This window comes from Streptococcus caprae, assembly GCF_042649745.1.
Lineage (GTDB): Bacteria > Bacillota > Bacilli > Lactobacillales > Streptococcaceae > Streptococcus > Streptococcus caprae.
The window spans coordinates 123,345-180,835 of the sequence record NZ_JBHRZV010000052.1; the positions used below are offsets into that span (position 1 = coordinate 123,345).

Below are 57,491 nucleotides of genomic sequence, written 5' to 3' on the forward strand. Positions count from 1 at the left end.
TAAATACTCCTCTTACATGGGTGAAGTTGGTAAGAAAGCTGATAACCTGATTCAACGTCAATTTAAGGGCTCTAAACCGTACGAGAAGTGTTATACGGATGTGACGGAATTTACTTTACCGAACGCTGAGGGGAAACTCTATTTGTCACCTGTTCTTGACGGCTACAATAGTGAAATCATTGCCTTTACCTTGTCACGTTCGCCGAACTTGAAGCAGGTTCAGACTATGCTTGAAAAAGCATTTCCAGATGAGTCTTATAAAGCCACTATCCTTCACAGTGATCAAGGCTGGCAATATCAACATGATAGTTATCATTGTTTCCTTGATTCTAAGGGAATTCAGCCCTCTATGTCTAGAAAAGGGAATAGCCCAGACAATGGTATGATGGAATCATTTTTTGGCATTCTTAAATCTGAGATGTTCTACGGATTTGAAAGGTTATATCAATCACTAGATGAACTTGAACAAGCTATTACAGATTACATTTTTTACTACAACAACAAACGAATCAAAACAAATTTAAAAGGACTTAGCCCTGTGCAATACAGAACTAAATCCTTGCAATAATTATTTGTCCAACTTTTTGGGATCAGTACATAATTGCTTAGAAGGGGTGTTTGATGAGGAGAATTTTTAGAGGATGTCCTCTTCCATGATACTGGAAGAAGCTTGCCGATTTGCTTCAATATAAGAGGCTGCTTCGATTTTGAAGGCGAGATTTTCATCATACTGCAGAGCAAAAATCCCTGAGTATAGAACATCTAACAAATAAAGAATGGATTCATCAGTGGTAAAGGTTCCTATTTTGGAATAAAGTTTTTCTTTGGTAGAAATAAATAGACGATAGTCCGCTAATTCAGAAATAGAGTTTTCACCAATGCTTGTCAACAAAATGATTGGAATGTCTTGCAGATGTAAAATCTTGGCAACTCTTAATAACGAGGATGTTTCACCTGAATAGGAAATAAGAAGCGCACAAGAATTCGGCAATGCTTGATAGGCATCAAAATATTGTTCGCCTTCTAAGGAATGAACTCGGACATCACGGCGAATTCGGCTCATCTTTTGTTGGAAAGTTAGGGGAAGAAGATTATTATTGCTGGTTGCAAAAACATGGATTGTTTGTGATTCAGATAGTGTTTTAATCGCTTTATTCAATGTTTTATAAGAAAGGAGTGACTGAGTGTCTTCAATCACTTCTTTTTTTAAGGTAGCAAGTTGATTGGCGATTTGCTGGATATTATCCGTCTTTTGAAAAGGAAGATTGGCATCAATCTGAGAAACATGGCTATTGAGATAAGTCAGTTCTTTGATGAAAGCCATTTTAAATTCTTGCCAACCAGAAAATCCTAATTTCTGTGCTGTTCGAACAAGAGTAGACTTTGATGAGAAAGTAGTAGCAGCAATTTCTGTCGTTGTTTGGTGCTCAATGTCCATTTTTTGTTCCAAAATGTAATCAATAATCACTTGCTCGCTGTGAGAGAATGATAGATTTTCCATTTTTTCAATTAGTAACATGATTTTCTCCTAGTCTTGTTTCATTTTTGAAATCGCGTTCTTAATTTGGTGCTCCTTTTGAAGCCAATTTGAGAACACTGTTTCAAATTGGCTAAAGTCCCTTTAAAACCATTATAACAAATGGTAAGCTAGAATTGTCAATAAAAGGAGGTTGATGTGAAAAAAGTGCAGAACATTCTAGCCTATTTCTTGGCTGGATTTCTGGTGCCAACTATCTGGCACTATGTAGCAGCGCCCTTTGGTTATTTTGCAGGTTGTGTTGCCGCTATAGTGGTGATTGCTCCTGTCTGGTACTATAAGGGAATGGTTAATCAAGATAGTAGAGCAGCAACTTTAGATATGGGAGCGGCTGTTGGGCTTGCTATACTGATGAGGGATCTGCTAAATAAGGGTTTTTCATCAGTCTTTGGGAGCTTGCCAACCTTATTTTGGATGAGTCTAGGGGCGATTTTGGCGGGTTGTATTGCCCATCTTCTGACTAAAAGGAGGCAAAAATCATGACCGCACAAGAGGCACTCCTGACCATGTTAGGTGGATTTATCCTTCCTTTTTGCGCCCTACTTTTCTGGGGACGATTAGTCGATAAATGGCGAGCTTGGGGTGGTTTTTTAGCGGCCGCACTTATCGTTGGTCCCATCTGGCTCCTCAATCACGGTTTGCCTAGTCCTTTGATCAAGCAGAGTGGTCTAGTCTTTATAGACATGGGATTAGCGACAGCGATTGGTATCTTAGTTTTTGGGTTACTACAGGGACGGAGCTTCAAAAAGACTCTACCGATTATACTATCTTGTTCTATCGGTGCTAGTTTAGCAGGATTGCTCTTATCAATGCTATTTTAAAAAATTAATAAAAATAATATATAATAAAGGAGAAAACAATGACATTTCCAAAAAATTTCCTCTGGGGCGGTGCCCTAGCTGCCCACCAATTTGAAGGTGGTGTTCTTGAAACCTCTAAGGGTCTTAGCGTGGCTGATGTGATGACGGCTGGTGCCCACGGTGTTCCCCGTATCATCACAGATGGTCTAGTGGAGGGGAATTACTACCCTAACCATGTAGGGATTGATTTCTACCACCGCTACAAGGAAGATATTGCCATGTTTGCGGATTTAGGTTTTAAGTGTTTCCGGACTTCGATTGCCTGGTCGCGGATTTTCCCGACGGGCTTTGAAACGGAGCCAAATGAAGAGGGGCTTCAATTCTACGATGATGTCTTTGATGAACTCTTGAAGTACGGTATTGAGCCCGTTATCACTCTTTCTCACTTTGAGATGCCGTACGAATTAGCCAAGAAAAATGGTGGATTCATGAGTCGTGATACGGTGGACCAATTTGTCAAGTTTGCGGAAGTTGTCTTCAAGCGCTACAAGGCTAAGGTCAAGTACTGGATGACCTTTAATGAAATTAACAACCAGATGAACTACCACAACGATATCTTTGGTTGGACAAACTCGGGTGCTCATTTCGGAGATTATGACAATCCAGAAGAAGCTATGTACATCTGTGCCCACCATACCTTGCTTGCCTCAGCCAAGGCTGTTAAGATTGGTAAGGCAATCAATCCAGACTTTAAGATTGGGAATATGATTGCCATGGTGCCTATCTACCCTTATTCTTGTCGTCCAGAGGATATCCTCTTGGCCAATCAAGCCATGCACGACCGCTGGTTCTTCTGTGATGTGCAGGTCCGTGGGCACTACCCAGCCTATAGCCTCAAGATGTTTGAACGCAAGGGCTTCAAAATCCCTATCACTGAGGAGGATAAGGTGGTTTTGGCAGAAGGCACTGTCGACTATATTGGCTTTAGCTACTATATGAGCAATGTCGTTGATTCGCAAAAAGAACAGAGCGATGTATCAGATGCTATTGAAGCCTCTAATCCATACAGTGTCGTCAACCCCTTCATCAAGGCTTCGGACTGGGGCTGGGCGATTGATCCTGTGGGACTTCGCTATTCCCTTAACGCCTTTTATGAGCGCTATGAAAAGCCACTCTTTATCGTAGAAAACGGCTTTGGGGCTATCGATGTCAAAGAAGCAGATGGCTCTGTCCATGATCAGTACCGCATCGACTACCTGCGCAGCCATATTCAGGAAATGGAAAAAGCCATCAATGAAGATGGTATAGAGCTGTGGGGCTACACGCCTTGGGGCTGTATCGACTGCGTGTCCTTTACGACTGGTGAGATGAAAAAGCGCTACGGTTTCATCTATGTTGACCGTGACAATGAAGGCAATGGCACACTTGAGCGCTCTAAGAAAGATTCTTACGACTGGTACAAGCAAGTGACGACTAGTAATGGCGCAATCTTGTAAGATAGTTGCAAATCGAAGGGTTTTTTTGATTGGTACTAACATGTCATGTTAAATGACAATTTCAATTATTTTATGGAGGATATACTAAATGGTTCAAAACTTATCATTTCCAGACGTTTTTTTGTGGGATGGTGCGACAGCTGCAACCAACTTGAAGGTGCTTATAATGTGGATGAGCGTGGCTTAGCTAATGTCGATGTCTCACCTGTTGGGCCAGATCGTATGAAAATTATTACTGGTCAAGTGAAACACTTTAACTTTGACGATGAGCATTTTTATCCAGCTAAGGAAGCCATTGATTTTTATCATCGTTACAAGGAAGATATTGCACTCTTTGTAGAGATGGGCTTTAAGACTTTACGTCTTTCTATCGCCTGGTCTCGTATCTTCCCAAAAGCTGATGAAGCGACACCAAATGAAGCTGGATTGCAATTCTATGAAAATGTCTTTAAAGAGTGTCGAAAATATGGTATTGAACCTTTGGTGACCATTACCGACTTTGATATTCCAATGCATCTAGTCACAGAGTATGGTGGTTGGCGCCATCGTAAGATGTTGACCTTCTATGAAAATCTTGTCACAGTGTTGTTCAATCGCTACAAGGGATTGGTCAAGTATTGGTTGACCTTCAATGAGATTAATGTCTTACTCCACGCACCGTTTATGGGAGCAGGTGTAGTCTTTGAAGAGGGTGAAAATAGAAATCAAGTCCTTTATACAGCAGCTCACCATGAGTTGGTTGCCTCAGCTCTTGCGACAAAAATTGCACATGAAGTTGATCCTGAAAATAAAGTGGGTTGTATGATTGCTGCAGGGAAATTCTACCCATTGACACCAAAATCAGAAGATGTCAAAGCAGCTATTGATAAGGACCGGGAAAATTACTTCTTCATCGATGTTCAGGCGCACGGAGAGTATCCTGGTTATGCCTTGAAATTCTTCGAACGTGAAGGATTAACTATTCCTATCGAAGAGGGTGACTTGGAGCTTCTAAAAGAGAATACAGTAGACTTTGTTTCCTTCTCTTATTATGCAAGTCGTGCAGCAGAAGCAGTTCCTGCTGACCAGACAGAAGCAAATCTCTTGGGGACAGCTCATAACCCTTACCTGAAAACGACAGATTGGGGTTGGGCTATCGATCCACTAGGTTTTCGAAATACGATCAATGACTTGACAGATCGCTATCGCAAGCCGCTCTTTGTCGTTGAAAATGGATTAGGTGCTGTTGATACACCAGATGAAAATGGCCATGTAGAAGATGACTACCGTATTGCCTACCTAGAAGAGCATATTAAAGCCATGCGAGATGCTATCAATGAAGATGGAGCTGAAATCTTAGGCTATACAATGTGGGGACCAATTGATCTTGTTTCAGCAGGAACAGGCGAAATGAAGAAACGCTATGGGTTCATCTATGTGGACCGTGATAACTATGGCAATGGAACCCTTAAATGTTCTAAGAAAAAATCCTTTAACTGGTACAAGGAAGTCATTGCAACCAATGGTGCAAGCCTGAAATAAGATGGAAACATCGGGTCGCTATAGTCAGCTCGATGTTTCTTTTTTAATAGCTAGGCAAGGAAGACGAAGCATGTCTCAAACGGACACTATTTACATATTTTTTGTGCAAAAACTTTTTCAGAAATTCAAAAAAATAAAGCATTTTTTGGTTTACAAATACTAAAAAAAGAGTATAATATATGCCATAAGGAGGGATTGTATGCGATTCCAATCTATTTGTAGCCAGTCTGGCTACCCCTGCCATAGCGACCCACCAGTCTTCTTATAATGACGATATTTCATTTTTGGAGGGAAATGATGGATAACTTTATTTATTACTTAATGATGTCCTTTATAATATTTGTGATGCCTGCCTATTTAGTTTATTTATTGAGAAAGACTTGGAAAAATGTAATAAGTCTTGGACTTATTACATTCACTTCAAAAAGGGAGTCACGTCGCCTGATTTGACAACACCTGTCTTTCAGGACTACTTTACGGTGGAACACGTCACCGAAGATGGCACAGTTGTCATCACCAGTAAGGTCAATGATACTCGATTACGTAAAATTATTTCGACAGAAAGTCAGCTATCACTAGATGCTTTCCATGTGACAGATCATATTATTCGGATGCCATAATGGCTAGAGAGGAGAATGAAATGACAAAGAACGGTACTTGGAGATATGTCATTCATTTTAAAGAAACATTACCAGATTTAAGCCTACCTGTTTTTCAGGAGTATATTACAGTTGAACGCCAGCTTGATGATCAAGTCGTTGTTGTCCATAGCACCATCAATGATGTGATGCTGCAAGACCTGATTGTCAAAGAGTGCGGCTTAAAGAAAAGCGCATTTGCCATTTCAGGCGGTCTGATGCGGATACCAATTTAATAAGATTCGAGGCTGGGACCAAGTCCTAGTCTCTTTATTTTATTGTCGCGTACCTAAGCAAGAGGCAGGTCTTCTTGACTTATTTTGTAAATCTAGAAATACCCTGACAGATTGGGGATTCTGGAAGTAGGACAGAACTTAATAAGTGAAAAAAGAGTTTGCTCGCCTGTCTATGGCTAAGGTTCGGGCTAAAAATGGAGTAAAAAAGTCAAATCGCAAGATTGTGACGGTATGTCGGTTTTCTTACTCTCTGTTTTGTGATTTGCGGAAAATATACACTAGCAAACAAAAAATTTCCGCATCAGGGGATTTTTTCCCTTTCCACTGCGGAAAAAGTTCCTATGTACAATGGAGGTAAAATGCTCTATAATGAGTTTGTAAGCAGTTACAAAAAATAAAAAAGGAGTTTTGTATCATGACAAAATCAGCTTTAATTATCTGTGCCGGAGGAATGTCCTCTTCTCTTATTGCTAAAAAGACAATGAATTTGCTTCAAGAGCAAGGAGTAGATATCTTTATGGATGCACGTGGTGTTCCAGAAGGAAAACGGGAAATTCAAGCGGACAAATTTGACCTATATCTTGTTAGTCCACAAACAAAAATGAACTTTAAAGAGTTGGCAGATGCAGCCGCTAAATTGAACAAACCGATTGTTCAAATCCCACCACAAGCCTACATTCCAATTCCAATGGGGATTGAAAAAATGGCAGCTTTGGTGAAAGAAAACATTTAATTTCAAAATCGTATATAATAGTGTCTAGCAAACAAATCGGAGGCAGGCATGTTCAATAAGAAAGAAAAGCAACTCATTCTTTATTTGATACAAGAAAAAGAACGGTTCGTCACCAGTCATGAGATTGTCGAGCAACTGTCTTGTTCTGATCGAACTGTCCGAACCTATGCTAGACATATTCATGATGAATTAGACACATATCCAGGTGTGGAAATTGTCTCTAAGCCTGGTCAAGGTTACCAACTGCAAATCAATGACTATCAGCAGTTTCAGACTTTTTTAGAGGATTTTCAGCTGGAAGATCATCGCCTGGCGCATTATGGCAAGGCAGACATGGAAGACAGAGTTTCTTATATCTTGAACAAACTACTCTTTGAGCAAGAAGAAGTGTACTTTGATGATTTGGCAGAGGAATTCTTTGTCAGTCGCTCGACCTTGTCTGCTGATTTCAAAAAAATTCGTCAACAATTCGAGCGTTACGATTTGAAGATTGAAAGCAAGGCGAACAAAGGAGTTTTTGTCTCTGGAACAGAGCGAAATAAGCGACGTTTTATTATGGATTACTTCTTTGATAATCGCTTTGTTAATACGCTTCATCAGTATATTGACAGTGCATTTTTTCAGCAAAAAATTACTTTTGAAGAACTGATGATCATTGTCTTAGATGAGTGTCGTGAAGGCGCACTCAAACTATCAGACTTCGTCATTCAGAACTTGATTATTCATATCGCCTTGGCGCTCAGACGTGTATCTGAAGGCTTTCAAATCAATCAATTAGACAATATTGAGGATATCAAAGATTGCAAAAGTCGAAAAATCGCCAAGCGAATCATTAACCGAGTTGAAATTGTAACAGGAATTTCTATTCCGGCAGAAGAAATTGACTATATCACCTTGCACTTGATTGCCAAAGGAAATGAGGGGAAAGGTGATCGGTTGGTTTCAAGCCGATTAGAAGAACGACTGCGAGCAGAACTGATACAGGCTGTAGATGTAGTGGGACAACCTTTCTCTCATACTTTTCAGCAGGATTTCCAGTTGATCGAGGGACTAGTAACACATTTGGAAACCTTATTCGTCCGCTTAAACAATAAGATTATCTTGGAAAATCCTCTACTAAGAGATATTCAAACGAACTACAAAGAGAGTTTGGAGATGACTCGCCAAATAATGGAGGCTGTTCCAACGTTTCGGGAGTATCATTTATCTGAGGATGAATTGGCCTATATCGCTCTTCATTTCTTGGCATCTATTGAACGATTCAAGGAAAAGAGTAAACAAAACATCTTAGTCATCTGTGCGACAGGTTATGGTAGTGCCCAGATGCTCAAAAGTCGTATCGAAAATGAACTTGGCAATCTTGTTTCCATTGTCGATGTGATTGGCTATTACGAAATCAATGACCAGAAATTAGAAAATATTGACTTTATTATTTCATCTATTGATTTATCGAACTTAATTTTCAATATTCCAGTTTATACTGTTTCTGTCTTCCTCAAAGAAGAGGAGGTTCGGATGATTAAGGAAGAAATAAAAACGACAACAAGTAAAAGCCAAGCAAATGAAGTGGACATGTCAACACCAAAATATGACCTTCAGGAAATATTTGATGAATATTGTTCAGAAGATACCTTTTTTATCTATCCATCAATAGATAGAGATGGACTTTTAGCAGCAATGGTACAGGCGCTAGCTCCTCAAGAAGATAATCAGTTTGGTGCACGTATGTTGCAACTGATGGACCAAAGAGAGAGTTTAAGTTCTGTCATTTTTAGTCCACAGATAGCAGTTCCACATCCGATTCAGCCCGTGGGACGTCACCATAGGATGGCGATTGCACTGGTAAAAGATGGGCTATATTGGAATGCAGAATACCCAACTATTCAGTTCGTATTTTTGCCTTCATTATCGGTTTATGATAATGAAGGACTGCCCCATCTAACAGCCAGAATCGTTGACTTAGTTGATAATCCAGAGAGGCAAGAAGCTCTTTTAAACTGCAATAGTTTTGAAGAATTTAGGAAATTATTTTTAACAGAAAACGGGAGGTAGATTATGAATTCAGAAGAATTGCAAGTCGCTGCATTTGAAATCATCCTAAACAGTGGGAATGCAAGAACCATTGTTCACGAAGGTTTTGCTGCCATGCGTGAGGGCAATTATGAAGAAGCGGCAGAAAAATTGGCTGCTGCCAATGAAGAGTTACTATTGGCTCACCAAGCACAGACGAAACTCTTACACGAGTATGCCAATGGTACAGAGATTAAAATCGAAATTATCATGGTGCATGCTCAAGACCATTTGATGACATCCATGACCTTGAGGGAAGTGGCCCTTGAGATGCTAGAATTGTATAAAAAAGTAGATGCCTAAGCATTGAAACAGGAGGACGGTATGCAAGAAGCGGAGAAAAAGGACTTAGAAGCAAGACGTAGAGAATCGGCTATCACAAATATGTACTACAATCGTTATTTAGTGGTTCGCTATGCGACAGCTCTTCTCTTATTTATCAACCTATACTGGTTTCTGATGCTTTTTACAGAAGGTGCTCCCCTATACCTCTTCATACTTCCCTTGTCTCTCTTAATAGGAGCAGCTTTGACGATGTGGGAGATGGCACTGATGAACACCCGTGATCAGCGAGAAGCAAAAATGGCAACTATTTTTTACAAGATGATTATCGTCGTAAATGTGTTGCTTGTGCTTCTGAGCGTTCTTGGTCACTACACAACCTTTTTCCCACTGCTGAAGCAATCGCTCTCCAGTCTACTAGCAGTTTTGATTTTGCAACTGTGTGGCATATTACTTTCCATTGGAATCTTGTCTCGTCTTCGGCAGATTCGGTGTAAGAGCGACAAGCAGTACAAACGGATCCAGACCTATCTGGCATCCATTACCTAACCTTACCAACATTTTTTATTGAAAAATACAATAAGGAGGAAATGATAAATGTTTGGATTTTTAGAAAAATATGTCATGGGCCCTATGGCGAAAGTCTCTACTTTCCGTCCAGTCCGTGCCATCGTAGCAGCCGGTATGGCTTCTATTCCCTTGACTATCGTAGGGTCAGCATTCTTGGTATTGGGAGTACTTCCTCAAGCCTTCCCAATTTTAGAAGGGATTTGGGCAGCTTCATTTGACAAATTTGCGGCCTTAACTCTCTTAGCTTATAAGTGTTCAATGGGGATTCTTTCTCTGTACTTTGCACTTGTTATCGGATATGAATATACTAAAATTTACGTAGAAGAAGAAGAATTGAACTTGAACCCACTGAATGGTGGTATCCTTGCTGTGTTTGCCTTCTTCATGACCATTCCAGAATTGGTATGGAAAGATGGCATGATGACAGCAGTGACAGGTGAAACCACAATTGGTGGTTGGACAGTTGGTGGCGATAGCTTGGCACGTCTGTCTACTTCTGGTCTCTTTACTGCTATCTTGATGTCTATCTTGGCAGTGCAACTCTACCGTCTCTGTGTGAAAAAGAACTGGGTTGTTAAAATGCCTGAAGCAGTTCCAGAAGGAGTCTCTCGTTCATTTACAGCTTTGATTCCAGCATTTGTAGTAGCGATTACTGTTATCGTAATCCAAGGTATCTTTATTTTCTTCGGTACAGATATTTATAAAGTGGTTGCGATTCCGTTCGGATTCGTTACAAACCTAGTAGACACACTTCCAGGTCTCTTGGTGATTTACTTCCTTGTACATGCTTTGTGGTTGGTAGGTATCCACGGTGCCAACATCGTTATGGGGCTTGTTAACCCTATCCTTTTGGCTAACATGGCTGAAAACGTAAATGGCGCTTCCTATGCAGCAGCAGGTGAGTTCACAAATGCTTATATCACAATTGGTGGTTCTGGTGCAACACTCGTACTCTGCTTGCTCATGGCATTTACAGCTAAGTCTGAACAATTGAAAATGCTTGGTCGTGCTTCACTTGGTCCAGCACTCTTCAACATTAATGAACCTCTCATCTTTGGTTTGCCAATCGTTTACAATCCAACATTGGCCATTCCATTCTTGACAGCACCGCTTGTTACAGTTATCATTTCTTATCTTGGAGTATCTTCTGGTTTTGCAAACAAAGCTATTGTTCAAACTCCATGGCCAACTCCAGCAGGTTTGGGTGCCTTCATCGGTTCTGGTGGTGACATTAAGGCAGGTATTCTAGCTATTGTCTGTGTCTTGGCAGCTGGTGCTGTATGGTTCCCATTCTTCAAGTCTTACGACAACAAATTGCTCAAAGAAGAGCAGGAAAATGCACAGAGTTCTGCAATTTCTTAATCAATGAGATAAATAGATAAGCGTCCTACACCCATAGGATGCTTCTATTTTAACAACAACGACAATATGATATATTAAAAGGGGAACATTATGACACGTACAACATTTCCCAAAGGATTTTTATGGGGTGGGGCTATTGCCGCCAATCAGGCAGAAGGAGCTTATAATGTAGATGGCCGCGGTTTGGTACAGACAGATGTGACAACCGGTGGTTCTGTAGACACTCCGCGTTATACCACCTTTATTGATAAAGATGGCAAACCAGGGAAAGTGGCTTCCATGGGACATATGGGGCATATTCCTGAAGGAGCTAAATTTGCGGTTTTAGAGGATTATTATTATCCAAATCATGATGGTGTTGATTTTTATCACCGTTACAAAGAAGACATTAAACTCTTTGCCGAAATGGGCTACAGTGTCTTTCGCTTGTCCATCTCTTGGGCTCGTATTTTCCCAAATGGTGATGATGCTGAGCCAAATCAGGCAGGTCTGGATTTCTACCGTTCTGTCTTTGAGGAATGTCGCAAATACGGAATTGAGCCACTCGTTTCTATCTGGCATTTTGACACGCCATTATCGCTTGAAGAGCGCTATGGTGGCTGGACCAATCGTAAATTGATTGATTTTTATGTACGATATGCGGAGACTATTTTCAAAGAGTATAAAGGTCTTGTGAAATACTGGCTCACCTTTAACGAAATCAACGGGACGATTATGTTTATGGAGTTTGGTGGGGACAATGTTCCAGATAAGGCCTATCAAGATGCCTATCAGCACCTTCACTATCAATTTGTAGCCAGTGCCCGTGCAGTAAAATTAGCCCATGAAATCGATCCTGACTATAAAGTGGGAAATATGATTTGTGGTATTACGTATTATCCAGCTACCTGTGACCCAGCGGATATCTTGCTCAACGAACACAAGTGGCAGCAAAATATCTACTATTGTGGGGATGTTCAAGCTAAAGGAAAATACCCAACCTTTGCGAAACGTCTTTGGAAAGAACGCAATGTTGAGCTAGATATTACAGAGCAGGATCTAATTGACCTTCGTGAAGGTAAGGTAGACATGTACACCTTCTCTTACTATATGACCAATAACGTCACAACCCATACAGGGGAAGATTTAGTAGGCGGGAACTTCTCACATGGAACAAAAAATCCTTACTTGACTTATTCTGATTGGGGCTGGGCACACGATCCATCTGGTTTGCAATATTACCTTGAAAAGATGTACGACCGCTATGAAATTCCAATGATGGTTGTTGAAAATGGCTTAGGTGCATTTGACACGGTCGAAGAAGATGGTTCTATTCACGATGATTATCGGATTGACTACCATAGAGCGCATATCAAAGCCATGGGTGCTGCCATTGAAAATGGTGTGGATTTGATTGCTTATACGACATGGGGCTGTATCGACCTCGTTTCAGCAGGAACAGGTGAAATGCGCAAGCGCTATGGCTTTATCTATGTAGATAAGGACGATGCTGGCAATGGAACGTTTGACCGCACTCCAAAAGATTCCTTCTATTGGTATAAGGATGTCATTGCAAGTAATGGACAAAAAGCTTTAGAAGAATAACCTTTTGTGCATTTTACATCCATAGTGGATAAGCATTTTAAGGTAAACATCTTGTTCGTTGAAAACAATAGATAGGAAAGGATAAAATGATTGGATTTATTGCTGCCTTTTTAACCACTTTTGGCTTTGTGCCTCAGGTGATACGGGTCATTCAAACCAAGGATACAACCTCTATTTCCTTGGGCATGTATCTCATGTCTGTGACAGGTATGCTCTTGTGGTTGACACACGGGCTCATGATAAAAGATAATGCCTTGGTCATTGCAAATGCCATTTCGGCAACTCTTTCAGGGATTATCTTAGTGTATAAACTCAGATACAAATAATCATTTAGGAAGAGGTGGCAGGTGTCACCTTCTTCTTTTTTAACTTGGTGAGTTGACATGGATAAAGCCCGTATTAGAAAGAACTAGATTGGAAAATGTAGCAGAAGAATTTCCAGATGGTATGAGTTTTGGAGGTTTTAGAACGTAAAAACGATTGGGAGAAAGAGGTAGGTAAATGACAAAAACTTTTTATGTCATGCGACATGGAGAAACTCTGTTTAATACACAAAAACGTGTTCAAGGAGCATGTGATTCTCCTTTAACCGAAAAAGGAATTGAGCAGGCTCAAGAGGTCGCGGAATATTTTAAGCAGAAAAATTTTCATTTTGAGGCAGTGTATAGCTCCACTCAAGAGAGAGCAACAGATACTGCCAAAATTGTTGCGCAGACAGATTGCATCACCCAACTAAAAGGGTTAAAGGAAATGAACTTTGGAATCTTTGAAGCACAGGCGGAGATGTTACTGCCAAAACATCGCCCTGGTTCTAACTCTTTTGAAGATTTACTCGTGCCTTATGGTGGAGAAGACATCGTCAAAGTGGGGGAGCGTGTTCACAAAACCTTGGTAGATACAATGGCACAGCACGAGGGTGAGTGTCTATTTGTCAGTCATGGGGCGGCTATGTGGGGTTTGGTGCAGTTATTGAACATCCAGTTTCCACCGGGTGTTCGCTTTAGTAATTGTGCGATTATGAAATGGGAACTAGGTGGTGATGCGTTATCGCTGATTGAATTGATTCTTCCCTCAGAAGATTTTAAGGTATATCCATTTAAAAAGGAGGATAACAGGTGACAAAAGTTGTATTTTTAGATGTTGATGGAACCTTGGTGGACTATCACAATCGTATTCCAGATAGTGCTGTGACTGCTATTAGAAAGGCAAGAGAAAACGGACATTTGGTTTATGCTTGTACGGGGCGTAGTCGAGCAGAGATGCAAGAAGCGATTTGGGATATTGGTATTGATGGTATGATTGGGGTGGCAATGGTTCTTATGTCGAACATCATGGGCAAGTTGTCATGCACCAACTGATTTCCAAAGAAGATGCAATAGCAGTGGTCGATTGGCTTCATGAAAGGGGATTAGAGTTCTATTTAGAAAGCAATAATGGACTTTTTGCGAGCGAGCATTTCCGCGAAAAGGGAAAGACCGTGTTGCAAACTTATATGCTTGGTAAGGGCATGACAAAAGAGCAGGTAGAGAATTTAGAAGCCGATGATGTCATTCACGGGATGGTTTTTGGAGAAGAACTCTATCGTGATGATTTGAATAAAATTAGCTTTATATTATCTTCCTATCAGGCTTATTTGGACTCCAAATAAGCCTTTCCTCAACTAGTTGCCAATACTTGGGGTGGTCGCGGAGAAACAGCTCTCTTTGGTGATTTAGGAATAAAAGGCATTGACAAAGCACACGCTATTGATGTTTTACTCGCGCATATAGGACATTCCAAAGAAGATACCATTGCTTTTGGTGATGCTAAAATTGATATTCCCATGTTGGAATACTGCGCCATTGGCGTCTCAATGGGCAATGGAGGCCCTGAAATTCAAGCGATGGCAGATATGATAACCGATGATGTGGAACACGATGGACTGTACAATTCTTTTGAAACATTAGGCTTGATTTAAAAAAGTCTAGAATATAGTAACAGGCATAGAATTACGTTGTTAAAAACGATGATACTATGCCTTTTAGAGTATTTTTTCAAAAGAAAGACTGAGAGTTGAGTTTTTGTCTAGCTCCTTTCCCAATTAAATTGATTAAAATTTACATTCCTGCCAATAGTCTTATCCTGGTGTGGTATAATATAATGTAAAATATGAAAGTATGAGAAAGGGGAAAATATGGCTAACATTCAATGGTTTCCAGGTCACATGTCCAAGGCTCGTCGACAAGTACAGGAGAATATAAAATTTGTCGATTTTGTGACTATTTTAGTAGATGCTCGTCTGCCCTTGTCCAGTCAAAACCCAATGCTAACGAAGATTGTCGGTGACAAGCCTAAACTTCTTATTCTCAATAAGGCAGACTTGGCTGATCCTCTTTTGACTAAGGAATGGCAGAGCTATTACGAGAAACAAGGCATTAAAACCTTGTGCATCAACTCAAAGGAACAGTCTACTGTCAAAAAAGTAACTGATGCAGCCAAAGAGTTAATGAGCGACAAAATCTTGCGTCTCCGTGAACGTGGCATAAGAAAAGAAACTCTACGGACCATGATTATTGGAATTCCTAACGCTGGGAAATCAACTCTCATGAACCGTTTGGCGGGTAAGAAAATTGCAGTTGTCGGTAATAAACCCGGGGTAACCAAGGGACAACAATGGCTTAAGACTAATAAGGATCTTGAAATTTTGGATACGCCAGGGATTCTCTGGCCGAAATTTGAAGATCAGTTGGTCGGCCTTAAACTGGCTCTGACTGGGGCTATTAAGGATCAACTCCTGCCTATGGATGAGGTAACAATTTTTGGTCTTGATTATTTTAAAGAACAGTATCCCAAGCGTTTAGAAGAGCGATTTAAGGGGATTGATTTGGAGATGGAAACTCCTGAATTAATCATGGAATGGACAAAGAAACTCGGCTTTAGAGATGATTATGACCGTTTTTATAACCTTTTTGTCAAGGAAGTCCGGGACGGTAAGCTTGGGCTCTATACCTTGGACCGAGTGAGTGATTTAGATGGCAACGATTAAAGAGATAAAGGCTAAATTAGCTGAATTGACTAGTCTAGATGATTCTCATTGGGCTGAGTTTGAAGTAGATAGCAGAGCAGGTGTGCAGACAGCCATCAAGCAACGTCGCAAGGCAATCAAGGCTGAACAAGATGAAGAGCAGCGACTTGAGACTATGCTCCGCTATGAACAAAACTACTATGCTCAAGGCTATGATTACATCGCCGGTATCGATGAGGTTGGCCGTGGGCCACTTGCTGGTCCAGTCGTCGCAGCAGCCGTGATTCTCCCTAAAAATTGTAAGATAAAAGGTCTCAACGATAGCAAGAAGATTCCTAAGAGCAAGCACGAGGCCATGTATACAGCTGTTATGGAACAAGCTCTAGCCGTTGGGATTGGAATTATGGATAATGATGTCATTGACCAGGTTAATATCTATGAAGCAACTAAATTGGCCATGTTAGCAGCAGTGAAGGAACTACATCCTCAACCTCAGGCCCTCCTAATTGATGCGATGAAATTGGAGTTAAGTCTCCCTCAAGAATCCATCATTAAGGGAGATGCCAATAGTCTGTCTATTGCTGCAGCGTCTATTGTTGCTAAGGTGACGCGGGACCACATAATGAGTGACTATGATGCTCAATTTCCTGGATATGATTTCTCAAACAATGCGGGATACGGTACTGCCAAGCACCTTGAGGGGCTGGATAAACTTGGGGTAACTTCTATTCATCGAAAGACTTTTGAACCGATTAAATCGATTATCTGTAAATAAAGTAGAAATTAAAATTTAAATAGTTTACTATGATTGGAAAAGTAATAAATTTTCGTTCTAGTAGACTTTTTTGTTATAATAGACCAGTAATTTAACTAGAAAGATTAAGCTAGGCTTTCCTAGCAATGAGGTATTCGTGATTGTCTCAACCAACTTATATTAATGTGATTGGAGCTGGTTTGGCTGGCTCTGAAGCTGCCTACCAGATTGCCAAGCGTGGCATTCCAGTGAAGCTCTATGAAATGCGGGGTGTTAAGCCGACTCCCCAGCACAAGACAGACAACTTTGCGGAGTTGGTCTGCTCAAATTCCTTCCGTGGCGATAGCTTAACTAACGCTGTTGGTCTCCTTAAGGAAGAAATGCGCCGTATGGACTCCCTGATTATGAAGACAGGAGAAGCCCACCGCGTTCCAGCTGGTGGCGCCCTTGCAGTTGACCGCGAAGGGTTTTCAGAAGCGGTAACGCAGGCTATTTATGACCATCCGCTGATTGAAGTCGTTCGTGAGGAAATCACAGAGATTCCAGAAGATGCCATTACCGTCATTGCGACAGGTCCATTGACCAGCGATGCCCTGGCTAGCAAGATTCACGAGCTCAATGGTGGAGACGGCTTTTATTTCTACGATGCGGCTGCGCCAATCGTCGATGTCAATACCATTAACATGGACATGGTCTACCTCAAGTCCCGTTATGATAAGGGCGAAGCGGCCTATCTCAACTGCCCAATGAATAAGGAGCAGTTTACTGCCTTCTACGAAGCACTCATTACGGCAGAAGAAGCACCTCTCAATTCCTTTGAGAAGGAAAAATACTTCGAAGGCTGTATGCCGATTGAAGTCATGGCTAAGCGTGGCATCAAGACCATGCTCTACGGCCCCATGAAGCCAGTTGGTCTGGAATATCCAGAAGACTACAAGGGCCCACGTGATGGGGAGTACAAGACGCCTTACGCTGTTGTGCAGCTCCGACAGGATAATGCGGCTGGTAGCCTCTACAATATCGTTGGTTTCCAAACCCACCTCAAATGGGGCGAGCAGAAGCGGGTCTTCCAGCTCATTCCGGGCCTTGAAAACGCAGAGTTTGTCCGCTATGGCGTTATGCACCGCAATTCCTACATGGATTCTCCAAACCTACTCACACAGACCTTTGCGACCCGCAAGAATCCAAATCTCTTCTTTGCTGGTCAGATGACTGGCGTGGAAGGTTATGTGGAGTCTGCTGCCTCTGGCCTTGTAGCTGGTATCAATGCTGTCCGTCGTTTCCGTGGTGAAGAAGAAGTGGTCTTCCCAGAGACTACTGCCCTTGGCGCCCTGCCACACTACATCACTCATACCGAAAGCAAACACTTCCAGCCCATGAATGTCAACTTTGGTATCATCAAGGAATTGGAAGGGCCGCGTATCCGTGACAAGAAGCTCCGCTATGAAGCCATTGCTGAGCGTGCATTGACGGATTTAGAGAGCTATTTAAATTTATAAGCAATGCTTGACAGGTAGTTCATTAGTCTATAAAAGTCCACTATAATGGCAAAAATTAAATAATGCTGTTATAATGGACTTTTTTGTTTTGGTCTGTTATAATAGACTTTGGAAGAGGTGTTGATATGACTTATTTTGCAATTATTGGAGATATCGTTGATTCCAAAGAACTTTCAGAACGTAGAAGGCATCAAAAAGAGTTACAAGATTGCTTAGATGTTATAAATCAGACCTATAGTTCTGTTATCGCATCTAAGTTTTCTATTACCCTGGGGGATGAATTTCAGGGTTTACTCAGCCTAGATGCACCTATTTTTCATATCATTGATATTATTCGCTTTAGTTTGCCATCCATTAATCTGAGATTCGGAGTGGGTCAGGGAGAGATTTTGACTGAAATCAACCCAGACTTGAGTATAGGAGCAGATGGACCAGCCTATTGGTTAGCTAGAGAGGCGATTACCTACGTTCATCAAAAAAATGATTACGGCAACACGCAAGTCTGTGTACGCTTAGCTGATAAAGAGGCTCAAGAAATCATTAATAGTCTGATTTCTGCAAGTGAAGCCATCAAATCAAACTGGCGAGAGAGCCAGGCAAGTCTTCTTCATGCCTTGCTTGATATAGGGACCTACGAGGAACACTTTGACCAACAAGAGCTGGGGAATAGAGTTTCCCTAACCTCAAGCGCACTTTCTAAGCGTTTGAAAAGTAGCAATCTAAAGGTTTATTTGAGATCCCGTAATTCAGCACTTCATCTTATGAGTTCTTGCGTAAGGGAGGTAATCTAAATGACTGGTTTATCACATTATTTAATGGCAAATCCAGTCTTAACTTTGCTGTTCATTTGTCACTTCCTATCAGATTTTCACTTACAGAGTCAAACGGTTGCAGATAAGAAGGAACAAGATTCTTATTTCTTGAAAATTCATCTTTTTTGGGTCGCCTTGCCTCTGTTCCTTATTTTTTGTATAGGAAAAGGGCTCTGGTTGACGCTTTTATTAGTTCTGATAAGTCATGCCTGTATCGACTTTCTCAAACCATATGTTCGAAAACTGTTCAATCTGAGTCAAGCTACTAGCTTTGCCATTGACCAAATCTTGCATTTAGGGATTATATTTGGGCTGTCTACCTACCATAGCAATAGTAACTTGCCAGAATGGTGCTCCAGTCCTATACTCCTGTTTATTCTCTTTTTGCTATTGATTAGTAAGCCCACTAACGTTGCCTTTCGCATTTTTTTCAGGCGTTTTCAGCCTGAAGATGTAGAAAAAATGGATACCATTCCTGGAGCAGGTGCTACAATTGGCTTTTTGGAGCGACTAGCCATCGGAATTTGCATTTTCTTTGGGCAATTTGCTTCCATTGGCTTGATTTTTACAGCAAAATCGATTGCTAGGTATAATAAAATTTCCGAAAGCCCAGCCTTTGCAGAGTATTACCTTATCGGATCACTCTTCAGCATTATCAGCGCACTGTTGGCAGCTGGAATTTGTTTACTATAAATATAAAAGTCCGTACTAGATTTTTGACGGAAGAAGCAGTTTAATCTAGTTTTAAATGTATCATTTCGTCAAAAACTCAACATCAAAAAAACAATGAGGTTATTTAATTTACTCTCATTGTTTTTTTGATTCTAATCCATATCGATGGAATGATTGAAGGTCAATGATGATTTCGTACTCTTCCAAAATCATTCATCGTTAGGGGTTTCATAGTCAAGTCCCATATATCTCAGTTAAGCTGTATCATCTTATGAAATTTAGTGTGAGTATGCTTTCTTAATTCTCCCAATTTAAGAGAAGTTTTTTAGAGATAGAAACTCAAGATTGACACTTAAGGATTTACTCCTTATCCGGTATAACCTTGAAAATTTGATAAGTAATAAAGATAGTCATGAAAAAGAGAAAAATTTTAATAGGGAGAAGAGGGGCAAACCAAATTGAGATCCCCATAAGAATGTAAATCTGAACTATAATTTTCTTTTTACGTTCTCTGCTAATACTCTTGGTCTCCGCATAGTCGGCTACATAAAACTGATAAACCTTAGTTCCTTTGAGCCATTTTTCAAAACGCGGAGAACTTTTAGCAAAACAGTATCCAGCCAACAATAAAAGGGGCGTAGTAGGAACGAGTGGTAAAACTATACCTGCAATACCGACAGCCAAGCTGATCGTTCCGCTAATAACAAGAAGTATACGAATCATAATTTTCCTCACAATGTTAATCAGTCACTTTTAAAAAGATAAGATTTATTCTACCTGTATCTGCTTAAATAATCAAGTTATTCACAAACTTTTTACTAAAAATCCTCTTAATTTTCAGTCATTTCACAAAATATTGTGAAATAAAACTCAAGCATTATAGTTGACTGTTTTGAAAACTTATGATTTTCAATTGACATTTTCATGAGAAAACGGTATCATAATAGTGTGCAAATTAAAATCATTTTAAATAAGGGGAGAGCCTATGAAACTCATTGGAATTGTGGGGACAAACTCAGCTAAGTCCACCAACCGTCAACTCTTACAATACATGCAAGACCATTTTGCTGACAAGGCTGAAATCGAGCTTATCGAAATTAAAGAATTGCCAACCTTTAACAAGCCGGCCAACCGAGAATTACCAGAAATTGTCCAAGAATTAGTTGAAAAAATCGAAGCAGCAGATGGCGTGATCATCGGTACACCTGAATATGACCATTCTATTCCTGCAGTCTTAATGAATGCCTTGGCTTGGGTGTCTTATGGTGTCTACCCAATGCTTAATAAACCTGTTATGATTACAGGTGCTTCCTACGGAACACTCGGGTCTTCACGCGCCCAATTGCAACTGCGTCAAATTCTCAATGCTCCTGAACTCAAGGCGACCGTTTTGCCAGATGAGTTCTTGCTGTCTCATTCTCTTCAAGCCTTTGGCTCTGACGGCAACCTCAATGACATTGAAACCAGCCAAAAACTGGATGCTATTTTCGATGATTTCCGCCTCTTTGTCAAAATGACGCAGAAATTGTCTAATGCCAAGGCCTTGCTTAAAAAAGAAGCAGAGAATTTTGACTGGGAAACCCTAGATTAAGGAGAGAATCATGAAATTAGTTGCAATCGTAGGCTCAAACGCTGAGCAATCTTATAACCGCATGCTCCTGCAATTTATGCAGCGGCAATTTAAAGTAAAATGTGAAATCGAACTCCTTGAAATCAAGGATGTCCCAATGTTTAACCAGGACGAAGACCGGTCTGACTGCTTTGCCCTTCGTTACCTCTACAATAAAATTACCCGTGCTCAAGGGGTTATCATTGCGACTCCAGAGCACAACCACACCATCACACCGGCTCTGAAGAGCACCTTAGAATGGCTGTCTTACAAGCTTCATCCATTGGAAAACAAGCCAGTCATGATTGTCGGTGCTTCATACTATGACCAAGGGACCTCTCGTGCCCAAGTGCATTTGCGTAAGATTTTGGAAGCACCAGGTGTTAATGCCTATACCCTTCCAGGAAATGAGTTCCTTCTTGGCCGTGCCAAAGAAGCTTTTGACGAAAAGGGTGACATCATCAACCCAGGTACGGTTCAATTTTTGGAAACCTGCTTGGATAACTTCATGAAGTATGTAGAGGTCGTGTCAAAATTGCAAAAACCAAAACCAATTGAACCTGAAGATTTGGATTGCGGAAAACCAATCGCAACAACTATCCGCGGCATCGATCCTGACGATCCAGACTGGCTGGACAAGGCTGCAAAACAGGTTAACGCTGTAGAAGGCAATACCTATGTTAAACTCAGCAACGGTCTGTTGACGGTTGACCAGTTGGATATGTTCCTCAACGCCATGCCATTTGAGTTGACCTATGCAGATGACAATAACCAATTCCTATACTACAACAACAAGCATCAAGAAGCAGCGACAATGCTTGGTAAACGGGTCAAAGAGCAAGTTGGAAATCGGATGAGAACCGTTCACGGCACCCTGCCACCTGCTCGGATGAAGAATGTCGAATGGGTAATCGGTACCCTTCGCAATGGAAATCAAGAATATGTGCGGACGATTGTTCCTGGAACACCACCAGAAATCATCAACACCCACAACTATCAGGCTATGTATTACCCAGATGGTTCTTATGCTGGCATCAATGAAATTATCTTCAACTTCAAACCGTGGTTGGATTGGTACTTAGAAGCGACTGGTCAGCGCTTGGTCGGTGGAAATGCAGCTCCAAGCATTCCTGGTGGAAAACCTGCAGCTCATGGGGCAGATGCGACATCTGGTGCATCTGAAGCAGCCAATGATTCAGCCGTTACCGATGCGATATCTGGTGCTTCTGAAAGTTAAGATATCATTGTTAGGGGTGGGCAACGCCTGCCCTTTCTATTATGATTTATGATTTAGGAGAGTTTATGTCATTTTTTGAAGAAAAAGTAGGAGCGGCTTGTGCCAAAAAAGAAGCTCTCTTTGATGAAAGCTTGAGCCGCTATGCCCTTCGGTCCATGTTTGCCGGGGCCTATCTGACCATGTCAACGGCTGTTGGGATTATTGGGGCAGATATTATTGCAAGTCAATTTCCAGCCTTGGCTCGCTTTGTCTTTACCTTTATCTTTGCAATTGGACTGGTCTTTGTCTTGATTTTCAACGGTGAACTAGCAACATCGAACATGATGTACCTGACAACGGGAGCCTATTACAAGCAGATTTCCTGGGGCAAGGCCATTAAAATCTTGTGCTATTGTACCTTCTTTAACCTAGTTGGGGCCATCATTTTAGCCTTTCTCTTTAACCAATCCTTCTCATACGCCAATCTAGGCGACAAGAGCTTTGTAGTAACAGCAGTAACGACAAAACTGGCCAAGACAGACTGGATGAACTTTATCGAAGGCATTACAGCCAATATGTTTGTCAACATGGCTATTATGGGGTATATTGTATTAAAAGAGGAATCTGCTAAGTTTTTCATCATCATTTCAGCCGTCTTCATGTTTGTATTCTTGATTAACGAACACTTGATTGCAAACTTTGCATCATTCATGCTGTTGGCCTTTAACCACGTGCGTGGCCAAGTTGAGACCTTTACCCTGGTTAATGTCTTGCGCCAATGGATTGTTGTCTTCTTTGGGAACTGGCTGGGTGGAGGCCTTTGTATCGGTATCGCCTACGCTTGGCTCAACAAAACCAAGACCAACCATAAGGAAGGATAGGCTAAAACAAGCTCTGGGAATTAATCCAGAGCTTGTTTTCTTAATCTTTAGAAGTTAGAGTGCCTTCTGTTGTTTTCTTTTTTAGTACAAAATCACGCGCATGCGCTAATGTATCAGTCATGGCCTTGACATTGTTCTGGGCTTTTTGTTTGGCTTGCTCTGCCAATTCTTGACTGGCTTCAAGAGTAGCTTGATCGACATAGTAGACCTTTATCAGAGAACCTGGCTTATATTTTCCAGACTTAGGTACTTGATCGACAATTTCTTGCGCATTGAGGGAAGCGTACTTCTTATCTGGTTTAACAAGGACCGGCGCTACGACAAATCCCTGTCTTTCCAAGTGTTCTTGCCCTGTCGTCAAGGAAAGATGGATCATGCTTTGTACTAAAATTTGCTCACCGATACCATCATAGTGGCGGTCAATAGCCTTGTCTATGAGAGGGGCAGCCTTATCAGTAACATTTTCTACCATTTTGACCGCATCAAACAAGCCGATTACGTTACCAACAGTGCCTAGAGCCTTGCCTGCCTTATTCAAAATTCCCGATTTCGTGACCATTGCCATTCTCTTTTCTCTTTCTTCTTAGCTTGATTATAGCAAAACTTCGACTTTTTAGCCGAAAAATACTTTTCTTTCATTTTTGTAAGGTTCATAGCAAAGCTTGTAAGACTAGAAGGTCTTAAAAAGCGTAAACTAGACTTAGAAAAACATAGGAGGAGAAGCAGATGCTGACCTTGCGATTCTACATAAAAATAGCCAGTTTTGGCCTTGTTGCCTGCTACCACGCTCTGCTATTCAAACACAAAACACGACAAGGAGACTTCAGATGAAAAAGACGATCATTGAAACAAGAGGATTGACTAAAGAATTTAAGACAGAGCGTTCGGTTGATAACCTGTCCATCTCTGTTCAAGAAGGGGAGATTTACGGTTTTCTTGGGCCCAATGGTGCTGGAAAAAGCACTACCTTAAAAATGTTATTAGGGCTCTTACAACCTACAGTTGGGAGCATCAAACTTTTCGGACAAACCTTGGACGGCAATCATCAATCTCTATTAAAAAACGTTGGCTCTCTTATTGAAGAACCGTCTTATTATGCAAATTTAACAGGTTATGAAAACTTGAAATTAGTCCAAAGATTGTTGGGTTTACCTGAGGAAAATATTGATAAGGTACTTGATATCGTGAACCTTACGCCTCATAAGAAAAAATTGGTCAAGCAATATTCCTTAGGTATGAAACAGCGTTTGGGCATTGCTCTAGCCATCCTTAAATTTCCTAAATTGCTAATTTTGGACGAGCCAACCAACGGCTTAGACCCAGCTGGTATTCAAGAAATTCGTGAATTAATTAAGTCTTTACCTCAAAAATATGGGATGACGGTTATTATTTCTAGTCACTTACTCTCTGAAATTGAGCAGATGGCCACGACTGTTGGGATTATTCATCATGGGAAACTTTTGTTTGAAGGAGCACTGAGTGAATTGGAAGATGAAGAGCGCTATCTCATTAGGACGAATGATGATAGGCAAGCGAGTTTTCTTCTGATGGAGGCGGGGTTTCAGCTAGAGCTTAGCCAAGATATTCTCTTAACCCACGCAGATAAGGTTATGGTTGCAAAGGCAGTTAAAGACTTGGTTAATTCTGGCTTTGCCATTTATCAAGTTCAACCTATCCGTAAATCACTGGAAGATACCTTCCTAGAAATGACGACGGGAAAAGGAGTGTAATATGGGACTCAGACTTTCACTAGAATTTATGAAATTAAAACGTCGCTTTATTGTACTTCCCTTAGTCTTAATTATTGCCGTTGGATTGGGTTGGACTCAGGTTATTACAATGACAAAACTCACCGGAGAACAGTTAGTTTTATCAAAATTCTTTGATCTTGCGACGATTAATAGCCTGATTTTACCGCTCTTTATCTGTGTCTTATCAGCTCGGGTGATGGAACTGGAGCATATGGGAAAAACCTTTAAACTCTTGCAGTCTAGTAATGAGACACCTGAGCAACTCTTTGGAGCCAAAGTCGTTCTTATGATGCTCTTTTTGATACCTGTGTCTACCTTACAGGTTGGTTATTTGGTTCTTTTTGCTCAGGAGCATGGGAGCTTACTGTCTTTTGGGTTATTAGCTAAGTTCGTTTTTTCATTCTTATTTATTGGGTTAGCCTTATCAATGCTCCATCTCTTTCTTGCATTTGCCTTTCCTAAGCAGACTGTGACGATTACCGCTGGTTTAATCGGCAGTTTCATTTCTCTCGTAACAGGAGGCATGTTACCAGGTATGGTTCAGGCTTTTATTCCTTGGCAATATTATGAATGGATAAGTCCTATAACGCGTAATCGAGTTGGTGATGGATTCATCTTTGAGTTGGATAGTTGTTATGTTCAAAAAATCGGTATTCTGATTTTCATCATTAGTCTAGCTTGGCTAGCTATCCAATCCTGGTTTAGAAAGGTGGATTTGTTATGATTGGCTTTGAATTTAAAAAAATGAGAAAAAGCGCCATTCCTATTTTGCTGATTGTGTTTAATCTTATCGGAACTGGTATCGGAACACTGATATTTGCTGCCAATCGTCAGTACCTTGTTGATGGGACAGAGAGTTTGGTTTTGTGGGGTCAGACTGTATTCTATGCTTCACAGCTATTCTCACCTATCTTACTGGCTATTATCTGCTCTATTTCCTGTCAATTTGAGGAGCAGGAGAAGAATTGGCAACGACTATTAAGCTTGCCAATGACCGTTAGTCAGATTTTGAAGGCAAAATTCCTATCTTTGGCTTTTGTTTCCCTTGTTTGTCAATTGATTGTTCTCGTATTCTTTCTGATCAGTGCAGTAATTTTACAAGTTCCATTGGAAAATTGGTATCTCTTTATCTTTTGGACAGTGACTGGCTGGTTTGGGACTTTACCGATAATTGCAAGTCAACTTTTTCTTAGTATCCGCCTAAGTAATTTTTCAGTCCCAGTTTTACTGGCTACCATTTTGAGTGTTGTAGGGCTTGGTACTCTGTTCATCGGACAAGGTCTCTTCCAGTTGTTTCCCTATAATTGGATTGTTATTGGAGAGAGAGCAAGAGCCTTATCTATGTTTAGTCTAAAAGAATTTAGTCTTTTTATAGGCCTGGGTCTTGTCTATATTGTTCTGTTTTACAATTTGGCAAAACTCGCTTTAAGAAAACGATTTGTATGAGGTTTCCCCTCAAAAATAAGCTATAATAATAAAAGGAGTCATTGTATGTTTTTAGAAATCAATCATGTTGAAAAAGTCTTTAAGACCCGGTTTTCAAAGGAAGAAACGAGAGCTCTGCAGGACGTGGATTTTCAGGTACAGGAGGGCGAGTTCATTGCCATTATGGGGGAGTCTGGTTCTGGGAAAACAACCCTACTCAATATTCTAGCAACGCTGGAAAAGCCAACCAAGGGTTCTGTCATTCTAAATGGACAAGACATCACCGCCATCAAAGAAAGCCAACTAGCAGATTTTCGTCTGAAGAATTTAGGCTTTGTCTTCCAAGATTTTAATTTATTGGACACCTTGTCGGTTCAAGACAATATTTTTCTTCCGCTAGTCTTAGCCCGCAAATCACACTTGGAGATGGCGTATCGATTGGAGCAATTAGCTCCCAAATTGGGGATTCAAAGTCTGCTAAACAAACGCCCTTTTGAACTCTCAGGAGGACAAAAGCAGCGGGTAGCCATTGCGCGTAGTCTCATCACTGCCCCTCAGTTGGTCTTAGCAGATGAACCTACAGCTGCCCTTGATTATAAAAATTCAGAGGACTTGCTGAAACTCTTTGAAACGATCAACATGGATGGTCAGACCATTCTGATGGTCACTCACTCAGCCAATGCTGCTAGTCATGCCAGTCGCGTATTGTTTATCAAGGATGGGCGGATTTTCCATCAGCTCTACAAGGCCAATAAGACCAATACTGACTTTGCCAAGGAAATTTCCCTCTCTATGTCAGCCTTGTTAGGGGGTGAGTAACATGTTCTACCTCAAACTCGCTTGGGGCAACCTTAAAACATCGCTTTCTGTCTTTGCTCCCTTTGTTCTTGCAAGTCTCGTACTCTTTTCTCTACTAGGTTCAACTAATTTGGTTCTTGCTAGTCCTGTTGTTAAACAGATGCAACATGGAAGTATGTTACTCATGCTAGCGGTTATTGTTTTGACAATGTTTGCGGCCATTATGGAAGTCTATTCCTATAACTTTCTGCTCAAACAACGGAGCAGGGAATTTGGCCTCTATAATGTCCTTGGAATGAACAAGGGGCAAGTGTCCTGGATTGCCACCCTAGAATTGCTCTGCGTTTTTCTCGTGACAGTCCTCTTAGGAAGTGTGGTCAGCAGTATTTGTTCTCATATTCTCTACCTGATTTTTGTGAGATTGACTGCCTACGATCGATTGGATTTCACCATAAATCCAACGGGGCTAGTGACAACGGTCATTATCTTTGCCTGTATTTTCTGTTTGTTAGAAGGAATTGGTCTCTTTCGAATTCAAAAAAGTTCGCCCCTGATTCTCTTTCGGACTCAGGAACGGGCAGAGAAAGAGCCTCGTGGGAATGGCATGCTGGCGTTTCTAGCCTTGCTTTGTCTTGGAGGTGGCTACATGCTATCCATCACCTCTAGTAAGATTGGGGCGCTAGTCGTCCTCGCTCGCTTTTTCATCGCGGTGATTCTGGTCATCATCGGAACTTATCTCTTTTATATTTCCTTTACGACCTGGTTTTTGAAAAATCGCAGAGCAGACAAGGCTTATTTTTACAAACCTGAGCATTTTATTACAACCTCTCAGATGCTCTTTCGGATGAAGCAAAATGCTGTCGGTCTGGGAAATATCACTCTGCTTGCCATCATGGCCTTTGTAACCGTTGCAACCACCTTTTCCCTTTATAGTAATGCCACAAGCATGTCTGACGCACTCTTTCCAGAAAACACGCGCGTGGATTTCTCCGTAACAGAGCGTGCACAAGGAGAAGCGGCAGTAGCAGAGATTTTTGGTGACAAAGACAAAAGAGAGGCAAGTACCTATTTAACAACCTTGCTACAGGTTAACGCGCCAAGGGGAACAACATGGTCTATTACTGAGGAACAGATTGCTTCTCCGGATATTTCTGTGAATTTTGCTTATCTGATGACCCAGGATGATTTTCGAGGTTTGGGCAACGAGCTCCCCAAGCTTGGAGATAAGGAATCCGCACTCTATGTTCAAAATGGTCATTATCAGATTAAAACGATTGATTTTCTAGGACAAGAGTTTGAGAATGTGGCCAATCTGTCACACATTAAGATGCCGGATAGTATCAACACTTATAACGCTGTTGTCCTAGTGGTGGCCAACGATAAGGTCTTGGCTCAGCTATTGACCACCTACCAAGCTATTCCTAATAATCGCTTTACCAGTGATCTGAATTACACAGCCTTTGTCCACGTAGATGACCAAGAATTTGACGCGACTATGAACCGTCTCAAGACTTGGAACGCTCAGCATCCTGATCAGGCTGGTTGGCTTCAAACCCAGAGTGATTTTCTGACCAGCGAACTCAATCTTATGGGTGGTTTTGTCTTTACTGGTTTCCTATTGGGTATTAGTTTCTTGCTTGGTGCGGCTCTGATTATTTACTACAAGCAGTACACAGAAGGAACTGAGGACAAAAAATCCTATCGCATTCTCCAGGAAGTTGGGATGAGCAAGGAAGCAGTCCGCCATACCATTAATTCCCAGACAATCTTTGTCTTTTTCCTCCCACTTGCCATGGCAGTGCTGCATTTCATCTTTGCCTTGACCATGCTAAAGCAGATGCTCCTCCTGTTTGGCGTGACTAGCTCTAATCATGTTTACCTCGTAAGCAGCGTGACCATACTGATTATTATCGTTATCTATTTCATTATTTATCGTTTCACCAGCAAGACCTACTATCGGATTATTGAACGATAAGGTATTTAAACCTATCATTTTTTGAGATGTTTCCTACTAAGAGGCGATTTTTAGCCTCTTTTTTGGTAAAATGACACTATGAACAAACAAGCTTGTATTTATATCGTTGAGGATGATCCCACCATCCTCCAAACCCTTAAGCACCATCTGAGTCAGCACTATCGCGTGGTGACTGTCAACAATTATCGTGCTATTTTACAAGAAATCGACGAAGTCCAACCCGACCTGATTCTTATGGACATCACCTTGCCTTATTTCAATGGTTTTTATTGGACCACGGAAATCCGTAAGACCAGAACCCTGCCGATTATTTTCATCTCGTCAGCAGACGATGAGATGAATGCGGTCATGGCCATGAACATGGGAGGCGATGACTATCTGACCAAGCCCTTTTCACTCACGATTTTGGATGCCAAGATTGCAGCCTTCTTGAGGCGAGTGCAGGAGTTTTCTTCACCCTCAAACCAGTTTCAGCTGGATCAGTTTGTTTTCGATAAGACTGGATTTTTTAGTAATGGTAGTGACCGTGTCCACCTAACACCGACTGAAACCCGTATTCTGAACATTTTGTTCAGTCAACGTAATCAAATTGTCAGCAAGGAATCCATTTTGGACCAGCTTTGGGAAGGTGAAGATTTCATTGACCAGAACACACTCAGCGTTAACATGACCAGACTTCGCAAGAAACTTCAAGGACTCGATTTTGACCGCATCTATACCGTGCGGGGCGTGGGGTATGTGCTCAGATGATCCGTGCTTTTTTCAAAGAATTCCGCCTCTGGCTCCTAACCTTTCCTGCATTGGTTCTCGCTTTCTTGGCCACTTTTTACCTCTATCGTCTGCCCCTAACCTACTTTTGGGTCAGTTTAGCCTTTGTAAGCCTCATCGCCGTGATTTGCTACGGCCTTGCCTTTTGGCAGTTTTATAGAAAAATGGCTCAGCTGCAAAGCGGGCAACTAGAGGGAAGTTTATCGAGATTAGACCGCCCCAGCGATCGTGCCTATCAAAACTTGCTGGCGCAACAGGAGCAGCAGTACAAGCAGGAACTCTTGACTTACAAGTCAAAAGAAGAAGATCTTGCTTCAGTCGTTCAAATGTGGTCCCACCAGATGAAGGTCCCCTTAGCAGCCATTGACCTCATGAATCAAACTGGTCAAGTCACTAAGACCGATTTGGACAGTCAGCTCCTCAGCCTCAATCACTATCTGGCCAATCTTCTCAATTACCTCAAGCTCAGCAAGCAGACCAGCGACTTTCGCTTTGAAGAGGTTGCTGTCCGTGACCTTGTGGTCAACTTGGTCAAAGATTACCGTGTCCATTTTCTACAAAAGGAGCTCTCTATCCAGATTGACGGAGAATGGGCACTCAAAACTGATAAAAAATGGCTGCGTTTTGCCCTAGCACAGATTCTAGATAATGCTATCAAGTACAGCCAAAAAGGCGGTTCTATCACCATTTCACTGAGCGATGGAATTATCATCCGTGACCAAGGGATAGGGATTTTAGCAGAAGATCTACCGCGTATTTTTGAGCAAGGCTTTACTGGCTATAATGGCCATGAACATCAAAAAGCCAGCGGATTTGGTCTTTACATGACCAAGTCTATTCTCGACCAGTTAGAACTAATCATTGACATCAAGAGTCAGATTGACAACGGTACCCAAGTCACTATTAGAAAGAAGTAACCATGGATAAACACACGATTATGCAATATTTTGAGTGGTATCTCCCTGCAGATAGCCAACATTGGAAGCGTCTAGCAGAGGATGCTGAGCACCTCAGTCAAATTGGGATTGGAATGGTCTGGATGCCACCAGCCTTTAAGGCCACAGGTCTTAACGATGTCGGATATGGTATTTATGACCTCTATGACCTTGGAGAATTTGACCAAAAGGGAACTATTCCAACCAAATATGGTACAAAGGATGACTATCTAGAAGCGATTCAAGCGCTTAAGCAACATGGCATTCGCCCAATTGCAGATATTGTTCTCAACCATAAGGCGGGCGGAGATGAATTGGAGACCTTTCAAGTTCGTAAGATGAATCCGACCAATCGTCAAGAAGCCCTCTCTGAGCCTTATGAAATTCAAGGGTGGACTGGGTTTACCTTCCCAGGTCGGCAGAAGCAGTACAGTGATTTTAACTGGCATTGGTATCATTTTGACGGACTTGATTACGATGCGCTTCACGAAGAAACTGGTATTTACCAAATTGTTGGTGACAATAAGGGTTGGGCCGACCAGAATCAAGTCGATACAGAGAATGGCAACTACGATTACCTCATGTTTGATGACATTGATTTCAAGCACCCTGATGTGGTCGCCCACCTCAAAGAATGGGCGCAATGGTTTCTTGAGACGACAGGCGTGACTGGTTTTCGCTTGGATGCGGTTAAGCATATCTCTGAAGATTTTATGGCGGATTTTATTGCCTATGCCAAAACCTTGCAACCAGAACTCTACGCTTTTGGGGAATTTTGGAAGGATGACATAGACACAACGCTCCGCTATTTAGACGGAACAAACTACCAGTATGACCTTGTGGATGTGGGCCTACACATGAACCTTTACCAGGCTAGTCAGAACGGGGCTGACTACGATTTGACGACCATCTTCGATGGCAGTCTGGTCCAAATCAAGCCCCAATCTTCTGTGACCTTTGTCGAAAATCACGATACCCAGGCTGGTCAAGCCCTCCAATCTAAGGTAGAAGATTGGTTCAAGCCCATAGCCTATGGCTTGATTTTGCTCCGTCAGGAAGGCCTGCCTTGTGTCTTCTACGGCGATTACTATGGCATCGAGGGTGACTTTGCTCAGCCAAGTTTCCAAGAGGACTTGGACAAGCTTCTTTACCTCCGTCAACACTATGTTTATGGTCAGCAAACAGATTATTTCGACCATCCTAACTGCATCGCCTGGACCCAGTCAGGTGACGAAGAGCATCCACAAAGCCTTGCAGTAGTCTTAAGCAATAGCGAAGCTGGCTGGAAACGTCTAGATATGGGCACCTTAAACGCTGGCAAAACTTTTGTAGACTACCTGGGGCGCTGTGCAGACAAAATCGTCATTGAAGAAGATGGCTGGGCAAGCTTCCCAGTCCAAGGAGGTTCAATATCTGCTTGGATTGAGGAATCCATATGATAAAGACATAAAAGGATTACATAATAAAAAATATGTAATCCTTTTTGCTATTATTAAACTGGTCTGTGTCCAATCTTACTAGAGGCTAATATCAGATTTTAGTTTTTAAGTTATTAACAATTTAAAATGAGCTTAAATATACTTAACCTTTTTCAAATAAAACTTTTACCCTTGCTAAAAGGGTATCTAATAGATAAGATGGAATGTCTTCTACATAACGATGATCTCTGGCATTAAAATCAATCGTAACTAACTGGTCGAGGAGAACTTTACCCGTTGATTCTGTTCCTTCTAAAGCCACATAAAAAGGATATTCTCGCTGGGTATTGCTAATAGGTGCAAAGATTGCAATGTTAGAATACTTGGTCACAATACTATGACTTAGACAGATATAGGGACGATAGCCTTTCTGTTCGTGTCCCTGCTTGGGATCAAGATTGATTTTAATAATAGTACCTTGCTTGATACTTACCATTGCTCATTCCCCACACTTTCAAATAAAGTTGGAGTAACGTCCATAGGTTCGCCATGATAATCTTTAAATAACTCTTCAATAGTTAGCTCGGGGTTTGTCATCACTTTTTTTAAAATAATTTTATTTCCAGAAACTTCATAGTCTAAAGTGTCATTAATTTCTAATTGCAACTGTTTCACTAATTGCTTAGGTAAACGAATAGCTGAACTATTTCCCCATTTATTTACGGTTAATTGCATGATAATTCTCCTTTCCTTGATGGAACCATTGTATCACAAATGTATCATTTTGTATATCATTACCAATAAGAGTTTGTACTGAGTTTTTCTAAGAAGTTTTTCACAAAGTCTTAAATCATATCAACGACAGAAACAATTAGGATACTGACAATATGCTTCAAAGCAAGATTGACGTTTCGACTCCCATCCCATCATTAATGTCAGTTTCTAATGGTCTAGAAGACTCATACTCTTCTAGAATCAAAACTAAACGTCATTAGGTTTCCTTGTTTAACTCTCTTATGTCTACGTCAACCTAACTTGTCTAATTTTGATATTGAGTGAGTATCAAATACACAATTACTCAACATACAAGACTTGATCATGATCTCCAAAGAAAGTCCATATAAGACCAATTTTGTTCCGCCCAGAAGTCTTCATTGTGATGCCCGCCTTCTTGTAGGTAAAAGTTTGTTGCAGCTCCGAATCGAGCTAGGTAATCCAATAACCCCTGATGGAGTGGAGCACGGTCATGCCCGTTTTCACCTTCACCAAGCGACATATAAACACGGGTATTGGAATCAATGAAGGAAGACTTAAGATCTTGCCAGACTAAAACTGGCTCAAAATCAACGGCCGAAGATAGACAGGCAGCCTTTGAAAAGACACTATTGTAACAGCAAACAGCTGTCAATGCCATCAAGCCACCCATGCTTGAGCCAGCAATGCCAGTAGCTTCACGGTGACGTAGGGTAGGAAAGTTTTCGTCCATAAAATTTTTAACATCATGAACGAGCCAGTCTAGTGTTGCTCTGCCATTTCCCTCAATATCTCCAAAATGTGGAGAGTAGAAGGAGTGGGGACTGTATTCAGAGAGTCGCTCATTGCCAACGTGGCTACATTCGAGCCCAACAATAATCATCTTTTTGGGCCAAGCCTGCATGAACTGCTCCAACCCCCAGGAAGTACCATAAGTAGCATCTTGATCACGAAATAGGTTATGTCCATCAAAGAAATACATGACTGGATAACGCTCGCCTGTCTTTTGATAATCGTCAGGTAGATAAATGTGTAAGGGCCTATTTGCATCCGCAGCTGGGAAGTAAAAATCTTGTTTAATCAGCATGATGAGCTCCAATCTAGTTATTTATAGTTAAATTGATCGTTTGAGCTATAAGAAGGTGGGAAGTAAAACGCTCTTTATTTACATAAATTTAATTATGTTTATTAATTCGAGAATCAAGACTTAATTTTATTATATTTGTTATTAAATTTACAATTTATCAAGGGCGTTTTTCTGTTCATCGTTAACAATGTGGGTATAGAGGTCTGTAACTTGCGTATTGGCATGCCCCAGCTGGTGACTGACTAAAACTTGAGATTTGGTAGCGTCGTAAAGACGGGTTGCCAAAGTGTGCCGAAGCTTATGGGGTGTAACGCGGATTTTAAAATCAGCTGAGTATTTGGCAACCATTTTTTCAATGCTAGAGGCATCCATACGGTTTGGAAGACCACGGTATTCAGACAAGAAGAAGGCTACATCAGTTTTTTCAGCCTTGTAACGTTGCTGACGAATGGCCAGATAATTTTCCAAGTAATCCTTAGCAAAGCCAGCTACGTTGACGGAGTCACGTTTACCCCCTTTTCGGGTAACATCAATCACCATCATCTTAAGATTGACATCTTTGAGGTCTAGATTGACAGCCTCAGAGAGCCGTACACCTGAAGCCAGTAATAAAGCTAAAATCGCTAAATCACGTTCTTTGTTCTTTTGAAAGGAGGAAAGGGCCCGTTTAGAGAGTTTGTTCTGATATTCCTGGTCAACATAGGTGAGAAATTCCATGGTTTCGTCCCCTAAAAAGAGTTTCTGCTTGATATTCTCAGCCCTCGAAGCCAAGGTTTCCTTTTTCTTTTGGGTTGAAACTTTTTTCATAACATTCCGGTAAAAGTAAGGTTCACCTTGCTCATTTTCAACCTCTTCAGTCAGATACTTATAGAGAGAGGATAAGGCTGACAGGGTTCGATTGATAGTTGTTTGAGAAACTCCATTTTGCGTCGTATTAGCATTGAGCAAGGGTCTTTCCCGTAGATAGAGGATAAAAGCCTCCATATCTTTCTTGGTCAAATGTTCTAGAGTCTCAAGAGGAATATCAGCAATCTTCGTGACCTCAACTAATCCAGTATCCATCACCCACTCAAAAAATCGCCGGTATTCCTTGAGATACTCATACAGTGTTGTAAAACTATAGGGAACCGATAATTTGGACTGATAGTAATCTAGAACAAACCAGGGCATGATTGTTTTAAGTTCTTCAATTTTTTCCAACAATAATTCGCGCCGCATGCCACAAAACCTCCTTTTTGGATTATAATAGTAGTGTATCATAGCAACATATATTTTTCAAGAAAATTATAGTTTTTCGGAAAGATGTTAGGGGATATTTTCTGAATGCTTCTTATCCCATGTTAGCTAGCTTTAAAGCCGTTTGTATGCTATATATATTCTTGGTATCTGTTAAATAGCTGAGCTGGTTCTTCATTAGAGATTTACTTTAGATTGTTGTGAGTTTCTTTTTATCTTTAGTCTGACTTGCTTTAAAGAAATTACTTAATTAATGTCATATATTTTTTATTGGTTATTCAGCAATCTGAAAATGTCCTCAAAATATTTCAGACTTTTCTCGGATCAATTCAGGACAGTTTTTGACAAGTGTTCAGCTTTGTGGACAAACTTGACCTCAGAATCGCAATCTCAGCTTTGCTATTTTCCAAAAATCAAAAAACATTCATAAAAAATCAATAAGGAGATTCTATGTTAGCCAGCCACCGTATTAAACTGATGGGCACCCATATTGATGTGCAAATTGAATCTCATAGAGCGGATGATTTGCTGAATCAGGTTGAGAGCCAGCTCATGGAATACAATCAAATTTTTAGTGCTAATGACAGTCAGTCTGTTTTATCGGCTGTTAATCTAGCTGCCGGTCAAAATCCAGTTAAGGTCCCTGAACTACTTTACCAGTTAATCAAGATAGGAAAATCAGAGAGTCTACTCTACGACAGCAACCTTAATATAGCCCTGGGTCCCCTTATTCAAACGTGGCGAATCGGCTTTACTGATGCTAAAGTCCCTAGTCAAAATGAAATTGAAAGGGCACTGGCCTTGACAGATCCAAACAATATTATAATGGCCGATGAGAGTCACGAGGTCTTCCTGGCCCAGCCTGGCATGAAAATTGACCTTGGAGCCTTGGCCAAGGGCTATTTTGCCGATCTCATTATTAGTTTTCTAAAAAATCAGGGCGTCACTTCTGCTCTCATAAACCTGGGGGGCAATGTCCTAGTGACTGGTCCTAATCCTAAGCGAGAGACGGGGACCTGGTTTATCGGCATCCAAAATCCCAAGCTCCCTCGTGGTCAACACCTGGGAACCCTAAGGATTGCTGAGCAGTCAGTTGTGACCTCAGGGATTTATGAGCGAGTTTTTAAGGTCAATGGCAAAGCTTATCATCATATTTTTGATAAGGAAACCGGCTACCCCATCGAGTCCGATGTCGCCAGCCTGACGATCGTTGCTGATTCCTCCTTGGACTGCGAGATTTGGACTACCAAACTTTTCGGAAAATCCAGTTTGCAGGCCCTTTATAGCATCGAACAAACACCAGGCATTGAAGGCATCGTCATTACAAAAGATGATCGACTAGCCATCTCAAGTGGACTGAAAGGAAAATTTTTCCCAAGTCAATCTTGATATCTTGTTTTACATAATTATATTTATGTGAATTTATTTGGATTAACCTTGATAGATCGTTGTTTTCGAATTGCCATACTCAAGTTATGTTGTCATTTTCACATTACAAAACACTCAGACAAGAAGTCCGAGTGTTTTTAACTTATTTCCGTTTTTTCTTGGCTTTTTTAATTTTGTTGGCTTGGCGTTTCATGGCTTGTTTCATGGCAAACTGGCCAACTTTACCCTTCAGTCCGCCACCAAAGAGTTCTGACATATCTGGCATTCCAGCTCCACCGCCCATCATTCCTTCTAGGGCTGACATGTCCATTCCTGATAGATCCGGCATGCCGGCTCCCATATTAGGCATGTTCTTTGGCATGTTGTTAGGATTGATCCCCATTTGACGCATCATCTGGCTCATATCACCTGACATAACGCCTTGCATGACGGTTTTGGCCTGGTTAAAGTCCTTGATGAATTTGTTGACATCAACAAAGGAATTTCCAGATCCAGCTGCAATCCGGCGACGACGACTCGGTGTCAAAAGGTCTGGATTTTCACGTTCTTCCGGTGTCATTGAGGAAACGATAGCCCGTTTACGTGCAATCTCACGTTCATCTACCTTGAGATTTGCAAGGGCTGGATTACCAGCCATCCCAGGAATCATCTTGAGCAGATCTTCCATTGGCCCCATGCTTTGAACCTGATCCAACTGATCGATGAAATCGTTGAAATCAAAGGTGTTTTCCCGCATTTTTTCAGCCAATTCAGCTGATTTTTTCTCGTCGTAGTCTTGAGAAGCTTTCTCAATCAGAGTCAGGAGATCACCCATCCCCAAAATCCGGCTAGCCATACGGTCTGGGTGGAAGGTTTCAATATCTGTGATTTTTTCACCAGTACCAGTAAATTTAATCGGTTGCCCAGTGATCTGACGAACAGAAAGGGCCGCACCACCACGAGTATCCCCATCAATTTTTGTCAGAATAACCCCAGTGATGTCCAGCTGTTTGTTAAATTCAGCTGCTACATTTGCCGCTTCTTGACCAATCATGGAGTCGACAACCAGCAAGATTTCATTTGGTTGAGCCAACTCTTTAACATCACGCAATTCCTGCATGAGTTTTTCATCGATTTGTAAACGACCGGCCGTATCAATCAAGACATAGTCATTGTGATTGGCACGCGCTTGTTCCAACCCTTGCCGCACAATCTCAACTGCAGGCGTCTCAGTCCCCCTATCAAAGACAGGAACACCAATTTGGCTACCTAGGGTCTTGAGCTGGTCAATGGCTGCTGGACGGTAGATATCTGCTGCAATCATCATTGGACGAGCATTTTCATCCTTGATGAGTTTGTTGGCTAATTTTCCAGCAAAGGTTGTTTTACCAGCCCCCTGGAGACCGACCATCATGATAATGGTTGGAATTTTTGGTGACTTGATAATCTCTGCCGTTTCAGATCCTAAAATAGTTTTCAGTTCTTCGTTAACAATTTTAACAATTTGCTGACTCGGGTTGAGGGTGTCGATAACCTCGTGGCCAATCGCCCGTTCACGAACACGCTTGATAAAGTCCTTGACGACTGGTAGGGCAACGTCAGCCTCGAGCAAGGCCAGACGAATTTCCTTGGTAACTTCCTGGACATCTGCTTCGTTCAATTTCTTCTTGCCACGCAGATTTTTAAAGACATTCTGCAAACGTTCTGTTAAGCTTTCAAAAGCCATTTATTGTTTCTCCTTAAACATAATTTAAATTATGTAAACTATTTAAACACTATTTAAAATTTGTGATGTTAGTCTCGATTATCAATTGAGTTTAAGACCGCTATTTGTTGCTGGATATAGGTATCGTCAGCATAACGCTCTGCTATTTCCTCAAAAATCTGCCCTCGAACGATGTAGTCTGAATACATGTGGAGTTTCATCTCATAATCTTCCAGCAGTTTTTCTGTCCGCTTGATATTATCATAGACTGCTTGTCGACTGACCTGAAACTCTTCAGCAATTTCTGCTAAGCTATAATCGTCCGCATAGTAGAGTTCGATGTAGTTCATCTGCTTGTCTGTCAAGAGCGCCGCATAGAACTCAAAAAGGGCATTCATTCGGTTGGTTTTTTCAATTTCCATAAGGATTATTTTACCATAAGATAGGGGATTTTAATAGCGAGAATCTTACTAGTTATTCTCTAGATAGAATTCAAAGCGATCGCCGACATATTGGCTACGTACATACTCAAAAGGTAAGCCGTCTGACAGATAAGAAATCTGCGTTAAAGCCAAAATAGCATGGCCCTTATTGATTTCTAGGTAATTAGCGACACGTTCACTGGCAGATTTGGCATAGATGGTTTGCTGACTCTTTCCAATCTCGTAACCGTGCCCACGCATGGTTTGGAAAAAGTGTTCCGTGATTTCAGTTTTGTTGAAATTCCGAATCAGTTTTTCTGGGATTGAGGCCACTTCGTAGACCAGAGGAAGATTGTCGGCATAGCGAATCCGCTCCATTCGAATAACGTATTCCTTGCTCTCAAGCTGGAGGTTTTGGCACTCCGTTTCACTGGCTAATTGGCGCTGATAACTAATGAGTTTGGAGGATGGTGTCTTGCCTTGGGAGTTGACAATTTCAGTGAAGGATGTGGTCCCTCTCATTTTTTCCTGGACCCGACGGCTGGCTACATAGGTTCCTGAACCAATTCGGCGCTCCAGTACTCCTTCTTCCACGAGAAGGGTTACAGCCTGTCTCAAGGTCATTCGCGACACTGCAAATTCATCAGCCATGTCCCGTTCACTTGGAAGCCGTTCTCCGATAGCCCATTGGCCATTCTCAATATCTTTTTTGATCGCATCGTGTATCTTAATATAGGCTGGTAACATGGTATCCTCCTTAACCTATCTAGACCAATTTTATCAGATTTTGCCTATTTAGGCAATAGCAAAGCAAATTTGCCCTGCCTCTACTGCTAGACCAGCTCTGCTATGGACCAAAAAACTAGCCCCTAGGCTAGTTTAGTTAATGATATTATAAGAGACAATCTCCTGGGAATTGGGTGAAAAATGAATAGGCTCCATCACCCACTCTGTACTACCATAGCGTGCAGACAGGGTAGAGGTCAGCGTGTTATTGTATAGAGAAATCACACCGGTATCTGTCGAGTGTTGCCCAACTGTTGGCCCATAGGCTACAACTGTTCCAGACTCATCAATATAAGGCAAGAACTGGTTGTTAGAGACTGTAATATTATCACAGAGTTGTACACTGGTATGCTTAGATGCATAATCTTTGTCCACTGCTTGTATAATGCCACCATCCCAGGCACCATTTCCAGAGCCATCAAATTGAATAGCTTCGGCATAAAAGTCATGTAAATCTGCATCTGAAGCGAGGTGGGTTACAGAAGTTAACGACGGTGCATAGCCGATAAACTGGTTACTATCGAAGTAAGAATTTTGTAGGCCTCCCAAGTCAAAAATATGACTGGCTTTTGCCTGCACCATGGTAAAGGTATTACCAGTGATAGTCCAGTTTTCGCCGTGGTCCACCATAATCATAAATTGATTACCATTGACCAAGTCCTTGGCACGGACATTAACATTTGTCATGGTGAAATTTTTAACACCGTCAGCAGCATTCGGACCTGTCGCAAAACCGAGCCAGTAAACCTTGCCATCCACAATCAAGTTCGTATCGTTACCCCTTAAATGGGTATCGGAGCTCAAGGTTACATAGTCCTTACCGGGATCCTGACTACCAATTGTAAAGTCACCGCTTGGTAAATTGAGTATCGTATAGGGATTCTCAGCTGCATAACTAAAGGCTTCTTTAAGGGCCGCTGTATTTTCAGCAGCTGAATTCTCAGCTTTGAGCTTCACTTGATAGAGGTTTTGCAAGGCTGATTCTTGGATATTTTTGTAAGAGAGGTCTAAGTCCGGAAAGGTGACATCGTATTTGTAGCCCCCTTCTGAACTGAGATAGTTATAGGAGACTTTGTCAACCTTAGCGACCATTCCTTTGTAATCTCCGAGACTTTCGCCATCAAGGTCAGTTTGCGCAGTTGAAGTCAGTTGCAATTCATCTCCAACCTCATACTTGGCGCTAGCAGCGTAGGTTAAAGCACCTTCTGCAATACCCTGACTCACTTCACCATCTTCATAGGTTACGGTATAGGTATAGGTTATATTTTTCTCTCCATCGTCTTGCGACTGGATGTCGGAAATTGTCCCAATCCAATTTTTGTATTCAGCCTGTTCTGAATCAACCTTAGTGTCCTTAAGTTGAACCCGTTCTCCTTTCTGATAAACCGCTGGATTAGGCTCCTTGAACATCAGTGAAATGACCTTAAAGCTTCCTGTTGCTGCAAATAAGACGAGAACACCTATGAGCATCAGGGCTAATGCAAAAAGCTCACGCTTGCGAAATAATGCCTTTCTTCTTCTACGTCTGCTTTCCATACTTTCTCCAATTCAATAGACTTATCTTTCCATTTTAGCACATTTATAAATAAAATAATACTTTCACTTCATTATTCGGAAATACCTCCAATATCCAGCGAATTACATAGTTATTTTTCGTTTTTTAATAACAATAGCAGAGCAAAATGAGCTGATTAAAATTTTCCTTGATGAAACAAGCTTTTTTAGTTAAAGTATGATAGAATTAAACATGATTTGTTGTTCGCATGGAGCAACAGGAAAGAAAGGACTTTTATGACGAATCTGAATGACATTCAAAAAATTATTGTTTTAGATTACGGTAGCCAGTACAATCAGTTGATTTCACGCCGCATCCGTGAATTTGGCGTGTTCTCTGAACTGAAAAGCCATAAGATTACTGCCGATGAGGTCCGTGCCATCAATCCAATTGGCATTGTCCTCTCTGGTGGCCCAAATTCTGTTTACGCTGCCAATGCCTTTGACATAGACCCAGAAATCTTTGAACTCGGTATCCCAATTTTAGGGATTTGTTACGGTATGCAGCTCATTACCCACAAACTTGGTGGTAAAGTAGTTCCTGCTGGTGAAGCTGGTAATCGTGAGTACGGTCAATCCACTCTCAACCTCGAAAAAGAATCAGCTCTCTTTGCCAACACGCCTGCTGAACAAACCGTCCTCATGAGTCACGGTGATGCCGTTACAGAGATTCCTGAAGGATTCGAGCGCGTGGGCTTATCTGCAGATTGCCCATTTGCAGCTATGGAAAATGCTGAGCGTCGCATCTACGGTATCCAGTTCCACCCAGAAGTTCGTCACTCCGTCTACGGTAACGACATGCTGAAAAACTTTGCCCTTAACATTTGTGGTGCAAAAGGTGACTGGACTATGGATAACTTCATCGAAGCAGAAATCGCGAAAATCCGTGAAACAGTTGGCGATAAGAAAGTCCTCCTTGGCTTGTCAGGTGGCGTGGATTCATCTGTTGTTGGGGTCCTTCTCCAACGTGCTATCGGCGACCAATTGACCTGTATCTTCGTAGACCACGGTTTACTCCGTAAAAACGAAGGCGACCAAGTTATGGAGATGCTTGGTGGCAAGTTTGGCCTTAACATCATCCGCGTTGATGCTTCAAAACGCTTCTTGGACCTGCTTGCAGGCGTTTCCGATCCTGAGAAAAAACGTAAGATTATTGGTAATGAATTTGTCTACGTCTTCGATGATGAAGCTAGCAAGTTGACCGATGTGAAATTCTTGGCTCAAGGAACTCTCTACACCGATATCATCGAATCTGGTACGGAAACAGCTCAAACTATCAAGTCTCACCATAACGTAGGCGGTCTTCCAGAAGACATGCAGTTTGAATTGATTGAGCCACTCAACACCCTCTTTAAGGACGAAGTTCGTGCCCTCGGTACTGCTCTTGGGATGCCAGACGAAGTCGTATGGCGCCAACCATTCCCAGGACCAGGTCTTGCCATCCGTGTTATGGGTGAAATTACCGAAGAAAAATTGGCGACTGTCCGTGAATCAGACGCTATCCTGCGTGAAGAAATCGCTAAAGCAGGCCTTGACCGTGACGTATGGCAATACTTCACTGTTAACACAGGCGTTCGTTCTGTCGGCGTCATGGGTGATGGCCGTACTTACGACTACACCATCGCCATCCGTGCGATCACTTCTATCGATGGTATGACCGCTGACTTTGCCAAACTCCCATGGGATGTTTTGCAGAAAATCTCTGTCCGTATCGTCAACGAAGTAGACCACGTCAACCGCATCGTCTACGATATCACCAGCAAACCACCAGCAACAGTGGAATGGGAGTGATGCTGTGCGATTCAGTTGCAAAGCAAACTGAGAGCACCTAGCATCACCCCTGCGATAGCTGTCTCAGAGTAAGGAGCTTTAGCGACAAAACGATAAGGAAACAGCGAACCGCTGGAATAGATTTTATTACTTCAAAAACCGCATGAAATCAAGTGTTTCAGCGGTTTTATTTTTTTGTCTGCACCATTTTAGCACCAATAAAGAAAAACTACCAACAATAGATAATGCTTCATTTATCAAGGTGAATTTCCTCTTTGTCATTATTTATTTAAATCTCATGTAACTTAGTTCTCTTTTAAAAATAGTGACGCCTCCTACGGACAAAGAAAAATAATTATTCCATAGCAAGAGCTAGCAAAGAAATAACCATTTTTTGATTCAATTCTGCATCACTGCTAGACTTGCCCTTGCCAATCTTGGCTGTGTTTGTAAAAGTCATCCTTGAATTGCTGTACAACTGGGACTGGCAGAGGGCCTTTTCTCGATGATTCTGATGTTTTCTTTAATATGGTCGAGGTTGGCTGAGCCGATAATCACGTTATCAACGAGTGGTTCATGGCCAATCTATCTCAGAGCCAACTCATTTAGAGGATAATCTCTAGGCAGGGTCAGTTGTTGCATTCTTTCCCAGTAAGGTTCAACGTATTCTCCGACAGGGCGCGTGTCATAGCGCCAGGGAGCATTCGCGATGGGACGCTTAGCGATGACGCCCATGCCCTGTTCCTTGGCCTGTTTTACCTGTTGCTTTAAAGAATTTAACTCGAAAATATTAACCGAGCACTCGATGCTATCAAATACCTGCAGGTCAACAGCGTATTGCAGGCCTTCATTTTCACCAGAATAGGCAGCTGCTCTAATTTTCCCAGCCTGTTTGGCAGCCAATAAGGCCTCAATAACCTCTCCACGCTCTAAGATTTCCTTGTCGCAAGAATGCAAATGGACAATGTCCAAGTAATCTGTCTTGAGCAATTTCAGGGCATGATCAATGCCAGCCGTGATAATGCCTGAACTCCAATCCTCGTAGCCAGGAATACTGTAACCGACCTTGGTCGACAAAACCGTGTCCTGCCTTCTATGACTAAGAAACTTACCAATTCGTTCCTCAGATTGACCATAGCCTCGAGCCGTATCAATCAGATTGATGCCAAAGTCTAAGATTTCATTCAACAGATAATCAATCTGCTTCTCATCCTGATGATCCAAACCTATGTGGCCTGCACCAAATCCCACAGGAAAAACGTCAATCCCAGTTTGCCCAAATGTCCGTTTTATTAGCAGAGGAAATACCTCTTTTCAAATATGACTCCATTATACAACAGGAAACACCAAATCATAAGCTTAGTGTAAAGCAAAAATCCAGAGCTGTCTTGCAAGACAATACTCTGGACTTCGGCGATATTCAGGTCAGTGTTTCAAGTACTAAATTATCATTTATTTAATTCTTTTTTGACCTCTTGGACAAGGACCAAACGTTTGAGTTTGCTGGTATAATGCCGTTGGTAGAGACAATCATAATCCGCTTTTTGAATCTCGTCCTCGATTGCATGGTAAATCCGGGCCGCAGACAAAAGAGCCGCTTGGCAGGCTGGATCAAAGAGAGAAAGGTAGGCTTCAAAGGTCTGGTAAAGATGGCCAGATTCTTTTGCGACTTCTTTCCAGACTGCCACAAACCAGTCAGGAGGGGTCTGACGGGGCTGATTAGCCAAAGAAAGGACATTCTCTACTGTCTTTCCCACTTGAGCCAGTAGATCTTCTGGCAAGTAGACCCGCTGTCTGTTTCTGGCATCCTCGCCGACGTCTCGCAGGATATTGGTCAGCTGCATGGCGATGCCCAGCTGGTAGCACACTTCCAGATAGGTTTCCTGATTGGCCTCTTCTGTAAGGTCAGCACGGCCTAGCATGGGCAAGAGCATAGCGCCTACGGATCCTGCTACCTGACGACAATAGGTCTCAAGCTCTGCCATGGTACCAAAAAAGGCAAAGGAACGGTCCGACTGCTGGCCTGCAATCTGCTCCAGCAAGGCTTTTGGGGAAATAGCAAAGCGGGCCACACTATCTGTAAAGGCAGGCCACCAAGGCAGGTTGCTGATGGCGGAAGGCGCTGGAACAACTTCCCCTGAGATAACCTCAGCCAGTAGAGCCAACTGCTGGTCGACTGCCTCGTCTCCAGGCGCTGCCTCGTCCACCAAATCATCCACATAGCGGCAAAAAGCATAGACCGCTGCGATACCCTTGAAGCGCTCTTCAGATAATTGGCGAAAGGCTTGGTAAAAACTCTTGGAATGGGCCTTCATAATGGCTTCGCAGTGGGCGTAGGAGGTAGCTAGTAGGCTCATGCCTTGCCCTCCCAGTCCTTGATGACCTCATCTGCACAGATTTTTCCACCTTCTAGCGCAATAGGGACACCAGCTCCTGGGTGAGTGCTACTGCCGGTAAAATACAAACCTTCCACCACTTTTGACTTGGACTGAGGCCGAAAATGATTACTCTGCATGAGGGTCGGTTGCAGGCCAAAGGTTGCCCCACGATAGGCATTGAACTGGCGTTCAAAGTCCTCTGGTGTGTAGATTTCTTCCACTTCAATCCGATCAGCTAGATTTTCTAGGCCAGATAGATTAGACAGGCTGGTCATTTTTTTCGACGGTTTCCACCTGGTAGCCCTGTAATTGCAGGCGAATGGCAGCCGAAAGGCCACCCATCCCTGCTCCGATAACGATAACGGATTTAGACATAGTTCTCCTTTTATGGAAAGATAGCCCAGCAAGCGTGCAGCGGTATTCTGATTTGCAGAATGGCTTGCCCTATCTTTTTTATCTATCTAAAACGAAACTTGCCTGTCATCAAGAATGCAATGTAGATACGCTATTATACCGCTTTTTAGGTAGTTTCACAATCAATATAAATTTACCTTCACGCCAAACGCATGAAACAGCTATTTCCGAGCTATGGTACAGTTTGAAGTAGGCAATTTCAACGGTTTGCCTATAGAGAATTAGAAAATATAAAAGTATTATTGTGAAATTCCTGAACGTTGAAATACAGAAAGCTTTATTTTCTTGCTAAAATTCTTTCATGCGCTTGTCGTGATTAATCTTAAACTAAAAAATCCGTCTCAAGACGGATGCCAATAGGCCAACCCACTGATAGAATATAGACATTCCATTAAGCTTTGGGGTGACCCAAGCAAGCATCTCCATTTTGGCAATCTGAAAAGATTGTCATTTTTTATCAAAAGACTTGCATGAGCATATTTTTTTTGGTAAAATGTTGTTTATAAAAACAACAAGGAGAAAGACCATGTTCTCACCCCAACGTTTAAAGTCGAGAAGACAGGAGTTGGGCCTGTCTCAATCGGATATCGCCAATCAGCTCAAACTCAACCGCTCTTCTTACTCCTCATGGGAATCGGGGCGGGCCAAGCCCAACCAAAAAAACTTGGAACGACTCGGAGAGATTCTAAAAGTAGACGAGGACTACTTTAATCAGGGCTATGAAATGTTGTCTCTCTATCAGCAATTGACAGAGGATAACAAGATTACAGCTGTTAATTTTACTCAAGAGCTCCTCACCCAACAAGTAGCTGCCCCTTCTAACTTGATTTCACTGGAGTCAGCTCGATCAGAGCGATTTGAATACCACGTTTATGAGCGTCTTTCAGCTGGTACCGGCTTCTCCTACTTCAATGACGGCAATTATGATACCATTTTCTACGATGAAGAATTGGATCACGACTTTGCCTCATGGGTCTTTGGAGATTCCATGGAGCCAACTTATTTGAATGGAGAGGTTGCCCTCATTAAAAACACAGGCTTTGATTATGATGGTGCCATCTATGCTGTAGACTGGGATGACCAAACCTACATCAAGAAGGTTTACCGTGAAGCTGACGGCCTCCGTCTTGTCTCCCTTAACAAAAAATACGCTGATAAATTTGTACCTTACGATGAAAATCCGAGAATTATCGGTAAAATCGTTGGACATTTTATGCCAATGTCATTCGAATAAAGAAAGATTAGCTATTATTTCCTTATAATAATCACTCAATTTGAAGTTAATTGAACAGTAAAAGTCAAAGCCGACATTTATTTTTAACTTTGAAAAAACGTCTAAAATCAAATGATTTTAGACGTTTTTTCAATTATAAAATCTTATTGAAACTACTTTACTTTGGCCTCTTGGTAATCACACTTGTCATTGCTACAGCTGACTTGTTTACCACCGCCACGGACTTTTTTCTCAACGAGGAAGTCGCCAGATTTTGGACAAGTCCGTCCAACTGGTAAATCCCAAGAGGTGAAGTCACATTCAGGGTAACGATTACAGCCATAGAAAATACGATTGTGTTTGGTCTTACGTTCGATGATTTGACCTTGGTGACAGGTAGGACATTCTACGCCAATCTCCTTGGTTATAGCCTTGGTGTTGTGGCAATCAGGGAAGTTTGAACAAGCATAGAACTTGCCAAAGCGTCCAAGTTTGATGACCATAGGATGACCACAGACATCACAATCAAATCCTGCAGGCTCGTCCTTGATTTGGATTTTCTCCATTTCAGTCTCTGCCTTGCCTAACTCAACCTTGAACGGCTGGTAGAAGTCATCAATGACTTTTTGCCACTGCTGCTGACCGATTTCGACATCATCTAATTTCCCTTCCATTTCTGCGGTAAAGCGGACATTAACAATGTCAGGGAAGAACTCGATAATGAGGGAGTTAACAATCTCTCCAAGTTCCGTCGGTTCAAATCGCTTGGCAGCTAACTTCACGTAGTAACGCTTCTGAATGGTTTCCAAGGTCGGTGCATAGGTAGACGGCCGGCCCACCCCATTTTCTTCCAGTGTCTTAATCAGAGTGGCTTCAGAATAACGAGCCGGTGGTTGGGTGAAATGTTGCTCAGGGCTTGTCGAAGCTTTTTTAACGACTTCTCCTTCTTCCATTTCAGGCAACATCTTGTTTTTGTCAGAATCGTTATAAACTGCTAAGTAACCATCAAATTTAATCTGACTACCATTAGCTGTGAAAATCACTCCATTTTGACTGAGGTTTACCTTAACTGTATCAAATACCGCTGCGGTCATTTGACTTGCCACAAAACGATTCCAAATCAAGGTATAAAGCTTCAGTTGGTCCTTATCCAGGTATTTTGCGATGCTTTCAGGTGTATGGTTGACATTAGAAGGACGAATAGCTTCGTGAGCATCTTGTGCACCTGAAGCATTCTTGACACGGTTGCCATGCTTAGAGTAGTTAGCGCCAAAACATTGACTGATAAACTGAGCAGCATCATTTTGCGCAATCGGAGAAATCCGAGTAGAGTCTGTACGCATATAAGTAATCAGACCTTGGTGACCAGCAGATCCAAGACTGAGACCCTCGTACAATTGCTGAGCAACCATCATGGTTTTACGGGTTCTGAAGTTAATTTTATTGGCTGCATCTTGTTGAAGGGAAGAGGTCGTGTAGGGAAGCGGAGCATTTCGACGGCGCTCTTTCTTCTCAACGCTATCAACGGTAAAATCATCCGATTTAATACGAGCCAAGACCTCTTTAACCTGGTCATTGTTCTCAAGCTTAAGCTTTTTCCCATCTAATCCATAAAACTGAGCCTGGAATTTCTTAGTGCCTTTTTTGAAGATTCCATCAATGGTCCAATATTCTTCCGGTTTAAAGGCCTTGATTTCATTCTCACGATCGATGATAAGTTTAAGAGCGATGGATTGGACGCGACCAGCTGAGAGCCCCTTCTTGACCTTCTTCCAGAGAATAGGTGAAATAGAGTAACCCACGATACGGTCTAAGACACGGCGGGCCTGTTGGGCGTCCACCAAGTCCATATCAATCTTACGTGGCTCTACAAAGGCATTTTTGACCGCATCCTTGGTAATTTCATTGAAGACCACACGGTTCTCTTCTTGCAAATCCAAGTTCAAGATATGGGCCAAATGCCAAGAAATCGCCTCACCTTCTCGGTCCGGGTCACTTGCCAGGTAAACTTTTTTAGCATTTTTAGCCTCTTTTTTGAGGGAATTGATCAGCGGCCCCTTACCACGAATATTGATATACTCTGGCTCGTAATTATTGTCGAAGTCGATGGACATGCTGGATTTTTTAAGATCACGGATATGTCCCACAGAGGCTACAACCTTGTAATTACGGCCTAGATATTTTTCAATTGTCTTAGCCTTGGCTGGTGATTCTACGATTACCAGATTTTTTTGAGCTGTTTTTTTCGTGGTGGATGTTTTCTTTTTAGTTGCTGTTACCATAAGAGTCTTTCTAGTTCTGTCATTAGCTTATAGCATAATAACCCAGTTTTTTCTTACTGTCAATAAAAAAACTTCTCCTATAGGAGAAAGCCTTTCTAATTTTTTCAAAAAAGCGTCTTAGATGCTTGATAGCAAAGCTTTTAGAGAGTTTTATACTCTTCCAAAATCAAAGCTAGAAGTCGTTAGGTTTCCTTGTCTAACTCCAGGCATGCCAGCGGCAACCTGTCTTGTCTCTTTTGATTTTGTGTAAGTATGAGACTGCAATTAGTAAATGACCTGTTGCTGAAACTCTGCTAGGATATCTAGCCCAGAGGAAACACACTTGGCGCCTTCCTGAATTAAGTGATTACAGCCTGCTGCCTGACCATCAAGAATATTTCCAGGGACCGCAAACACTTCTCGTCCTTCTTCGAGGGCCCGTTCACAGGTAATAAGACTGCCGGACCGCAACTTGGCATCGATAACCAGCACACCCTGTGAGAGACCTGAGATAATACGGTTTCGCTCTGGAAAATGAAATTTCAAGGGTTGGGTACCTACAGGATACTCAGAGAGGACCAGATGATTTTCGTATAAAAAGTCCTGGAGTCTTTGGTTTTCCTTAGGATAGTAGACATCGAGTCCACAACCGATAATCCCAATCGTTGCTCCGCCATTTTTTAAAGTCGCTATATGAGCAGCTGTATCGATACCACGCGCCAGGCCAGAAACAATGACGAACTGATTGCCCAGCTCTGGAATAATTTTCTTGACGGATTCTATCCCCATTTCACTGGCCTGACGAGATCCAACTACTGCTAGCTTTTTGTGAGTGAGCAAGTCAAGATTCCCCTTGTAAAAGAGTAAAACCGGTGGGTTATAAATCTGTTTGAGCTCAAGCGGATACTCAGCATCTAAAATAGACAAACTTGGAAACTGAGTGAACTCCTGTCTCAGGGCTTTGGTGTCTAGATTCTTGTAAGCCTCCATAAACAGCACAGGATTTTTACACTTAGAAACCACCGCCATATCACGCAAGGACAAGGACTTACCAACCCGCTTCGCATAGTCCAAAATATGATTGATATGAAGATTGGAAAGTCCAGCTTTTTTAAGCTTGTAAAGTTCAAAATTATTCATTGAAATCCTCCTACTCTATTATTCGTAAAAGGAAAAATCCCTAGCAAAAATTGCTAAGGATTTTGTATCTTATGGCCGAATTGCCTCAATAGCTTGAGCAATAGCAGAGCGCTCACGTTCAATGAGCTCTACGCGAGCCGCAATATCTTTAATACCCATAGAGATGTTACGGCTGAGGGCCATATCCTCCAAGAGCGGTTCAAAGAATGCCTTATACTCAGTTAAGCGTTCAGGTGTCTTGAAGATAGCGGCTGGAATGATAACAAATTTATCAAAACTCATATCTCCACCAAGACTTGATTTAATCCAATCCCAGTTTTCACGCGCCCAAGTCCAGGTTGTTTCTTGTGCAAAAGCTTGACCTAGAAGCAAGCTATACCACATTGACAAATCCTGAGGCTTAACAAAGTCTTTGTCTTTGAAACCCTTGAGTAACTTATCAAGTGTTTGAGATGACTTGGTCTTAGTGAGAGCTTGTGCCAGTTGGCGACGGAAGTTTGAATCGTTGGTCATTCGGTAAGCTGCAATAAACTGATCTACCAAGGTATCACTCTCTGCAACTCGTACTTGGTTAGTCAAAACTAAGCCACGGATGGCAGCTGGCAAGGAATCAATCCTATCAGCATAGTCTTGGAAGATAGCCTGTGCTTGTTCAGAGGCTGCTTCGTGGCCCGCTTCAAGGAGATAGGCCAAACTTGTTTGACGTACCAATTCATCCTCATCAGCTTCCCCAGCTCGTTTTTCAAAACCAAGTCGGTCATAGTTAGCTTGGAAGAGCCAGCGAATGATGGACTTAAAGTCTTCTTCCGTTTGGCTACCCTCTTCAATAAAGCGTTTAAGGGCAGACAGAATATCTGAGATACCAAGCGTTACTAGGTTAGAAGTTTCTTCGGTCAGATTTGGCAAAAGCTCTACTAAATCAGCATAAGAAATTTGACCACTTTCAGCCAAGAGACGACGCTCTTGCAGCACCTGCAATTTGGTCGTGTTATCAAGGCTCGTCCAGTTCTCTAAAATATCAGTCAAAAGTGTTCCTTGATAGTCGGTCAGATAATGAGCTGTGTTTTGCGTGTTGAGCAAGAGCGGACCTTCATTATCAGCTTGAAGCTGGCTAAAGTTTGGAATGATAATTTCAGCCTGATCAAGGACGTCTGGCAAACCAGTCCAGCTGGCATTGAGTGGCACGGTCCAGAGACGATTCTTATCTTCGTGTTCTCCGATAAAGAACTGTTTCTGGCTGAGAACCAATTGATCATCAATGACCTTAGCGGTTACCAAGGGATATCCCGGTTGCTCCAACCAAGAATCCATAAAGCTAGCAACATCACGACCTGAAGTTTCAGCCAAGGCCAACCAGAGATCGCGTCCTACCGTATTTCCATATTGGTGCTTCTCAAAGTAAATCTTGAGACCTGCTGCAAAAGCCTCGTCACCCAACCAACGGCGGAGCATATGCATGAGACGACTTCCCTTAGCATAAACAATGGCAGGATCAAAGAGAGTATTAATTTCATCAGGATGGTTAACAGCGACATGAACAGATTGAACACCGTCTGTTGCATCCCGTTTAAGAGCAGCCGGAACACCACCAGTTTGGAAATCTTCAAAGATATTCAATTCAGGATTGATAGTATCGACAGAAACGTATTCCATCATGTTGGCAAAACTTTCATTAAGCCAAAGATCGTCCCACCATTTCATAGTAACCAGATTACCGAACCATTGATGGGCAACCTCGTGGGCAATAACCAAAGCAACCTGCTGACGACTGCTGAGGCTTGAATTTTCATCAACCAAAAGATAAATCTCACGGTAGGTCACCAAACCCCAGTTTTCCATGGCACCAGATGAGAAGTCTGGCAAGGCTAGGTGGTAACATTGAGCGATTGGGTACTTAACCTGGAAATAGTCCTCATAGAAATCAATAACCCGTGTCGCAATATCCAAGGCAAAGTCAAGACTTTCTGGAGCATGGGCACGCGTCGCAAAGACACCAACCTCAGTTCCATTCTTGGTTTGAGCTGTTTTACCTTGCAAATCGCCAAGACCAAAAGCTAAGAGATAAGACGACATGCGAGGTGTTGTCTCAAAGGTCCAAATTCCAGTTTCTTCACGTAGTTCGCGATTATTTTCTGGCATATTTGAAAGAGCAATCTCACCATCAACCTGGTCGAACTTAACCGAAAAATCAAAGGTTGCCTTAGCCTCAGGTTCATCAATACATGGAAAGGCTTGGCGGGCAAAGTGACTCTCAAACTGGGTAGAAATCACTTCTTTTTTAACCCCATCAACAGTATAGTATGATGGATAAATTCCTGACATATTGTCCGTGATTTGACCTGCAAACTCAACGAGTAGGGTCATGGTACCAGTGATTGGTAAATCGATGTGAACTGCTTCATTCTCATCATCCATATGAAATGGCAGAGCTGCATTATCAAGCAAGATTGACTTGATGGTCAAATCTTTCTGGTGGAGAGAGATGGTGTTATCTAAAGCTTCGCCATTGATAGCAACATTACCTGTAAAGGTCTTCTCTGCACGATTAATATCCAAGAAAAGGTTATAATTTTCTGGAACAAAGGTTTCAACAAAATGTGCGACTGTTTTCATAAGACTCCTTCTAAAACTTTCATGATAAAAACGGTCATAAATAAAAGAGTATCTTTAGGATACTCTTTTATTATATCATAGTTCGATAATTTTACCAGTCTTCAGGTAAACTACCCACTCACAGAGGTTGGTCGCATAGGCTGCAATACGAGATAAATAAAGCAGAACGCGGAAGTATTCTTTCCCTGTTACAATTGTTTCAGGATCGTTTTTGATGCGTTCGACCGCTAAATCTTGAATTTGGTCTGCATGTTTTGAAATCTCATCTGGAAGCATGGCGATTTCACGAGCTTTTTCGTCATCCTTATTGATATAGGCGTCCAAAGCTTCTTCAACCATCTTCTTAACCGCTTTTCCAAGGACTTTTATTTCAGCTTCAACTTCAGGAATCCGTTCTTCACCCTTGGTACGAATTGTAGCCTTAGCGATAGAAACTGCATGGTCCCCCATCCGTTCAACGTCAGCACTGGCTTTCAGGACGGTCACTACTCGACGGAGGTCAGAGGAAACTGGTTGCTGGAGGGCAATAATTTCAAGGGACTTCTTCTCCAACTTCATCTCGTAGTCATTGATGATTTCATCTTTTTCAATGACTTCCTCAGCTAACTCACGGTCATGACTAACGAAAGCTCGAGTCGTATTGTTAATTTGCGCCAAAACGGCAGTTCCCATAGCGTAAAACTGGTTATGGAGCTTATCTAATTCTTCTTCAAATTGTGAACGTAGCATATTCTTTCTCTCTTTCCATAGCAGAGCGGCTTAGCCGAATTTTCCAGTAATGTAGTCTTCTGTTTGTTCATTTTGCGGATTCAAGAACATCTCTTTCGTATCGTTGAACTCAATCAATTTCCCATCAAAGAAGAAACCTGTCTTGTCTGAAATTCGAGAGGCCTGTTGCATGGACCGCGTCACCAAAAGCATTGTGTAACGATTTTTGAGTTCGTAAAGCGTCTCTTCGATTTTACCTGCAGAGATTGGGTCCAAGGCTGAGGTCGGCTCGTCTAGGAGGATGATTTTAGGTTCTGTTGCCAAGACACGTCCCACGCAAACCCGCTGTTGCTGACCACCGGACAAGCCCAGTGCAGAATCATGGAGGCGATCCTTGACCTCATCCCAAATCGATGCCCCGATGAGGGACCGTTCAACAGCTTCATCAAGGACTGCCTTGTCCTTAACACCCTTGATACGTAGTCCATAAACTACATTTTCATAGATGGACATAGGGAAGGGATTGGGCTGTTGGAAGACCATACCAATTTCCTTGCGGAGTTCAACCGTGTCGGTCCGTGGACTATAAATATTGTGTCCATTGTAGTAGATCGAGCCTGTCGTTGTCACTTCAGGATTAAGATCGCCCATGCGGTTAATGGCCTTGAGCAAGGTTGACTTCCCAGAACCTGATGGGCCAATGAGAGCCGTGATTTCTTCAGGCTGGAACTCGATAGTAACTTCGTTGAGGGCTTTTTTCTTTTCGTAATAGACAGAAAGGTCTTTCACTTGTAATATAGGTTCCGTCATGATAATCCTTTCTATCCGAAGCGTCCAGAAACGTAGTCGTTGGTCGATTGCAACTGAGCATTCTGGAAGATATTGGCTGTTTTGTCGTACTCGATAAGGTCGCCAAGGTAAAAGAAGGCAGTGTAATCACTAGCGCGAGCTGCTTGTTGCATATTGTGTGTCACGATGATGATGGAATAATTTTCCTTGAGATTAAACATAGTTTCTTCCAACTGCATGGTAGCAATCGGGTCCAAGTTGGCAGCCGGTTCGTCCATGAGAAGGATATCTGGCTTAACCGATATAGCCCGAGCAATGCAGAGCTTCTGCTGTTGACCACCTGAGAGTGTCAAGGCCGACTTATGCAAATCATCCTTAACCTGGTCCCAAAGCGCTGCTTGTTTAAGGGACGTTTCTACAATTTCATCGAGAATCTTCTTGTCCTTAACTCCAGCCCGTTCGTGGGCAAAGGTGATGTTCCGATAAATAGACTTGGCGAAGGGGTTTGGACGTTGGAAAACCATACCGATATGCTTGCGCATCTCATATACATTAATATTGCTGGCATTGATATCAATACCCTTGTAGTTAATTTCACCTGTGACCTTAGCAATATCAATCGTGTCGTTCATCCGTTTTAAACTGCGAAGGAAAGTTGATTTCCCACAACCAGATGGCCCAATTAGGGCTGTAATTTTGTTCTTCTCAAACTGCATATCAATGCCTTTGATGGCCTCTTTTTGACCATAATAGACATGCAAATCCTTGGTCGACAAGACCAGATTGTCCTCAGGGAAGGTGATGATATGCCGTTCATTCCAATTGTATTCTGTCATGTCCTCTCCTTATGCTGAGGTTGATTTCTTGTGTAAATAAGAGCCGAGACGACGGGCGCCGAGGTTGAAAATTAGGATGAAAATCAAGAGTACCGCAGCTGAACCAGCTGAAACTTGAGTTCCATCGGGGATTGTTCCCTCACTGTTAACCTTCCAAATATGGACGGCCAGCGTCTCTGCCTGACGAAAGATAGAAATTGGACTGGTAACACTGAAAATATTCCAGTTTGACCAATCGAGAGCAGGGGCAGATTGACCTGCTGTATAAATCAGTGCTGCTGCTTCTCCGAAAATCCGTCCAGATGCCAAAACAATACCGGTGACAATTCCTGGAAGAGCTTCTGGAATAACCACATGAAGTACCGTTTCCCAACGAGAAATTCCCAGAGCCAACCCTGCCTCACGTTGGGTATGGTGAACATGACGAAGACTATCTTCAACATTACGAGTCATTTGAGGCAAGTTAAAGACTGTCAGGGCCAAGGCACCAGAAATAATTGAGAATCCATATTGGAATTGCACTACGAAAATCAAATAACCAAAGAGACCAACTACCACAGAGGGTAAAGAGGACAAAATCTCAATACAAGTACGGACAAAGTTAGTCAAGCGACCTTTTTTAGCATACTCTGAGAGATAGATTCCAGCCCCCATTGACAGGGGAACAGAAATAATCAAGGTAATGACGAGGAGGAAAAAGGAATTGTAAAGCTGAATCCCAATACCGCCACCCGCTTGATAGGACGATGATTTTCCAGTCAAAAAGGACCAAGAAACGTGAGGTAATCCACGTACCAAAATATAAAGAATTAAAGAAGCTAGAATAGCCACGATAATCCCAGCAATGGCATAGAGGACACCTGTCGCCAATTTATCAACTTTTTTAGCGTTCATAGTTTTTCTTACCCTCTCTCGTAATAAATTTAATAACCGTGTTAAAGGCCAAACTCATAAGGAGAAGGACCAGAGCTAAGGACCAGAGGACGTTGTTATCTACAGTACCCATGACGGTATTTCCAATTCCCATAGTCAGAACTGAGGTTAGGGTTGCGGCTGGTGTCGTCAAGGAAGTCGGGATAACCGCTGAGTTCCCCACGACCATCTGAATGGCCAAAGCTTCACCGAAAGCACGTGCCATTCCGAAAACGACGGCCGTAAAAATCCCCGGCTTAGCAGCGTTTAAAGTAACCCGCCAAATCGTTTGAAAACGAGTAGCTCCCATGGCCATTGAAGCCTCACGGTAGTGACGAGGAACTGCCCGTAAGCTATCGGTTGTCATAAAGGTTACCGTTGGTAAAATCATGACAAAGAGGACGAAAATACCAGATAAAATCCCAAATCCAGTCCCTCCGAAAATACTACGGATAAAAGGAACTACAACTTGCAGACCGATAAATCCATAAACAACTGATGGAATCCCAACTAAAAGTTCGATAGCAGGTTGCAAAATTTTTGCCCCTTTTGGTGAAACCTCCGTCATAAAGACTGCTGCCCCGATAGCAAAAGGTGTCGCAATCACCGCAGAAAGAATGGTCACAATAAAGGATCCCAAAATCATAGGTAGGGCACCAAACTCTTTACCAGATGGATTCCAAGTCGTCCCGAAAAGAAACTCAAAAATATTCACACCATTGACAAAGAAAGTCGATAGTCCCTTTTGAGCAACGAAAATCAGAATCATGGCCACAATAAAGACAATCAATGCCAGACAGGCAAAGGTGATGCCCCTCCCAAATTTCTCCAGACGAGAATTCTTGGATGGAGAGACCAAGCGCTTGGCTAATTCTTCTTGCTGCATTACTCTTCTCCTTCCAAGGCGGTGACATTGCCATCCGCATCCTTAGTTACTTTCATATCATTCATGGAAATGTAACCCATGCTAGTGACAATGCCCTCTTGGACCTCATCTGATAGCATAAATTCGAGGAATTCCTCAGCTAAATCGGCAGGCTCACCCAAAGTATACATGTGCTCATAAGACCAGAGTGGCCAATCATTGGTCGCAACATTTTCAGCCGTTGGCGCAAAACCATCGAGACTGATTGTTTTGACTGTGTCATCCAAGTAAGCAAAGGCTAGGTAAGAAATTGCTCCAGGTGTTTGTGATACGAT

The 57,491-nt window shown here is 42.1% G+C and carries 57 protein-coding genes and 2 pseudogenes (1 of these 59 only partly in view); 35 read left to right on the forward strand and 24 right to left on the reverse strand.

The genetic code is table 11. The features are described 5' to 3' along the window. Positions 1-568: IS3 family transposase (locus tag ACFORF_RS09995; RefSeq protein WP_380427812.1), on the forward strand; the 568-nt coding region annotated here is incomplete at its 5' end. Between the two features lie 66 nt (positions 569-634). On the opposite strand, the gene ACFORF_RS10000 is transcribed toward ACFORF_RS09995, so the two are convergent. After that, positions 635-1,519 carry a MurR/RpiR family transcriptional regulator gene (locus tag ACFORF_RS10000; protein WP_380427813.1) on the reverse strand — a complete coding sequence of 295 codons (885 nt, stop codon included), beginning with the start codon at positions 1,517-1,519 and terminating at the stop codon, positions 635-637. Positions 1,520-1,675: 156 nt separating this feature from the next. Here ACFORF_RS10000 and ACFORF_RS10005 point away from each other — a divergent pair, with 156 nt between their 5' ends. The 20 genes and pseudogenes from ACFORF_RS10005 to ACFORF_RS10100 all read left to right on the forward strand — a co-directional run bounded on the left by ACFORF_RS10005 (position 1,676) and on the right by ACFORF_RS10100 (position 19,591). Next, positions 1,676-2,020, forward strand: coding sequence for a Lin0368 family putative glycerol transporter subunit (locus ACFORF_RS10005; RefSeq protein WP_380427815.1), 345 nt, complete (start codon positions 1,676-1,678; stop codon positions 2,018-2,020). Beyond that, the gene (locus tag ACFORF_RS10010) at positions 2,017-2,358 is read left to right on the forward strand and encodes a Lin0368 family putative glycerol transporter subunit (protein ID WP_380427817.1); all 342 of its coding nucleotides are present in this window, start codon (positions 2,017-2,019) and stop codon (positions 2,356-2,358) included. The genes ACFORF_RS10005 and ACFORF_RS10010 overlap by 4 nt, the downstream gene beginning before the upstream one ends. Before the next feature lie 38 nt (positions 2,359-2,396). After that, entirely contained in the window at positions 2,397-3,833 is a 1,437-nt protein-coding gene (locus tag ACFORF_RS10015) for a 6-phospho-beta-glucosidase (protein WP_380427819.1), read from the forward strand. Between the two features lie 88 nt (positions 3,834-3,921). Continuing rightward, positions 3,922-5,354: pseudogene (locus ACFORF_RS10020) on the forward strand (6-phospho-beta-glucosidase). A 380-nt stretch (positions 5,355-5,734) separates the two neighbouring features. Next, positions 5,735-5,974 carry a hypothetical protein gene (locus tag ACFORF_RS10025; RefSeq protein WP_380427821.1) on the forward strand — a complete coding sequence of 80 codons (240 nt, stop codon included), beginning with the start codon at positions 5,735-5,737 and terminating at the stop codon, positions 5,972-5,974. 20 nt (positions 5,975-5,994) lie between these two features. Then, positions 5,995-6,228 carry a hypothetical protein gene (locus ACFORF_RS10030; protein WP_380427823.1) on the forward strand — a complete coding sequence of 78 codons (234 nt, stop codon included), beginning with the start codon at positions 5,995-5,997 and terminating at the stop codon, positions 6,226-6,228. A gap of 415 nt (positions 6,229-6,643) precedes the next feature. Continuing rightward, positions 6,644-6,961 carry a PTS cellobiose transporter subunit IIB gene (locus ACFORF_RS10035; RefSeq protein ID WP_380427825.1) on the forward strand — a complete coding sequence of 106 codons (318 nt, stop codon included), beginning with the start codon at positions 6,644-6,646 and terminating at the stop codon, positions 6,959-6,961. A gap of 48 nt (positions 6,962-7,009) precedes the next feature. After that, the gene (locus tag ACFORF_RS10040; RefSeq protein WP_380427826.1) at positions 7,010-9,013 is read left to right on the forward strand and encodes a BglG family transcription antiterminator; all 2,004 of its coding nucleotides are present in this window, start codon (positions 7,010-7,012) and stop codon (positions 9,011-9,013) included. Positions 9,014-9,016: 3 nt separating this feature from the next. After that, positions 9,017-9,334, forward strand: coding sequence for a PTS cellobiose transporter subunit IIA (locus ACFORF_RS10045; protein WP_380427828.1), 318 nt, complete (start codon positions 9,017-9,019; stop codon positions 9,332-9,334). A gap of 21 nt (positions 9,335-9,355) precedes the next feature. Continuing rightward, positions 9,356-9,862, forward strand: a complete 507-nt coding sequence (locus ACFORF_RS10050) for a hypothetical protein (RefSeq protein ID WP_380427830.1) — start codon at positions 9,356-9,358, stop codon at positions 9,860-9,862. Between the two features lie 48 nt (positions 9,863-9,910). Beyond that, positions 9,911-11,245: a PTS cellobiose transporter subunit IIC gene (gene celB / locus ACFORF_RS10055; RefSeq protein ID WP_380427832.1), complete on the forward strand. Its 1,335-nt coding sequence runs from the start codon at positions 9,911-9,913 to the stop codon at positions 11,243-11,245. 90 nt (positions 11,246-11,335) lie between these two features. Continuing rightward, complete coding sequence (locus ACFORF_RS10060) at positions 11,336-12,829, forward strand: glycoside hydrolase family 1 protein (protein ID WP_380427834.1); 1,494 nt, start codon at positions 11,336-11,338, stop codon at positions 12,827-12,829. Positions 12,830-12,915: 86 nt separating this feature from the next. Continuing rightward, on the forward strand, positions 12,916-13,155 hold the full coding sequence (locus ACFORF_RS10065; RefSeq protein ID WP_380427836.1) for a SemiSWEET transporter: 240 nt from the start codon (positions 12,916-12,918) through the stop codon (positions 13,153-13,155). A gap of 175 nt (positions 13,156-13,330) precedes the next feature. Then, the gene (locus tag ACFORF_RS10070) at positions 13,331-13,948 is read left to right on the forward strand and encodes a histidine phosphatase family protein (RefSeq protein ID WP_380427838.1); all 618 of its coding nucleotides are present in this window, start codon (positions 13,331-13,333) and stop codon (positions 13,946-13,948) included. Then, positions 13,945-14,786 (forward strand): annotated as a pseudogene (locus ACFORF_RS10075) (HAD family hydrolase). Before ACFORF_RS10070 ends, ACFORF_RS10075 begins: the two are co-directional and overlap by 4 nt. Before the next feature lie 216 nt (positions 14,787-15,002). Further along, positions 15,003-15,854 carry a ribosome biogenesis GTPase YlqF gene (ylqF, locus tag ACFORF_RS10080; RefSeq protein WP_380427840.1) on the forward strand — a complete coding sequence of 284 codons (852 nt, stop codon included), beginning with the start codon at positions 15,003-15,005 and terminating at the stop codon, positions 15,852-15,854. Next, positions 15,841-16,608 carry a ribonuclease HII gene (locus tag ACFORF_RS10085; protein ID WP_380427842.1) on the forward strand — a complete coding sequence of 256 codons (768 nt, stop codon included), beginning with the start codon at positions 15,841-15,843 and terminating at the stop codon, positions 16,606-16,608. The genes ylqF and ACFORF_RS10085 overlap by 14 nt, the downstream gene beginning before the upstream one ends. Positions 16,609-16,748: 140 nt before the next feature. After that, a complete protein-coding gene (gene trmFO / locus ACFORF_RS10090; RefSeq protein WP_380427844.1) occupies positions 16,749-18,086 on the forward strand; it encodes a methylenetetrahydrofolate--tRNA-(uracil(54)-C(5))-methyltransferase (FADH(2)-oxidizing) TrmFO in 1,338 nt (445 codons plus the stop codon). A 125-nt stretch (positions 18,087-18,211) separates the two neighbouring features. Further along, on the forward strand, positions 18,212-18,877 hold the full coding sequence (locus ACFORF_RS10095; protein WP_380427846.1) for a SatD family protein: 666 nt from the start codon (positions 18,212-18,214) through the stop codon (positions 18,875-18,877). Continuing rightward, positions 18,878-19,591: a DUF3307 domain-containing protein gene (locus tag ACFORF_RS10100; RefSeq protein WP_380427848.1), complete on the forward strand. Its 714-nt coding sequence runs from the start codon at positions 18,878-18,880 to the stop codon at positions 19,589-19,591. 339 nt (positions 19,592-19,930) lie between these two features. On the opposite strand, the gene ACFORF_RS10105 is transcribed toward ACFORF_RS10100, so the two are convergent. Beyond that, positions 19,931-20,293, reverse strand: coding sequence for a YbaN family protein (locus tag ACFORF_RS10105; protein WP_380427850.1), 363 nt, complete (start codon positions 20,291-20,293; stop codon positions 19,931-19,933). Between the two features lie 262 nt (positions 20,294-20,555). On the opposite strand from ACFORF_RS10105, the gene ACFORF_RS10110 reads away from it, so the two are divergent. The 3 genes from ACFORF_RS10110 to ACFORF_RS10120 all read left to right on the forward strand — a co-directional run bounded on the left by ACFORF_RS10110 (position 20,556) and on the right by ACFORF_RS10120 (position 23,276). Beyond that, positions 20,556-21,161 (forward strand): NADPH-dependent FMN reductase, encoded by a 606-nt coding sequence (locus ACFORF_RS10110; protein ID WP_380427851.1) that lies wholly within the window; start codon positions 20,556-20,558, stop codon positions 21,159-21,161. A gap of 10 nt (positions 21,162-21,171) precedes the next feature. Continuing rightward, on the forward strand, positions 21,172-22,416 hold the full coding sequence (locus ACFORF_RS10115) for an NAD(P)H-dependent oxidoreductase (RefSeq protein WP_380427853.1): 1,245 nt from the start codon (positions 21,172-21,174) through the stop codon (positions 22,414-22,416). A gap of 65 nt (positions 22,417-22,481) precedes the next feature. Further along, entirely contained in the window at positions 22,482-23,276 is a 795-nt protein-coding gene (locus tag ACFORF_RS10120) for a formate/nitrite transporter family protein (protein ID WP_380427855.1), read from the forward strand. A 40-nt stretch (positions 23,277-23,316) separates the two neighbouring features. On the opposite strand, the gene ACFORF_RS10125 is transcribed toward ACFORF_RS10120, so the two are convergent. Then, positions 23,317-23,841 (reverse strand): hypothetical protein, encoded by a 525-nt coding sequence (locus tag ACFORF_RS10125; protein ID WP_380427857.1) that lies wholly within the window; start codon positions 23,839-23,841, stop codon positions 23,317-23,319. Between the two features lie 262 nt (positions 23,842-24,103). On the opposite strand from ACFORF_RS10125, the gene ACFORF_RS10130 reads away from it, so the two are divergent. The 8 genes from ACFORF_RS10130 to ACFORF_RS10165 all read left to right on the forward strand — a co-directional run bounded on the left by ACFORF_RS10130 (position 24,104) and on the right by ACFORF_RS10165 (position 32,367). Next, positions 24,104-25,006, forward strand: coding sequence for an ABC transporter ATP-binding protein (locus ACFORF_RS10130; RefSeq protein ID WP_380427858.1), 903 nt, complete (start codon positions 24,104-24,106; stop codon positions 25,004-25,006). Between the two features lies 1 nt (position 25,007). After that, positions 25,008-25,751 (forward strand): ABC transporter permease, encoded by a 744-nt coding sequence (locus tag ACFORF_RS10135; protein ID WP_380427860.1) that lies wholly within the window; start codon positions 25,008-25,010, stop codon positions 25,749-25,751. Further along, on the forward strand, positions 25,748-26,473 hold the full coding sequence (locus ACFORF_RS10140; protein ID WP_380427862.1) for an ABC transporter permease: 726 nt from the start codon (positions 25,748-25,750) through the stop codon (positions 26,471-26,473). Before ACFORF_RS10135 ends, ACFORF_RS10140 begins: the two co-directional genes overlap by 4 nt. A 45-nt stretch (positions 26,474-26,518) precedes the next feature. After that, positions 26,519-27,271 (forward strand): ABC transporter ATP-binding protein, encoded by a 753-nt coding sequence (locus ACFORF_RS10145; protein ID WP_380427864.1) that lies wholly within the window; start codon positions 26,519-26,521, stop codon positions 27,269-27,271. 1 nt (position 27,272) lies between these two features. Continuing rightward, a complete protein-coding gene (locus ACFORF_RS10150; protein ID WP_380427866.1) occupies positions 27,273-29,225 on the forward strand; it encodes an FtsX-like permease family protein in 1,953 nt (650 codons plus the stop codon). A 78-nt stretch (positions 29,226-29,303) separates the two neighbouring features. Then, positions 29,304-29,975, forward strand: coding sequence for a response regulator transcription factor (locus tag ACFORF_RS10155; RefSeq protein WP_380427868.1), 672 nt, complete (start codon positions 29,304-29,306; stop codon positions 29,973-29,975). Further along, positions 29,972-30,910, forward strand: coding sequence for a sensor histidine kinase (locus ACFORF_RS10160; protein ID WP_380427870.1), 939 nt, complete (start codon positions 29,972-29,974; stop codon positions 30,908-30,910). The genes ACFORF_RS10155 and ACFORF_RS10160 overlap by 4 nt, the downstream gene beginning before the upstream one ends. Before the next feature lie 2 nt (positions 30,911-30,912). Beyond that, positions 30,913-32,367 (forward strand): alpha-amylase, encoded by a 1,455-nt coding sequence (locus tag ACFORF_RS10165; protein WP_380427872.1) that lies wholly within the window; start codon positions 30,913-30,915, stop codon positions 32,365-32,367. A 142-nt stretch (positions 32,368-32,509) separates the two neighbouring features. Here ACFORF_RS10165 and ACFORF_RS10170 read toward each other — a convergent pair whose 3' ends face one another. The 4 genes from ACFORF_RS10170 to xerS form a co-directional block, all read right to left on the reverse strand. Next, positions 32,510-32,842 (reverse strand): type II toxin-antitoxin system PemK/MazF family toxin, encoded by a 333-nt coding sequence (locus ACFORF_RS10170; RefSeq protein ID WP_380427874.1) that lies wholly within the window; start codon positions 32,840-32,842, stop codon positions 32,510-32,512. Then, positions 32,836-33,081, reverse strand: coding sequence for an AbrB/MazE/SpoVT family DNA-binding domain-containing protein (locus ACFORF_RS10175; RefSeq protein ID WP_380427876.1), 246 nt, complete (start codon positions 33,079-33,081; stop codon positions 32,836-32,838). Before ACFORF_RS10175 ends, ACFORF_RS10170 begins: the two co-directional genes overlap by 7 nt. Before the next feature lie 361 nt (positions 33,082-33,442). Continuing rightward, entirely contained in the window at positions 33,443-34,186 is a 744-nt protein-coding gene (locus ACFORF_RS10180) for an alpha/beta hydrolase (RefSeq protein WP_380427878.1), read from the reverse strand. Between the two features lie 147 nt (positions 34,187-34,333). Beyond that, the gene (xerS, locus tag ACFORF_RS10185) at positions 34,334-35,404 is read right to left on the reverse strand and encodes a tyrosine recombinase XerS (protein ID WP_380427880.1); all 1,071 of its coding nucleotides are present in this window, start codon (positions 35,402-35,404) and stop codon (positions 34,334-34,336) included. Between the two features lie 468 nt (positions 35,405-35,872). On the opposite strand from xerS, the gene ACFORF_RS10190 reads away from it, so the two are divergent. Then, positions 35,873-36,811: an FAD:protein FMN transferase gene (locus ACFORF_RS10190; RefSeq protein ID WP_380427881.1), complete on the forward strand. Its 939-nt coding sequence runs from the start codon at positions 35,873-35,875 to the stop codon at positions 36,809-36,811. Positions 36,812-36,953: 142 nt separating this feature from the next. Here the strand turns inward: ACFORF_RS10190 and ffh are convergent, their stop codons facing one another. The 4 genes from ffh to ACFORF_RS10210 form a co-directional block, all read right to left on the reverse strand. Next, complete coding sequence (ffh, locus tag ACFORF_RS10195) at positions 36,954-38,516, reverse strand: signal recognition particle protein (protein WP_380427883.1); 1,563 nt, start codon at positions 38,514-38,516, stop codon at positions 36,954-36,956. A gap of 68 nt (positions 38,517-38,584) precedes the next feature. Continuing rightward, the gene (locus ACFORF_RS10200; protein WP_380427884.1) at positions 38,585-38,917 is read right to left on the reverse strand and encodes a putative DNA-binding protein; all 333 of its coding nucleotides are present in this window, start codon (positions 38,915-38,917) and stop codon (positions 38,585-38,587) included. 48 nt (positions 38,918-38,965) lie between these two features. Further along, complete coding sequence (locus ACFORF_RS10205; protein ID WP_380427886.1) at positions 38,966-39,664, reverse strand: GntR family transcriptional regulator; 699 nt, start codon at positions 39,662-39,664, stop codon at positions 38,966-38,968. A gap of 132 nt (positions 39,665-39,796) precedes the next feature. Next, complete coding sequence (locus ACFORF_RS10210) at positions 39,797-41,239, reverse strand: HlyD family secretion protein (protein ID WP_380427888.1); 1,443 nt, start codon at positions 41,237-41,239, stop codon at positions 39,797-39,799. 255 nt (positions 41,240-41,494) lie between these two features. Between ACFORF_RS10210 and guaA the strand changes: the two genes are divergently transcribed. Further along, entirely contained in the window at positions 41,495-43,048 is a 1,554-nt protein-coding gene (guaA, locus tag ACFORF_RS10215) for a glutamine-hydrolyzing GMP synthase (RefSeq protein ID WP_380427890.1), read from the forward strand. A gap of 564 nt (positions 43,049-43,612) precedes the next feature. On the opposite strand, the gene ACFORF_RS10220 is transcribed toward guaA, so the two are convergent. The 4 genes from ACFORF_RS10220 to ACFORF_RS10235 all read right to left on the reverse strand — a co-directional run bounded on the left by ACFORF_RS10220 (position 43,613) and on the right by ACFORF_RS10235 (position 45,780). Next, complete coding sequence (locus ACFORF_RS10220; protein WP_380427892.1) at positions 43,613-44,278, reverse strand: aldo/keto reductase; 666 nt, start codon at positions 44,276-44,278, stop codon at positions 43,613-43,615. Positions 44,279-44,475: 197 nt separating this feature from the next. Then, complete coding sequence (locus tag ACFORF_RS10225; RefSeq protein WP_380427894.1) at positions 44,476-45,384, reverse strand: phytoene/squalene synthase family protein; 909 nt, start codon at positions 45,382-45,384, stop codon at positions 44,476-44,478. Next, positions 45,381-45,680 carry a phytoene desaturase family protein gene (locus ACFORF_RS10230; protein WP_380427896.1) on the reverse strand — a complete coding sequence of 100 codons (300 nt, stop codon included), beginning with the start codon at positions 45,678-45,680 and terminating at the stop codon, positions 45,381-45,383. Before ACFORF_RS10230 ends, ACFORF_RS10225 begins: the two co-directional genes overlap by 4 nt. Then, positions 45,664-45,780: an FAD-dependent oxidoreductase gene (locus tag ACFORF_RS10235; RefSeq protein WP_380427898.1), complete on the reverse strand. Its 117-nt coding sequence runs from the start codon at positions 45,778-45,780 to the stop codon at positions 45,664-45,666. Before ACFORF_RS10235 ends, ACFORF_RS10230 begins: the two co-directional genes overlap by 17 nt. A gap of 565 nt (positions 45,781-46,345) precedes the next feature. On the opposite strand from ACFORF_RS10235, the gene ACFORF_RS10240 reads away from it, so the two are divergent. Further along, the gene (locus tag ACFORF_RS10240; protein ID WP_380427900.1) at positions 46,346-47,053 is read left to right on the forward strand and encodes an XRE family transcriptional regulator; all 708 of its coding nucleotides are present in this window, start codon (positions 46,346-46,348) and stop codon (positions 47,051-47,053) included. Positions 47,054-47,205: 152 nt separating this feature from the next. Here the strand turns inward: ACFORF_RS10240 and topA are convergent, their stop codons facing one another. The 9 genes from topA to ACFORF_RS10285 form a co-directional block, all read right to left on the reverse strand. Beyond that, on the reverse strand, positions 47,206-49,314 hold the full coding sequence (gene topA / locus ACFORF_RS10245) for a type I DNA topoisomerase (protein ID WP_380427902.1): 2,109 nt from the start codon (positions 49,312-49,314) through the stop codon (positions 47,206-47,208). A gap of 264 nt (positions 49,315-49,578) precedes the next feature. After that, complete coding sequence (gene dprA, locus ACFORF_RS10250) at positions 49,579-50,433, reverse strand: DNA-processing protein DprA (RefSeq protein ID WP_380427904.1); 855 nt, start codon at positions 50,431-50,433, stop codon at positions 49,579-49,581. A 69-nt stretch (positions 50,434-50,502) separates the two neighbouring features. Further along, on the reverse strand, positions 50,503-53,046 hold the full coding sequence (locus ACFORF_RS10255) for a M1 family metallopeptidase (RefSeq protein ID WP_380427906.1): 2,544 nt from the start codon (positions 53,044-53,046) through the stop codon (positions 50,503-50,505). A gap of 75 nt (positions 53,047-53,121) precedes the next feature. Next, positions 53,122-53,775: a phosphate signaling complex protein PhoU gene (gene phoU / locus ACFORF_RS10260; RefSeq protein WP_380427908.1), complete on the reverse strand. Its 654-nt coding sequence runs from the start codon at positions 53,773-53,775 to the stop codon at positions 53,122-53,124. Positions 53,776-53,805: 30 nt separating this feature from the next. Further along, positions 53,806-54,564 carry a phosphate ABC transporter ATP-binding protein PstB gene (gene pstB, locus ACFORF_RS10265; protein ID WP_380427910.1) on the reverse strand — a complete coding sequence of 253 codons (759 nt, stop codon included), beginning with the start codon at positions 54,562-54,564 and terminating at the stop codon, positions 53,806-53,808. An 11-nt stretch (positions 54,565-54,575) separates the two neighbouring features. Beyond that, the gene (pstB, locus tag ACFORF_RS10270) at positions 54,576-55,379 is read right to left on the reverse strand and encodes a phosphate ABC transporter ATP-binding protein PstB (protein WP_380427912.1); all 804 of its coding nucleotides are present in this window, start codon (positions 55,377-55,379) and stop codon (positions 54,576-54,578) included. Between the two features lie 9 nt (positions 55,380-55,388). Beyond that, a complete protein-coding gene (gene pstA / locus ACFORF_RS10275; RefSeq protein WP_380427914.1) occupies positions 55,389-56,273 on the reverse strand; it encodes a phosphate ABC transporter permease PstA in 885 nt (294 codons plus the stop codon). Then, positions 56,263-57,177 carry a phosphate ABC transporter permease subunit PstC gene (gene pstC, locus ACFORF_RS10280; protein ID WP_380427915.1) on the reverse strand — a complete coding sequence of 305 codons (915 nt, stop codon included), beginning with the start codon at positions 57,175-57,177 and terminating at the stop codon, positions 56,263-56,265. Before pstC ends, pstA begins: the two co-directional genes overlap by 11 nt. After that, positions 57,177-57,491, reverse strand: the 3' portion of a protein-coding gene (locus tag ACFORF_RS10285) for a phosphate ABC transporter substrate-binding protein PstS family protein (RefSeq protein WP_380427917.1). It continues 564 nt past the right edge of the window; the window shows 315 of its 879 coding nt (coding positions 565-879); its start codon lies off the right edge, out of view — the gene reads right to left on this strand; its stop codon occupies positions 57,177-57,179. Before ACFORF_RS10285 ends, pstC begins: the two co-directional genes overlap by 1 nt.

Excerpts from the sequence above, each read along its gene's own strand:
- topA (WP_380427902.1), bottom strand. The coding sequence starts at position 49,314 with ATGGTAACAGCAACTAAAAAGAAAACATCCACCACGAAAAAAACAGCT.
- ACFORF_RS10045 (WP_380427828.1), top strand. The coding sequence starts at position 9,017 with ATGAATTCAGAAGAATTGCAAGTCGCTGCATTTGAAATCATCCTAAAC.
- ACFORF_RS10150 (WP_380427866.1), top strand. The coding sequence starts at position 27,273 with ATGTTCTACCTCAAACTCGCTTGGGGCAACCTTAAAACATCGCTTTCT.
- ACFORF_RS10210 (WP_380427888.1), bottom strand. The coding sequence starts at position 41,239 with ATGGAAAGCAGACGTAGAAGAAGAAAGGCATTATTTCGCAAGCGTGAG.
- ACFORF_RS10205 (WP_380427886.1), bottom strand. The coding sequence starts at position 39,664 with ATGTTACCAGCCTATATTAAGATACACGATGCGATCAAAAAAGATATT.
- ACFORF_RS10175 (WP_380427876.1), bottom strand. The coding sequence starts at position 33,081 with ATGCAATTAACCGTAAATAAATGGGGAAATAGTTCAGCTATTCGTTTA.
- pstA (WP_380427914.1), bottom strand. The coding sequence starts at position 56,273 with ATGAACGCTAAAAAAGTTGATAAATTGGCGACAGGTGTCCTCTATGCC.
- ACFORF_RS10035 (WP_380427825.1), top strand. The coding sequence starts at position 6,644 with ATGACAAAATCAGCTTTAATTATCTGTGCCGGAGGAATGTCCTCTTCT.
- ACFORF_RS10140 (WP_380427862.1), top strand. The coding sequence starts at position 25,748 with ATGATTGGCTTTGAATTTAAAAAAATGAGAAAAAGCGCCATTCCTATT.
- ACFORF_RS10120 (WP_380427855.1), top strand. The coding sequence starts at position 22,482 with ATGTCATTTTTTGAAGAAAAAGTAGGAGCGGCTTGTGCCAAAAAAGAA.
- ACFORF_RS10200 (WP_380427884.1), bottom strand. The coding sequence starts at position 38,917 with ATGGAAATTGAAAAAACCAACCGAATGAATGCCCTTTTTGAGTTCTAT.
- ACFORF_RS10110 (WP_380427851.1), top strand. The coding sequence starts at position 20,556 with ATGAAACTCATTGGAATTGTGGGGACAAACTCAGCTAAGTCCACCAAC.
- ACFORF_RS10230 (WP_380427896.1), bottom strand. The coding sequence starts at position 45,680 with ATGACCAGCCTGTCTAATCTATCTGGCCTAGAAAATCTAGCTGATCGG.
- ACFORF_RS10000 (WP_380427813.1), bottom strand. The coding sequence starts at position 1,519 with ATGTTACTAATTGAAAAAATGGAAAATCTATCATTCTCTCACAGCGAG.
- ACFORF_RS10070 (WP_380427838.1), top strand. The coding sequence starts at position 13,331 with ATGACAAAAACTTTTTATGTCATGCGACATGGAGAAACTCTGTTTAAT.
- ACFORF_RS10105 (WP_380427850.1), bottom strand. The coding sequence starts at position 20,293 with ATGATTCGTATACTTCTTGTTATTAGCGGAACGATCAGCTTGGCTGTC.
- ACFORF_RS10225 (WP_380427894.1), bottom strand. The coding sequence starts at position 45,384 with ATGAGCCTACTAGCTACCTCCTACGCCCACTGCGAAGCCATTATGAAG.
- celB (WP_380427832.1), top strand. The coding sequence starts at position 9,911 with ATGTTTGGATTTTTAGAAAAATATGTCATGGGCCCTATGGCGAAAGTC.
- ACFORF_RS10135 (WP_380427860.1), top strand. The coding sequence starts at position 25,008 with ATGGGACTCAGACTTTCACTAGAATTTATGAAATTAAAACGTCGCTTT.
- ffh (WP_380427883.1), bottom strand. The coding sequence starts at position 38,516 with ATGGCTTTTGAAAGCTTAACAGAACGTTTGCAGAATGTCTTTAAAAAT.
- pstC (WP_380427915.1), bottom strand. The coding sequence starts at position 57,177 with ATGCAGCAAGAAGAATTAGCCAAGCGCTTGGTCTCTCCATCCAAGAAT.
- ACFORF_RS10115 (WP_380427853.1), top strand. The coding sequence starts at position 21,172 with ATGAAATTAGTTGCAATCGTAGGCTCAAACGCTGAGCAATCTTATAAC.
- ACFORF_RS10240 (WP_380427900.1), top strand. The coding sequence starts at position 46,346 with ATGTTCTCACCCCAACGTTTAAAGTCGAGAAGACAGGAGTTGGGCCTG.
- ACFORF_RS10180 (WP_380427878.1), bottom strand. The coding sequence starts at position 34,186 with ATGCTGATTAAACAAGATTTTTACTTCCCAGCTGCGGATGCAAATAGG.
- ACFORF_RS10060 (WP_380427834.1), top strand. The coding sequence starts at position 11,336 with ATGACACGTACAACATTTCCCAAAGGATTTTTATGGGGTGGGGCTATT.
- pstB (WP_380427912.1), bottom strand. The coding sequence starts at position 55,379 with ATGACAGAATACAATTGGAATGAACGGCATATCATCACCTTCCCTGAG.
- pstB (WP_380427910.1), bottom strand. The coding sequence starts at position 54,564 with ATGACGGAACCTATATTACAAGTGAAAGACCTTTCTGTCTATTACGAA.
- ACFORF_RS10010 (WP_380427817.1), top strand. The coding sequence starts at position 2,017 with ATGACCGCACAAGAGGCACTCCTGACCATGTTAGGTGGATTTATCCTT.
- dprA (WP_380427904.1), bottom strand. The coding sequence starts at position 50,433 with ATGAATAATTTTGAACTTTACAAGCTTAAAAAAGCTGGACTTTCCAAT.
- ACFORF_RS10160 (WP_380427870.1), top strand. The coding sequence starts at position 29,972 with ATGATCCGTGCTTTTTTCAAAGAATTCCGCCTCTGGCTCCTAACCTTT.
- ACFORF_RS10040 (WP_380427826.1), top strand. The coding sequence starts at position 7,010 with ATGTTCAATAAGAAAGAAAAGCAACTCATTCTTTATTTGATACAAGAA.
- ylqF (WP_380427840.1), top strand. The coding sequence starts at position 15,003 with ATGGCTAACATTCAATGGTTTCCAGGTCACATGTCCAAGGCTCGTCGA.
- phoU (WP_380427908.1), bottom strand. The coding sequence starts at position 53,775 with ATGCTACGTTCACAATTTGAAGAAGAATTAGATAAGCTCCATAACCAG.
- ACFORF_RS10155 (WP_380427868.1), top strand. The coding sequence starts at position 29,304 with ATGAACAAACAAGCTTGTATTTATATCGTTGAGGATGATCCCACCATC.
- ACFORF_RS10050 (WP_380427830.1), top strand. The coding sequence starts at position 9,356 with ATGCAAGAAGCGGAGAAAAAGGACTTAGAAGCAAGACGTAGAGAATCG.
- ACFORF_RS10085 (WP_380427842.1), top strand. The coding sequence starts at position 15,841 with ATGGCAACGATTAAAGAGATAAAGGCTAAATTAGCTGAATTGACTAGT.
- ACFORF_RS10125 (WP_380427857.1), bottom strand. The coding sequence starts at position 23,841 with ATGGCAATGGTCACGAAATCGGGAATTTTGAATAAGGCAGGCAAGGCT.
- ACFORF_RS10190 (WP_380427881.1), top strand. The coding sequence starts at position 35,873 with ATGTTAGCCAGCCACCGTATTAAACTGATGGGCACCCATATTGATGTG.
- ACFORF_RS10030 (WP_380427823.1), top strand. The coding sequence starts at position 5,995 with ATGACAAAGAACGGTACTTGGAGATATGTCATTCATTTTAAAGAAACA.
- ACFORF_RS10100 (WP_380427848.1), top strand. The coding sequence starts at position 18,878 with ATGACTGGTTTATCACATTATTTAATGGCAAATCCAGTCTTAACTTTG.
- ACFORF_RS10130 (WP_380427858.1), top strand. The coding sequence starts at position 24,104 with ATGAAAAAGACGATCATTGAAACAAGAGGATTGACTAAAGAATTTAAG.
- ACFORF_RS10065 (WP_380427836.1), top strand. The coding sequence starts at position 12,916 with ATGATTGGATTTATTGCTGCCTTTTTAACCACTTTTGGCTTTGTGCCT.
- ACFORF_RS10095 (WP_380427846.1), top strand. The coding sequence starts at position 18,212 with ATGACTTATTTTGCAATTATTGGAGATATCGTTGATTCCAAAGAACTT.
- ACFORF_RS10235 (WP_380427898.1), bottom strand. The coding sequence starts at position 45,780 with ATGTCTAAATCCGTTATCGTTATCGGAGCAGGGATGGGTGGCCTTTCG.
- xerS (WP_380427880.1), bottom strand. The coding sequence starts at position 35,404 with ATGCGGCGCGAATTATTGTTGGAAAAAATTGAAGAACTTAAAACAATC.
- ACFORF_RS10170 (WP_380427874.1), bottom strand. The coding sequence starts at position 32,842 with ATGGTAAGTATCAAGCAAGGTACTATTATTAAAATCAATCTTGATCCC.
- ACFORF_RS10165 (WP_380427872.1), top strand. The coding sequence starts at position 30,913 with ATGGATAAACACACGATTATGCAATATTTTGAGTGGTATCTCCCTGCA.
- ACFORF_RS10015 (WP_380427819.1), top strand. The coding sequence starts at position 2,397 with ATGACATTTCCAAAAAATTTCCTCTGGGGCGGTGCCCTAGCTGCCCAC.
- guaA (WP_380427890.1), top strand. The coding sequence starts at position 41,495 with ATGACGAATCTGAATGACATTCAAAAAATTATTGTTTTAGATTACGGT.
- ACFORF_RS10255 (WP_380427906.1), bottom strand. The coding sequence starts at position 53,046 with ATGAAAACAGTCGCACATTTTGTTGAAACCTTTGTTCCAGAAAATTAT.
- ACFORF_RS10145 (WP_380427864.1), top strand. The coding sequence starts at position 26,519 with ATGTTTTTAGAAATCAATCATGTTGAAAAAGTCTTTAAGACCCGGTTT.